Source organism: Micromonospora sp. WMMA1998, assembly GCF_027497375.1.
Taxonomy (GTDB): Bacteria; Actinomycetota; Actinomycetes; order Mycobacteriales; family Micromonosporaceae; genus Micromonospora; species Micromonospora sediminicola.
This window is the reverse complement of sequence record NZ_CP114911.1, coordinates 6,391,113-6,446,819: the sequence shown is the minus strand read 5'-3', so window position 1 is coordinate 6,446,819 and position 55,707 is coordinate 6,391,113. Positions and strand designations below refer to the sequence as shown.

The following is a 55,707-nucleotide window of genomic DNA, read 5'->3' as shown; positions in this document are numbered from 1 at the left end:
ATGACCGGCATGACGGTGGTGCTGCCGCCGGTGTCCGCGTCGCCGAAGCCGGCGCCGAACAGGTCGTACTGGCCGACCGCCTCCTTGCGCTTGACGTCGGCGTACGCGTCGATGGCGTCGGCGTGCACCGCCAGCAGGCCCTTGCGGGGGTGGTTGAGCGAGTCGAACGCGCCGGCCTTGATCAGCGATTCGATGGTCTTCTTGTTGCAGACCACCGCGTCCACCTTGGACAGGAAGTCGTAGAAGTCGGTGTAGTCGCCCTTCTCGTCGCGGCACCGCATGATCGAGGCGACCACGTTCGCGCCGACGTTGCGCACCGCGCCCAGACCGAAGCGGATCTCCTTGCCGACCGGGGTGAACGGGCCGGCCGAGGTGTTCACGTCCGGCGGGAGGACCTGGATGCGCATCCGGCGGCACTCGGACAGGTAGAGCGCCATCTTGTCCTTGTCGTCACCGACGGAGGTGAGCAACGCGGCCATGTACTCGGCCGGGTAGTGCGCCTTCAGGTACGCGGTCCAGTAGGAGACCAGGCCGTACGCGGCGGAGTGGGCCTTGTTGAACGCGTAGCCGGCGAACGGGACCAGCACGTCCCACACCGCCTGGATGGCCTCGTCGGAGTAGCCGCGCTCGCGGCAGCCGTCCCGGAACGGGATGAACTCCTTGTCGAGGATCTCCTTCTTCTTCTTGCCCATCGCCCGGCGCAGCAGGTCGGCCTGGCCGAGCGTGTAGCCGGCGAGGATCTGCGCGGCGCGCTGCACCTGCTCCTGGTAGACGATCAGGCCGTAGGTCGGGGCGAGGATCTCGCGCAGCGGCTCCTCCAGCTCCGGGTGGATCGGGGTGATCTCCTGGAGGCCGTTCTTGCGCAGCGCGTAGTTGGTGTGCGAGTCGACGCCCATCGGGCCGGGGCGGTAGAGCGCCAGCACGGCCGAGATGTCCTCGAAGTTGTCCGGCTTCATCAGTCGCAGCAGCGAGCGCATCGGCCCGCCGTCGAGCTGGAAGACGCCCAGCGTGTCACCGCGGGCGAGCAGCTCGTACGCCTGCCGGTCGTCCAGCGGCAGGCCCAGCAGGTCCAGCTCAAGGTTGTGGTTGAGCCGGATGTTCTTCACCGCGTCGTCGATGATCGTCAGGTTGCGCAGGCCGAGGAAGTCCATCTTCAGCAGCCCGAGCGACTCGCAGGTCGGATAGTCGAACTGCGTGATGATGACGCCGTCGGAGTCGCGTCGCATGAGCGGGATGTGCTCGATGATCGGTTCGGCGGACATGATGACGCCGGCCGCGTGCACGCCGGTCTGCCGGATCAGGCCCTCGATGCCCTTCGCGGTCTCGATGACCTTCTTGACGTCCGGGTCGGACTCGTAGAGGCCCCGGATCTCGCCCGCCTCGGCGTAGCGCGGGTGCTTCGGGTCGAAGATGCCGGACAGCGGGATGTCCTTGCCCATCACCGCGGGGGGCATGGCCTTGGTGATCCGGTCGCCGACCGCGTACGGGAAACCCAGCACGCGGGCCGAGTCCTTGATCGCGGCCTTCGCCTTGATCGTGCCGAACGTGGCGATCTGCGCGACCTTGTCCTCGCCCCACTTGTCGGTCACGTACTTGATGACCTCACCGCGCCGGCGCTCGTCGAAGTCGATGTCGACATCCGGCATCGAGACGCGCTCGGGGTTGAGGAACCGCTCGAAGATCAGGCCGTGCGGGATCGGGTCCAGGTCGGTGATGCCCAGCGCGTACGCGACCAGCGAGCCGGCGGCCGAGCCACGGCCCGGGCCGACCGCGATGCCCTGGCTCTTGGCCCACTGGATGAAGTCGGCGACCACGAGGAAGTAGGACGGGAAGCCCATCTGGATGATGACGCCCAGCTCGTACTCGGCCTGGACGACGTGGCCCTCCGGGATGCCGTTCGGGAAGCGGCGCTTGAGCCCGGCGAACGTCTCCTTGCGGAACCAGGACTCCTCGGTCCCGCCGTCGGGGATCGGGAACCGCGGCATCAGGTTGTGGAAGGTGAACATGCCGGTGGGGTCGACCTTCTCGGCCACCAGCAGCGTGTTGCGACAGCCCTGCTGCCACAGCTCGGAGGAGTCGACCGCGCGCATCTGGTCGGCGGACTTGACGAAGTAGCCGCCGCCCTCGAACCGGAACCGGTTCGGGTCGGCCACGTTGCTGCCGGTCTGCACGCACAGCAGCACGTCGTGCGCCTCGGCCTGGGCCTCGTGGGTGTAGTGCGAGTCGTTGGTGACCACCGGCGGGATGTCGAGCTTACGGGCGATCTCGGTGAGCCCGTCGCGGACCCGGCGCTCGATGTCGAGGCCGTGGTCCATGATCTCCAGGAAGTAGTTGTCCTTGCCGAAGATGTCCTGGTAGGCGGCGGCGACCTTGAGCGCCTCGTCGAACTGGCCGAGCCGCAGCCGGGTCTGCACCGCGCCGGACGGGCAGCCGGTGGTGGCCATGATGCCCTCGGCGTGCTCGGCGATCAGCTCCATGTCCATCCGGGGCCACTTGACGTAGTGGCCCTCCATGGAGGCGCGGGAGTTGAGCCGGAACATGTTGTGCAGGCCGGTGCGGTTCGCCGCCCACATGGTCATGTGGGTGATGGCGCCGTTGCCGGAGACGTCGTCGCTCTTCTGCTCGGGGCGCCCCCACTTGACCCGCGCCTTGTGGAAGCGCGACTCCGGCGCCACGTACGCCTCGACGCCGAGGATGGGCTTGACCCCGGCGGCCATGGCCTGCTTGTAGAAGTCGTTCGCGCCGTGCATGTTGCCGTGGTCGGTGATCGCCACCGCCGGCATGCCGAGCCGCGCCGCCTCGGCGAACAGGTCCTTGAGCCGGGCCGCCCCGTCGAGCATCGAGTACTCGGTGTGTACGTGCAGATGCGCGAACGAATCGCCCATGCGTGGCGCCCCCCGGGTTGTGGATCAAGTTGCGTCGGAGTCGACCGACCCACCCTACCGAGGCGGTCCGACCGGCTCCACCGTCCGCGCCGGGCGTGGCCGGCGTCTCTCCCGACCGTCCGGACGTACGCCACACGACGCTGTATCCGCTTGCAATAGTGTGTGGCGCACACTATCGTGTGTCACATGGTCACCGACGAGGTCCTCCGGACCCACCTCCAGGAGCTGCGACGCGGCACGATCGTGGTGGCCAGCCTGGTCGCCCTGCGCCGCCCCGACTACGGCTACGCCCTGCTGCAACGGTTGGCCGCGCACGGCTTCGCGGTCGACGCCAACACGCTCTACCCGCTGCTGCGCCGGCTCGAGGAACAGGGCCTGCTGACCAGCGAGTGGAACACCGAGGAGAGCCGGCCGCGCAAGTTCTACCGCACCAGCGACGACGGCGAGACGGTGCTGGGCCGCCTGCTCGACGACCTGACCGCGGTCCAGACGTCCGTCACCCAGTTGATCGAAGGAGTAGGGCGATGAGTTCCCTGACCGACCGCTATCTCGCGGCCACCCTGCGCACCGTGCCGGCGCCGCGCCGCGCCGAACTCGCCGAGGAGTTGCGCGCCTCCATCGCCGACATGATCGACGACCGGACCGCGGGCGGGCAGGACCACGCCTCCGCCGAGCGCGAGGTGCTCACCGAGATGGGCAACCCCGAGCAGCTCGCGGCCCGCTACAGCGACCGCACGCTCCAGCTCATCGGCCCGCGCTACTACCTGCTCTGGTGGCGGGTGCTGCGGATGCTGCTCACCTGGATCCCGGCGATCGTCGGCGTGGTCACCGGCGTGGTCAAGGCGACGGTCGGCGGCGAACCGGGCGCGGCGATCGGCGCCGGCATCGCCAGCGCGTTGCAGACGGCCGTGCAGATCGCGTTCTGGGTCACGCTGTCCTTCGCCGTCCTGGAGCGCACCCGGACCCCGCTGGGCCTGCCCGAGTGGACCGTCGACCAGCTCCCCGAGGAGACCCACGACCGGCAGATCAGCCAGCCGGACAGCGTCGCGTCCGTGGTGTTCCTGCTCGGCACGGTCGGCGTCCTCGTCGGGCAGCACTTCCAGCACTGGGCCAGCGGCGACGGCTCCCGGCTGCCGGTGCTCGACCCGGCGCTCTGGAGCTTCTGGCTCCCGGCGCTGATCGTGGTGCTGCTGGCCACCGTCGGTCTGGAGATCGCGAAGTACCGGTCGGGCCGGTGGACCTGGCCGCTGGTCGCGGTCAACGCGCTGCTCAACCTGGCGTTCGCGGCGCCGGTGGTGTGGCTGCTGCTGACCGACCGGATGCTCAACCCGGACCTGGTCGAGCGGTTCGCCTGGCTCCGCGAGGGCGGGGTGGACGACGTCGCCCGGATCGCCGTGGTGGTCACCGTGGTCATCGCGGTCTGGGACGTGATCGACAGCGCGGTCAAGGCGGTCCGCGCCCGCCGCTGAGGTCCCGACCGGCCCGGCGCCGCCCGCACCGGGCGCGCCGGGCCCTCCGGTACGCCGGGCTTCAGGCCGCCGCGCGTCACTCCCGCGCCAGCAGGGCGTAGACCGCCTCGTCGGTCCACTCCCCCTTGACGAACTCGTTCTCCCGCAGGTGCGCCTCGCGCCGCATGCCCAACCGCTCGATCGACGTGGCGGGAGAGGGTGGGTCGGGTGGCGAGGGCGCCCTTCCGGTCGGGGCGGGCGGGGGCGGGTGGCATGGTCGTACGGTGAGCACCGCAACCACCACCGGCTGGCGACGGCCGGGCCCCACCGCCGAGCAGCTCCGCACCGACCTCTGGATCGGCCTCGGTGTCACCGTGCTGGCCCTGTTCGAGCTGACCCTGGCCCGCAGCACCGGGGCGTTCCTGCTCGGGCCGCCGCCGAGCCTGGCCGAACAGATCTTCTGGACGGCGGCGGCGACCGCGCCGCTGGCCCTGCGCCGACGGTGGCCCACCGCGGTCGCGGTGTTCATCTCGATCGCCTTCATCGCCGGGCAGGCCCGGGCGGTCCCGCTGTCCCAGCTCCCGTCGGGGGCGCTCTTCGCCGCGCTCTACACCCTCGGCGCCTGGGGCACCGACCGGCGACTGGCCGGGCGGGTCCGGGTCGCCATCATCGGCGCCATGTTCGGCTGGCTGGGACTGTCGCTCGCGCTGCGCGCCGACCAGCTCTCGGCGAGCACCTTCGACGGCGCCGCCGGCCCGGTGCCGCCGGTGCTCGCGGCCGTCATCAACGGCGTTCTGTACAACGTCCTGTTCTTCGCCTTCGCCTACTACTCCGGCCAGACCGCCTGGGTGGCCGCGCGCCGCCGGCACGAGCTGCGGGAGCAGGCCGAGCAGCTGCGCCGCTCACAGGAGGAGGCGCGCGAGCGGGCGGTGATGGGGGAACGGGTCCGCATCGCCCGCGAGCTGCACGACGTGGTCGCCCACCACGTGTCGGTCATGGGCGTGCAGGCCGCCGCGTGCCGGCGGGTGTTCGACCGCGACCCGGACAAGGCGCGAACCGCGCTGACCGCGATCGAGGAGACGGCCCGCACCTCGGTGGACGAGCTGCGCCGGATGCTCGGCGTGCTGCGGGACCCGAGCGTCACGTCCGGCGCCGCGCCCGCCGACACCGCCGGCCTCGAGCAGGTCGCCGCGCTCGTCGACCGGGCCCGGGAGACCGGCCTGCGGGTCCAGCTAGGGGTGTACGGCGACCCGACGCCGCTGCCCCGCTCGGTGTCCCAGGCGGCCTACCGGATCGTGCAGGAGGCGGTGACGAACGTGGTCAAGCACGCGTCCGCCACGTCGCTCGACGTGCGGATCCGTTATCTCGACCGGGAGCTGGAGGTCGACGTGAGCGACGACGGGCGCGGCGGAGGGTCGGGCGGCGGGGGCGGACTCGGCCTGATCGGCATGCGTGAGCGGGCCACCGCGCACGGCGGTGAGCTGGAGGCCGGGCCGAGGGCCGGTGGCGGCTTCCGGGTGCGGGCCCGCCTGCCGCTGGCCGTCGAGACCGCCGGGCGGGCGGCGTGACCGGGCCGGCGCCGGACGGGCCGGTGCGGGTCCTGCTCGTCGACGACCAGCACCTGGTCCGCAGCGGCTTCCGCATCATCCTCGAGGTGGAGGACGACATCGAGGTGGTCGGTGAGGCCGCCGACGGGGAGCGGGCCGTAGCGATGGCCGCCGCGCTGCGACCGGACGTGGTGCTGATGGACGTGGAGATGCCGGTGCTCGACGGGCTGGCGGCGACCCGCCGGATCACCGGCGACGCCACCGGGGACGGCCCGGCCGTGCTGATCCTCACCACCTTCGACCGCGACGACTACCTCTTCGCGGCGCTGCGTGCCGGGGCGAGCGGCTTCCTGCTCAAGAACGGCACGCCGGAGGATCTGGTCGAGGCGGTCCGGGTGGTGGCGCGCGGCGAGGGACTGATCGCGCCCGCGCTCACCCGCCGGGTGATCTCCACCTTCGCCCGTCCCGGTGCCGCGCCGCCCGACCCTCGGCACGACGCCGCGACGGCGGAACTGACCCCCCGGGAGCGTGAGGTGCTGGCGCTGGTGGCGCGAGGCGCCAGCAACGCGGAGGTCGCCGCCGTCCTGCACGTCGGCGAGGCGACCGTGAAGACCCACGTGAGCCGGGTGCTGGCCAAGCTGGGGCTGCGGGACCGGGTCCAGGCGGTGATCTTCGCGTACGAGCACGGCATCGTGCGGCCCGGCGGCTGACGGCATCCGCCGCGCGGCGGACCCCGATGATCAACCCCTGGTGGGACGCCGTCGCGCCCGCCCGACCGTAGCGTCGGGCGCATGACCAGCGTGCTCCACCTGGACGGCGTCGACCGCAGCTTCGACGGACGTCAGGTGCTCTCCGACGTCACCTTCGACGTGGCCGCCGGCCGGCTGACCGGGTTCGTCGGCGGCAACGGCGCCGGCAAGACCACCACGATGCGGATCATCCTCGGCGTGCTCGCCCCGGACGCCGGGCAGGTGACGTGGCGGGGGGACCGGCTCACCCGGGACGCCCGGCGGCGGTTCGGCTACATGCCGGAGGAACGGGGCCTCTATCCGAAGATGACCACCCGCGAGCAGGTGGCCCACCTCGGGCGCCTGTACGGGTTGGACGCGCCGGCGGCGCGCCGGCGGACCGACGCGCTGTTGGACCGGATCGGCCTCGGCGAGCGCGGCGACGACCTGCTGGAGACGCTGTCGCTGGGCAACCAGCAGCGGGCGCAGATCGCGGCCGCGCTGGTGCACGACCCGGAGGTGCTGATCCTCGACGAGCCCTTCTCCGGGCTCGACCCCCTCGCCGTCGACACGGTGGTCGCGGTGCTGCGGGAACGGGCCGCCGCCGGGGCGCCCGTGCTCTTCTCCAGCCACCAGCTCGACGTGGTGGAACGGATCTGCGACGACCTGGTGATCATCGCGGGCGGCACCATCCGGGCCGCCGGCCCCCGGGAGGAGCTGCGCGCCGCGTACACCCTGCCCCGGTTCGAGCTGGTGGTCGACGGCGACGCCGGCTGGCTGCGGGATCAGGCCGGGGTGGAGCTGGTCGACCTCGACGGCGCCCGCGCGGTGTTCGACCTGGAACCCACCGTCGACGACCAGTCCGTGCTGCGCGCGGCGCTGGCCCGCGGCCCGGTGCGCGCCTTCCACCCGGTCACCCCGTCCCTCGCCGAGATCTTCCGAGAGGTCAACCAGTGAACACCTACCAGGCCACCCGGTTGGTCGCCGCCCGCGAGATCAGGGTCAAGCTGCGCGACAAGACGTTCCGCTACGGCACCCTGGTCTTCCTGCTCATCGCGATCGCCTCCACGGTGCTCCCGGCGATGCTGCAGGGCGGACCGTCCACCGTGGCGGCGCCCGCCGCGGCCGCCGGCCCGCTGCGCGCGGCCGGCCTGGACGTCCTCGTGGTCGCCGACGACGCGGCCGCCGAGCGGGCGGTACGCGACGGCGACGCGGACGCGGCGGTGGTCGCCGGCCCGACCGTGCTCGGCGACCAGCGGGCCCCGGACGACGTGGTCCAGGCGCTCAGCGTGGCCCCGACGGTGCGGCTGCTCGACCCCGACGCGGTGGACCCGGTCACCGCCTACCTGGTGCCGTTCGCCTTCGCGTTCGTCTTCTTCATCATGTCCCAGACCTTCGGCATCCAGGTCGCGCAGAGCGTCACCGAGGAGAAGCAGACCCGGATCGTGGAGATCCTGGTCGCCGCCGTGCCGGTCCGGGCGCTGCTGGCCGGCAAGATCGTCGCCGCCGGCGCGCTGGCGCTGGGACAGGTGGCGCTGATCGCGGTCGCCGCGGTGGCCGGGCTGCGGCTGACCGGTGGCGGGGACCTGCTCGCCCTGGTCGCCCCCGCGCTCGGCTGGTTCGTGCCCTTCTTCCTGCTCGGCTTCCTGCTGCTGGCGGCGATGTGGGCGGCCGCCGGCGCGCTGGTCAACCGGCAGGAGGACATCGCCGGGGCGTCCACCCCGGTGCAACTGGCGGTGATGGCGCCGTTCTTCGCGGTGGTGTTCCTCAACGACAACGCCACCGCGATGCGGATCCTGTCGTACCTGCCGCTGTCCGCACCGACCGCGATGCCGGTGCGGCTGTTCACCGGCGACGCGGCGACCTGGGAGCCGTTCGTGGCGCTGGCGCTGCTGCTGGCCGCGGCGGCCGGCTTCCTCGCCGCCGGGGCGCGGATCTACCAGGGATCGCTGCTGCGCACCAACGGGCGGACGTCGGTGCGTGCGGCCTGGCGACAGCGCGAGACGGTCGGCTGACCGCGGCCGCCCCGCCCGGCCCGGGACCGGCCGGCGGGGCGGCGGAGCCGATCCGACCTGCGCGAGGATCGCCGACCATGAGTACGGACCCGACCCACCTGCGCGCCCTCGCCGACGAGTGCGTCGACCTGGTGTCCCGGCAGTTCGGCCACCGGCTGGACTGGTCGCCCGAGAGTCTGTCGACGCTCGACGGGGTGTGCGCCGACCTGATCGCCGTGACGACGGGCCGCGACGAGCATCGCGGCGTCCGCCATGGACGACGGCCCGACGCCCGGGAGGTCCGGGTGTCGGGCCGTCGCGGCGGTCCGGGTCAGCCGACCGCGGCCATCACCTCGTCGGAGACGTCGAAGTTGGCGTAGACGTTCTGCACGTCGTCGCAGTCCTCCAGCACGTCGATCAGCTTGAAGATCTTGCGCGCGCCCTCCTCGTCCAGCGGCACGTTCACGCTGGGGATCAGGGAGGACTCGGCCGACTCGTACTCGATCCCGGCGTCCTGCAGGGCGGTGCGCACCGCGATCAGGTCGCCCGGCTCGGAGACCACCTCGTACGCCTCACCGAGGTCGTTGACCTCCTCGGCGCCGGCGTCGAGGACGGCCATCATCACGTCGTCCTCGCTGGTGTCGGCCTTGGGCACGATCACCACGCCCTTGCGGGAGAACATGTACGACACCGAGCCGGCGTCGGCGAGCGAGCCGCCGTTGCGGGTCAGCGCGGTGCGCACCTCGGTGGCGGCGCGGTTGCGGTTGTCGGTGAGGCACTCGATCAGCATCGCCACGCCGCTCGGGCCGTAGCCCTCGTACATGATCGTCTGCCAGTCGGCGCCGCCCGCCTCCAGCCCGGAGCCGCGCTTGACCGCGCGGTCGATGTTGTCGTTCGGGACCGAGTTCTTCTTCGCCTTCTGGATGGCGTCGTAGAGGGTCGGGTTGCCGGCCGGGTCGCCGCCGCCGGTGCGGGCCGCCACCTCGACGTTCTTGATCAGCTTGGCGAACATCTTGCCGCGCTTGGCGTCGATCACGGCCTTCTTGTGCTTGGTGGTCGCCCACTTTGAGTGGCCGGACATCTGAGTACCTCCGTTAGTGATCCACGCCCGCGTCCGCAGCCCGCGCCGGAGCCGAACCCGGCAATCCTACCGAGGCCACGGCCGGCCGGCACCCACGGGCGCACCGTCAGGCGGCGGCCCGGACCACGTCGACGAAGTGACGGTGCAGGCGAAGGTCGCCGGTCAGCTCCGGGTGGAACGACGTGGCCAGCAGGTTCCCCTGGCGGACCGCGACGATCCGGTCGGCCGCCGGGCCGTCGGTGACCCGGCCGAGCACCTCCACGCCGGGGCCGACCCGCTCGACCCAGGGCGCGCGGATGAAGACCGCGTGGAACGGCTCGCCGTCGACCCCGGCGAGCGTCACCGGCGCCTCGAACGAGTCGACCTGGCGGCCGAACGCGTTGCGCCGGACGGTCATCTCGATGCCGGCGAAGCCGCGCTGGTCGGGGCGGCCGTCCAGCACCTCCGTGGCCAGCATGATCATGCCGGCGCAGGAGCCGTAGACCGGCATGCCGGCGGCGATCCGCTTGTCGATCGGCTCGCGCATCTCGAAGATGTCCACCAGCTTGCTGATCGTGGTCGACTCGCCGCCGGGCACCACCAGGCCGTCGACCGCGTCCAGCTCGCCCGGCCGGCGCACCGCCCGGGCGTCGGCGCCCGCGCCGGCCAGCGCCGCGACGTGCTCGCGTACGTCGCCCTGAAGCGCGAGCACGCCGATCACCGGTCCGGTCACAGTGCTCCTTCGAAGGTGTTAAAAGGGGGCCCCGCCTCTACCGGAGGCGTTAAGAAGGGGCCCTTCCTTGGGTTTACCAGCCGCGCTCGGCGAGGCGGTGCGGCTGGGGGATCTCGTCGACGTTGATGCCGACCATCGCCTCGCCCAGCCCGCGCGACACCTTGGCCAGCACGTCCGGGTCGTCGTGGAACGTGGTCGCCTTGACGATCGCCGCGGCCCGCTGGGCCGGGTTGCCGGACTTGAAGATGCCCGAGCCGACGAACACGCCCTCGGCGCCGAGCTGCATCATCATGGCCGCGTCCGCCGGGGTGGCGATGCCGCCGGCGGTGAACAGCACGACCGGCAGCTTGCCCCGCTCGGCGACCTCCTTGACCAGCTCGTACGGGGCCTGGAGCTCCTTCGCCGCGACGTACAGCTCGTCGGCCGGCAGCGTCTGGAGCCGGCGGATCTCCTGCCGGATCTTCCGCATGTGGGTGGTGGCGTTGGAGACGTCCCCGGTGCCCGCCTCGCCCTTCGAGCGGATCATGGCGGCGCCCTCGGTGATCCGACGCAGCGCCTCGCCCAGGTTGGTCGCGCCGCACACGAACGGGACGGTGAACGCCCACTTGTCGATGTGGTTGGCGTAGTCGGCCGGGGTCAGCACCTCGGACTCGTCGACGTAGTCGACGCCGAGCGCCTGCAGGATCCGCGCCTCGACGAAGTGGCCGATCCGGGCCTTGGCCATCACCGGGATCGAGACGGCGGAGATGATGCCGTCGATCATGTCCGGGTCGCTCATCCGGGACACGCCGCCCTGGGCGCGGATGTCGGCCGGCACGCGCTCCAGGGCCATCACGGCCACGGCGCCGGCGTCCTCGGCGATCTTCGCCTGCTCGGGGGTGACCACGTCCATGATCACGCCGCCCTTGAGCATCTCGGCCATGCCGCGCTTGACGCGGGCGGTGCCGACGGTGGCGTCGGTGGTCGGTGCGGTGGATTCAGACACGGGTCATCGCTCCTCGGCGGGCTGGGGAGGGGGCTGCGCTGGAATGCTACGACCGGCGCGGCGCCGCTCCGACAGCCAATCGGCCCCCCGGTGGCCTGCGCTGTGGCCGCCGTCACGACCCCCGGCCCGGTCAGCCGGTGGGGACGTCCGCGCGCGGGACCACCGTCGGGTCGTCGATGTCGAAGTAGCGGGGCCACTCCCGCCCCCGTCCCATCCGGAACAGCCGCACCACCGGACGGCTCCGGGCCGAGCGGGCGTCCCGGACCAGGTCGGTGTGCACCTGCCGGGCCAGCGCCAGCCGCCGGCTCGCCGCGATCACCGCCGCGCAGGCCGCGTCGTCCGGGTCCAGCAGGACCGCGCGCAACTGCCGGGTGAGGTCGTTCTCGGCGGCCTCGCGCTCCTCCGGGGCGGCGTCCAGCGCGATCCGGGCGGCGGCGTACAGCTCCACGCCGTACCGCTGCTCGGCCAGCACCGCGGCGGCGGCCGCGCGGCGCAGCAGGTGCGCGTCGAGCGCGCGCGCCGCGGAGTCCGCCCGGACCTGCAGCCGCTGCACCCGGCCGGAGGTCCAGATCAGGTACGCCGAGACCAGCCCGAGCACCAGGGCCGCGCCCACCACCCACCACATGCCCGGCATCGTAGTGCTGCTCCTCATCCCGGCCGGCCGGCGCGGGCACCGGTCGACGCGCTCGTCACAGCGGCCCCACCGGCCACCGTGGTCAGCCCAGCCCCGCCCACTCCTGGTCCATGACCCGGCCGTCGGTGGCCTCGATCGCGGCTGCGTATACCTCCAGAACGCGGCGGGCAACCACGGGCCAGTCGAAATTCGCCACCACCTGGTCGCCGGCGGCGGTCAGCCCGGCCCGCTGGCCGTCGTCGTCGAGCAGTTCGGTCAGCGCGGCGCCCAGCGCCACCGCGTCGCCGGTCGGGAAGAGCCGGCCGGCCCGCCCGCCGTCGAGCACCCGGCGGAACGCGTCCAGGTCGCTGGCGACCACGGTGGTGCCGGCGGCGAGCGCCTCGGTGAGGATCATCCCGAAGGATTCCCCACCGGTGTTCGGTGCGACGTAGAGGTGCACGCTGCGCAGCATGCGTGCCTTGTCCGCCTCGGAGACCAGGCCGAGGAACGTGACCCGGTCGCGCAGCTCGGCGGGGAACCGCCCGTACAGCTCGTCGGCGTCGCCCGGGCCGGCCACCAGCAGGCGCAGCCCGGGGCGGTGCGGCGCGAGCGCGACGAACGCGTCGCGCAGGATCGGGAAGCCCTTGCGGGGCTCGGTGAACCGGCCCAGGAACCCCAGCGTGCCGCCGGCGCCCGGGGCGCACTCCCCCGGCCAGTCGGGCAGTGGCGCCACCCCGGCGAACTTCGCCACCGCCACCCCGTTGGGGATCTCCACCGCGCCGCCGTCCATGTGCTCGACCTGCACCTTGCGGGCGAGCGCGCTGACCGCGATCCGGGCGGTGATCCGCTCCAGCACGATCCGCAGCACCCCCTGCGCGGCGGAGAGCACCCGGGATCGGGTCATCGCGGTGTGGAAGGTGGCCACCACCGGGCCGCGGGCGCAGAGCACCGCCAGCATCGACAGGCTCGGGGTGAGCGGCTCGTGCACGTGCAGCACGTCGAAGTCGCCGCGGGTGATCCAGCGGCGCACCCGGGCGGTGGAGACGGGGCCGAACGCGATCCGGGCCACCGAACCGTTGTACGGCAGCGGCACGGCCCGGCCCGCCGACACCACGTACGGCGGCAACGGCGCGTCCTCGTCGGCCGGGGCCAGCACACTCACCTCGTGGCCGAGCCCGAGCAGCGCCTCGGCCAGATCCATGACGTGGTTCTGCACCCCGCCCGGGACGTCGAAGGAGTACGGGCACACGATGCCGATCCGCACTTGCGCCCCCTCTAGACCGTCCCGGTGGTGGCCGGCGGCTGCGCCGACGTGGGCGCGCCCTGCGGACCCTGGTCCAGCCACATCCGCTGCAGCATGTGCCAGTCTTCCGGATGCCGGGCGATGCCCGCCGCCAGACCGTCGGCAATCCGCTGGGTCACCACGCGAACCCGCTCGTCGAGCGGGGCGCTGTCCTCGGCCGGCAGCGGCAGCGGGCCCTCGATCGAGGCGCACGCCGCGTCCGGTTCGTACCACATCGAGGCCACGTAGAGCGGGGCGCCGGTGCGGATGGCCAGCAGCGCCGGACCGGCCGGCATCCGGGTCCGGCCGCCGAAGAAGTCCACCTCCACGCCCCGCGCGGAGAGGTCCCGGTCGGCCAGCAGCGGCACCACCGAGCCGGCCCGCAGCCGGTCCACCAGCACGTCGAACGCGGGACGGGGGCCGCCGTGGGTGGGCAGGATCTCCATCCCCAGCCCCGCCCGGAACGCCACGAACCGCTCGTAGACCCCCTCCGGCTTCAGCCGCTCCATCACCGTGGTCATCGGCCAGCCGGTGGCGGCCACCCAGGCGCCCGCGGCGTCCCAGTTGCCGGCGTGCGGCAGCGCCACCACCGCGCCGCGCCCGGCCGCCACGTCCGCGGCGAGTTTGTCGGCGCCGTCGAGGCGGAACCCGGCGAGGATCTCCGACCGGCTCAGGCTCGGCAGCCGGAACGCCTCCATCCAGTACCGGGCGTACGAGCGCAGGCCGGCGCGGACCAGCGCGTCCAGCTCCGCCTCGGGCAGCTCCGGGCCGACCACCCGGCGCAGGTTGGCGCGCAGTCGACGCGTACCCCCGCCGTCCTTGCGGTGGGCGCGGTCGGCGCCCGCACGGAAGGCCGCGGCCGCGACGGGCCGGGGCAGCGCCCGGATCAGGCGCCAGCCCGCGACGAAGCCCGCCTCGGTGAGGTTCACTCCGCGCCGACCCGCTGGGCCTGCCGGTAGACGTGGGCCATCCGCTGCCCCACCGTGAAGATCGAGACGGCGGCGAGCAGCCAGAGCGCGACCTCCAGCGCGGGGCGGACGCCGACGCCGGTGAGCAGGCCGCCGACGCCGACGATGAGCAGCCGCTCGGTGCGCTCGGCGATCCCGACGTTGCAGGTCATGCCGAGCCCCTCGGCCCGGGCCTTCACGTAGGAGACCAGGCCGCCCGCGGCCAGGCAGATCAGCGCCGCCGCCACGCCCGAGTAGTCGTGCTCGGTGGCCAGCCAGTAGGCGACCGCGCCGAAGACCGCGCTGTCGGCGACCCGGTCCATGCTCGAGTCGAGGAACGCCCCGAACCGGGTCGAGCCGCCGCTCATCCGGGCCATCGTGCCGTCGAGCAGGTCGGTGAGGGCGAAGACCGTGACGATCAGCGCGCCGGCGACCAGATGGCCGCGCGCGCCGAAGCCGAGCGCGCCGACGAGCACGCCGACGGTGCCGGTCACGGTGACCGCGTTGGGGGACACGCCCGCGCGGAGCAGTCCGCGCGCGATCGGCTCCACGACGCGGGTCATGCCCGCGCGGGCCGTCACTTGGAAGATCTTCGCCATGGCGGTCCCACGATAACGGCCGGCAGCGGCCGGGGACACAGCCGGGCGGACGACCCGCCCGACGACCCTTGTGCCGGCACCGGCGCGGGTGTGAGATCGAGCCAGGAGGTGAGCCAGTTCACCGGATCACCGGTCCGCGTTCCCGTCCAGCAGCAGATCACCGGAAAATATCGCCGCGGCGCCCGTCCGGGTCCGCTCCCCCGTCGCCCGCGGCGGTCGCCACCACCACCGGTTGAGGGAGGTGCGCCGCGATGGCGCAGAAGAACGAGAAGGGTGTCACCGGCGGCGCGCCGGTGGTGACCGAGCCCGGCAGGGTTCGCAACGTGGTGCTCGTCGGGCACTCCGGCGCGGGCAAGACGACCCTGGTCGAGGCGCTGCTGGCGGCCAGCGGCACGATCGGCCGGGCCGGCTCGGTCACCGAGGGCACCACGGTCTGCGACCACGACCCCGCCGCCGTGCGCCAGCAGCGCTCGGTGAGCCTGGCCTGCGCCCCGCTGACGCACCGCGACGTCAAGGTCAACCTCCTGGACACGCCGGGCTACGGCGACTTCGTCGGCGAGCTGCGCGCGGGGCTGCGCGCCGCCGACGCGGCGCTGTTCGTGGTCTCCGCGGTGGACGGGATGGACGCCGCCACCGCCGCTCTCTGGGAGGAGTGCGCCGCGGTGGACATGCCGCGCGCGGTGGTCGTCTCCCGGCTCGACCACCCGCGCGCCGACTTCGACGAGGCCGTCGCGCTCTGCCAGCGGGTCTTCGGCGACAACGTGATGCCGCTCTACCTGCCCATGCTCGGCGACGACGGCGAGTCGGTGGCCGGTCTGATGGGCCTGATCACCCGCCGCGTGTTCGACTACTCCGCCGGGCTGCCGGCGGCGGTGCGCGAGCCGGACCCGGAGCACCTGCCGGCCATCCAGGAGGCCCGCGACGAGCTGATCGAGGGGATCATCGCGGAGAGCGAGGACGAGACCCTGATGGACCGCTACCTCGGGGGCGAGCAGATCGACCCGCAGGTGCTCATCACGGACCTGGAAACGGCGGTCGCCAGCGGCCACTTCTACCCGGTGGTGCCGGTCTGCGCGGAGACCGGCGTCGGCCTGGACGCGCTGCTCGACGGCCTGGTGACGGCGTTCCCGTCGCCGCTGGAGCACGACCTGCCGGCGGTCACCGGGGTGGACGGCTCGCCCCGCCCCCCGCTGACCTGCGACCCGGACGGCCCGCTGGTCGCCGAGGTGGTCAAGACGACTGTCGACCGCCACGTCGGGCGGGTCTCGCTGGTCCGGGTCTTCTCCGGCACGCTCCGCCCCGACCAGGTGATCCACGTGTCCGGGCACGGCATGGCCGAGCTGGGCCACCCGGACCACGACGCCGACGAGCGGGTCGGCCACGTCTACAGCCCGCTCGGCGCGACCCTGCGCGAGGTGCCGGCCTGCGTCGCCGGTGACCTCTGCGCGGTCACCAAGTCGGGCAGCGCGGAGACCGGCGACACCATCTCCGCCAAGGACGAGCCGCTGCTGGTCGCGCCCTGGGAGATGCCCGAGCCGCTGCTGCCGGTGGCGGTGGTGGCGCGCAGCCGGGCCGACGAGGACGCGCTGGCGCGCAACCTGTCCCGGCTCGTCGCCGGTGACCCGACGCTGCGGCTGGAGCGCAACCCGGAGACCCACCAGCTGGTGCTCTGGTGCATGGGCGAGGCGCACGCGGACGTGGTGCTCGACCGGTTGCGCGGCGGCGGGGTCGAGCTGGAGACCGAACCGGTCCGGGTGGCGCTGCGGGAGACCCTCACCACGGCCGCACGCGGGCACGGCCGGCACGTCAAGCAGTCCGGCGGCCACGGCCAGTACGCGGTCTGCGACATCGAGGTGGAGCCGCTGCCCCGGGGCGCCGGCTTCGAGTTCGTCGACCGGGTGGTCGGCGGCGCGGTCCCGCACAACTACATCCCCTCGGTGGAGAAGGGCGTCCGGGCCCAGATGGAGCGCGGCCTGGTGGCCGGTCACCCGGTGGTCGACCTGCGGGTGACGCTCGTCGACGGCAAGGCGCACAGCGTCGACTCCTCCGACGCCGCGTTCCAGACCGCCGGCGCGCTGGCCCTGCGCGACGCCGCCGAGAAGGGTCAGCCGACGCTGCTGGAACCGGTCGACGAGATCACCGTCCGGGTGGCCGACTCCTCGGTCGGCGCGGTGATGGGCGACCTGTCCGGGCGGCGCGGCCGGGTGCTCGGCACCGAGCCCGACCCGGACGCCGAGGGCCGCACCCTGGTCCGCGCCGAGGTGCCCGCCACCGAGCTGCTGCGGTACGCGGTGGAGCTGCGGTCGATGACCGCCGGCACCGGCACGTTCCGGCGCGAGTTCGCCCGCCACGAGCCCATGCCCGCCCACCTGGCCGACCAGGCCCGCAAGGAGTCCTCCACCCGGTCCTGACGGTCGCGTCAGGGGCGGGCGGAGGGGACCGGCGGCATCGGCCAGTGCGGGCGGTCGGCGTCGCGGAGAGCGGCCGAGCGTACCGCCGCCAGTTGCCGCTCCACCTCGGCGAAGTGGTCCGGCACGAGCGGTCCCCGGGCCAGCGCGGCGGCGTTCTCCTCGACCTGGGCCACCGTGCGGGCGCCGGGGATCGGCACGGCCCGGTCGCTGCGCGCCCAGATCCAGCCGAGCGCGCCCTGGGCCAGGGTCCGGCCGTCGGCGGTGAGCGCGTCCCGGACCCGGGCCACCCGGCGCAGCCACTCGGGGGCCGGCCGGCCGCCGCGGAACCACTCCAGCCAGGTCGGTCCGAGGCCGCGTACGTCGTCGCGGGGCAGCGTCGACTCCGGCGTGTACTTGCCGGTGAGCAGTCCCATGCCGAGCGGCCCGCGGGCCAGGCTGGCCAGGTCGTGCTTGTCGCAGGCGGCCAGCATGGCCGGGGCGTCCCGGAGCACCGACAGCGCGTGCTGCACGGCGGCGGCGCCGCGGGCGACCTGGGCGAAGGCGGCGGCCCGGTCGGCCCGGTCGGTGCTCCACCCGTACGCCCGGATCAGCCCGTCGGCGACCAGGTCGTCCAGCGTGCCGACCAGCGCCTCGGCGCGGGGCAGCGGCAGGTCGCCGAGGTGCAGCTGGTAGAGATCGATCCGGTCGGTGTCCAGCCGGCGCAGCGAGTCGACCACGGCCCGGCGCAGGTACTGCGGCGAGGCGTTCTCCCCGGTGGCCTGCCGGGTCCGCTCGTCGAACGTGTAGCCCCACTTGGTGGCGATCACCGCCTGGTCGCGCCGGCCGGCGAGGGCCCGCCCGAGCACCCACTCGCCGTGCCCGGCGCCGTAGGTGTCGGCGGTGTCGAAGAGCGTCACCCCGAGGTCGAGGGCGCGGCGGACGGCCCGCACCGACTCGTCGTCGTCGACCGCGCCCCAGCCCAGCGGCCGGGCGCCCTCGGCCCACGGGCCACCGATCGCCCAGCACCCCATGCCGAGCGCGCTCACCTCGATGCCGCTGCGGCCGAGCGGCCGCGTGCTGACTGCCATCGCCGAATCCTGTCACCTTCCCCGCACGCGTGGGCGGCTTCGTCACCCCGGGTGCCCGACCGCGGTCACCCCGCGTAACGGGAGAGGGAAAGTCTTTCGAGGAGAGCGATATACCGGAGAGTCATAATTATGACTCTCCGGTATATCGCTCGGGAGTGGTAGGTGCACGCGACGGCCGGCAGGCCTGCCCGCGAGAGCAGGCCGATCAAGCCGGGGCCACGGACGCGGGTCGGGATGCGGGCGGCCGGTGACCCGAGACAGGCGACCGGCCGAGACGTCAGCCGGCGTGGGCCAGCAGCACCGGGGCGTCCTGCCCCGGCCACGCGCCGGTGAGCCGGCCCGCGACGGGCGCACCGACGGCGTCGGTGTCGGCCGGGACGGGACGCCGGACCAGGGCCAGCTCGGCGCCCCCGACCCGGATCAGGGTCGGGTCGCCGTCGACCACCTCGTCGGCCGGGCCGGCCGGCCACGTGAGGTCGGTGTGGCTGCCCGACACGGTCACGCTCGGCTCGCGTACCTGCCGTTCGCCGTCGACCTCGAAGTACTCCTGCGCCTGACCGGCGTCGGCGAGCACCGCGGCGGCCAGCGCCGGCGGGTAGACCGGGTCGCCGCACGCGTCGTACACCCAGCGACGCCCGAGCACGGAGTGCTCCACGGTGCCGACCAGGAACCGCTCCGCGCCGGCCAGCGGCGCGCCCCGGTAGGTCAGCGGCACCTGCAGCACCGGGCCCTCGCCGGCCCGCACGAGCAGCGTCTCCATGCCGACCTCGCCGGCCGGGTCGTCGAAGCGGTACGCCGCGACCCGGGCCACCGGGGCGCCGGCCGCGCCGGCGAACCAGGACCGGCCGGGCAGCCAGCCGACGAGCAGCTCCAGTTTCGAGGGGCGCAGTTCCGCGCGGTGCAGCAGGGCCATGCGCAAGATCGTACTGTCGGGGTGGGGCCCGGTCAGGCCGGCCACGCCTTGGCGAGCAGGTCCCGGGTGTCCGAGAGCAGCTGCGGCAGCACCTTGGTGCGGCCGATCACCGGCATGAAGTTGGCGTCGCCGCCCCAGCGCGGCACCACGTGCTGGTGCAGGTGCGCGGCGATGCCCGCGCCGGCCACGCCGCCCTGGTTCATGCCCAGGTTGAATCCGTGCGCGCTGGACACGTGCCGGACCACCCGCATGGCGTCCTTGGTGAACGCGGCCAGCTCGGCCGTCTCCGGCGCGTCGAGGTCGGTGTAGTCGGCCACGTGCCGGTAGGGGCAGACCAGCAGGTGTCCGGGGTTGTACGGATAGAGGTTGAGCACCGCGAAGACGTGCTCACCCCGGGCGACCACCAGGCTCTCTTCCGGCGGCAGGCCGGGCGCCAGGCAGAACGGGCAGCCGGTCGGCTTCTCGTATCCGCCCTCGGGCCGGTCCTCGCCGGAGATGTAGGTCATCCGGTGCGGCGTCCAGAGCCGGTCCAGCCCGTCCGCCAGACCGCCGTCGCCGCCGTACCCGGTGTCCCGCTCCGCCCCTGTCACACCGGCGATCCTACGATCCGACCGCCTCCTCGGCGACGGCGGCGGTGGGCCCGCTGTTGGTGCGCGACTCGACGACCTCGCGGATGTGCGCCACCGCCTCGTCCAGCGGTACGCCGTTGCGCTGGGACCCGTCCCGGTAGCGGAACGACACGGTGCCGGCCGCCACGTCGTCGTCACCGGCGATGACCATGAACGGGATCTTCTGCTGCTGGGCGTTGCGGATCTTCTTCTGCATCCGGTCGTCGCCCAGGTCGACCTCGGCCCGGATCCCCTGCCGGCGCAGCGTCGCGGCGAAGTCCTCCAGGTAGTCGCCGTGGTCGTCGCGGATCGGGATGCCGACCACCTGCACGGGGGCGAGCCAGGCCGGGAACGCGCCCGCGTAGTGCTCGGTGAGCACGCCGATGAACCGCTCGATCGAGCCGAACTTGGCGCAGTGGATCATCACCGGCTGCTGCCGGGTGCCGTCGGCGGCCTGGTACTCCAGCCCGAAGCCCTTGGGCTGGTTGAAGTCGTACTGGATGGTCGACATCTGCCAGGTCCGGCCGATCGCGTCCTTGGCCTGCACCGAAATCTTCGGGCCGTAGAACGCCGCGCCGCCCGGGTCCGGCACGAGGTCCAGCCCGGTCTCCAGGGCGCACTGCTCCAGCACGGCCGTGGCGGTGGCCCAGTCGGCGTCGGTGCCGACGAACTTGTCCGGCCGGCTGTCGTCCCGGGTGGACAGCTCCAGATAGAAGTCGTCGATGCCGAAGTCACGCAGCAGGCTCAGCACGAAGCCGAGCAGGTGCTTGATCTCCGCCGGCGCCTGCTCCTGGGTGCAGTAGGAGTGCGAGTCGTCCTGGGTGAAGCCGCGCACCCGGGTCAGACCGTGGATCACGCCGGACTTCTCGTACCGGTAGACCGACCCGAACTCGAACAACCGGATCGGCAGCTGCCGGTAGGAGCGCCCGCGCGACCGGTAGATCAGGTTGTGCATCGGGCAGTTCATCGCCTTGAGGTAGTAGTCGCTGCCCTCCATCTCCATCGGCGGGAACATCGTGTCCTTGTAGTAGGGCAGGTGTCCCGAGGTGTGGAAGAGACCTTCCTTGGAGATGTGCGGCGTCCCGACGTACTGGAAGCCCTCCTCGATGTGGCGGGTGCGGACGTAGTCCTCCATCACCCGCTTGAGCACCCCGCCCTTGGGGTGGAAGACGGCCAGGCCGGAGCCGATCTCGTCGGGGAAGCTGAACAGGTCGAGGTCCGCGCCGAGCTTGCGGTGGTCGCGCCGGGCGGCCTCCTCCAACAGCTTCAGGTACGCCTTCAGCTCGTCCCGCGTCGGCCACGCGGTGCCGTACACCCGCTGCAGCTGCGGGTTCTTCTCCGACCCCCGCCAGTACGCGGCGGCCGAGCGCATCAGCTTGAACGCGCCGATCAGCCGGGTGTTCGGCAGGTGCGGGCCACGGCACAGGTCCGACCAGCAGACCTTCTCCTCGTTGGCGGCGAGGTTGTCGTAGATGGTCAGCTCGCCGCCGCCCACCTCCATCACCTCGGAGGAGTCGAGCCCCTCGCCCTTGACCTCGATCAGTTCCAGCTTGAACGGCTCGGCGGCCAGCTCGGCGCGGGCCTCGTCGAGGCTGGAGAACCGGCGCCGGCGGAACCGCTGACCGGACTTGACGATCTCCTGCATGCGCTTCTCGAGCTTGGCCAGGTCCTCCGGCTGGAACGGCTTGCCGACCTGGAAGTCGTAGTAGAAGCCGTTCTCGATCGGCGGGCCGATGCCGAGCTTCGCCTCCGGGAAGACGTCCTGCACCGCCTGCGCCAGCACGTGCGCGGTCGAGTGGCGCAGCACGTCCAACCCGTCCGGGGTGTCCAGCCCGACCGGCTCGACCGCCGTCTCCTCGGCCGGCTTCCAGTCCAGGTCGCGCAGCTGGCCCTGCGGGTCGCGGACCACCACGACCGCCTTCGGCCCGGTCGTGGGCAGGCCAGCCGCGGCCACCGCGTCGGCCGCCGTGGTCCCGGCGGCGACGACGACGGGGTCGGCCACGACGGGGGTACGGGGTGCGGACACGGTGACTCCTGTCGTCGAGGTACGGATGGGCCGGTGACCGGCCCCTGCGATGCTATCGGTCGCCCGGAGCCCGGCCGACGCCGACGCCACGCCCCGAACGACGAGTTGCGCGCGACGTTGAACCTTTCCGTCCTCCCGCCCGAACTACCGGGTGGGGCCGGAGCCGGAACCGACCCCAGTCGAGAAGGATGGGGACGACCATGAGGATGACCCGTCAGGGCCGGTGGGCGACGGCGCTGCTGGCCGCCGCGCTCGCCGGGACGGTGGGTTGGCCGGGCGCCGCGAGCGCCGCCGCCGGGGTGACCGTCACGACCTCCCCCGGCGAGGTGCACCAGGGCGACGCGATCGAGCTGTCCGTGGTGGTGCCCGCGGACCGTCCCGGCACCCGGACCACCAAGATCGAGTTGACCATGCCCGCGGACGCCCCGATCGGCGAGGTCTATCCCCTGTCCGTGCCGGACTGGGGGCCGACGATCACCACCCGCACCCTGGACCAGCCGGTCGCCGGCATCCACGCCTCCGAACTCAACCAGGTGACCCACGCGGTGACCTGGCTGCGGGTCCCCGGCGCCGGCACCGGGGCGGCCCGGCTGCCACTCGGCATGGGCCCGATGCCCGCCACCGACCGGCTGGTCTTCACCGTGGTGCAGACGTACGCCGACGGCACGGTGGTGCGCTGGGCGGACCCGGCCGGCGGGGCGCACCCGGCGCCGACGGTCCCGCTGCTGCCGCCGCTCGCGGGCGCCACCACGCACGGCGGGGACGCCGGTGCGGGCGGCGCGGCGCACGGGGGCCACGGCGCCGTCGGCGGCGGCCGAGACGGGACGGCACCGGGCGGCGCGACCGCCGGGGGCCCGACCGCCGGGGCCGCCGACGACGGGCCGAGCGCGGACCTGCTGCTCGGCGGCGGCCTGCTCGCCGGGCTGGCCGGCGGGGCCGCGATCGGCTGGCTGCTCAGCCGCCGCCGGCGCGTCACCATGACGCTCCCCACGGACCCGGCCGAGGACGGCTCGCCGAGCCCGGACCCCGCCACGCCGGACGCGCCCGCCCTCGTCCACCCCCGAATGCCCGAACCCGTCACCGCGGGCGGCACACCCCCACACCCGTGACCAGCCACCCCCACCCACCCGGCCCGCCCGCTCCGTCCCGCTCCGCCGATCTTGGAGTTGTGGCACCTGGAATGCCGGAATCGCACCCCTTGTCACCGACCACAAGTCCAAGATCGACCAGGCGGGGGCACGGGCCCGAGGGCGGGAGACGGGGGGTGGGTCAGGTGGGTGCGGCGAGCCAGGGGGGCAGGGGCTCGCGGGCGGTGAGCCAGCCCTCGGGCACGCCGCCGGGCGTGCCGACGCCGGTGTGGGCGGCGACGATCCCGCCGACGATCGCGGCCGTGGTGTCGACGTCGCCGCCGGCCTCCACGCAGGCGCGGACCGCGGCCGGGTAGTCGTGCAGCGACGTGGCCGCGACCCAGAGCGTGAACGGGACGGTGTCCTGTGCGGTGACCCGCGAGCCGTTGCCCACCGCCTCGACCACCTCGGCCGGCGGACGACCGAGCAGCGCGGCGGCCCGGCGTACGCCCCGGTGCACCTCGCCGGCCGGGTCCAGCGCGCCGGCCACGGCGGTGAGCAGCCGGGCCGGCTCGGGCCGGGTGCCGTCGAGCCGGGCCCGGGCGGCCAGCGAGGCGGCCACCGCCACCGCCACCGCCCCGGCGACGCCCTCGGGGTGGGCGTGGGTGACCTCGGCGCAGGCGCGGGCCTGCTCGGCCGCGCGTCGGATGGAGTCGGCGTACCAGGCGCCGAGCGGGGCGACCCGCATGGCCGCGCCGTTGCCGCAGGAGCCCTGACCGTCGAACGCCGACGCGGCGGCCACCGGCCACGGAGTGCCGGTGCGGATCAACCGCAGGATCGTCACCGCGCCCGGCCCGTAGCCCCGGTACGGCTCGCACCGCTGCGCGAACGCCAGCGCCAACCGGTCCCGGTCGATCCGGCCGGCGGCGGCCAGCTCGGCCACCACCGAGCAGGCCATCTCGGTGTCGTCGGTCCACTCCCACGGCGGCGCGGGCAGCCGTCCCTCGGCGAGGTCGGCCGGGCGCCGGCCGGGGACGAAGAACTGGGAGCCGAGCGCGTCCCCCACCGACAGGCCGGCCAGCGCGTCGCGGGCAAGCGTCAGGCGGGTGTCGGGGAAGAGGGTGAACGTCATCGTCGTCCCAGCTTGCCCGGTTCCCCGGACCGCCGCAACGCGATCGACTTGCCACGCCGAGTACGGTGCTGACGTGGCAACCGTCCTGCTGGTCGAAGACGACCACGTCGTCCGTGGGGCGATGCTGCGGTCGCTGACGGACCGGGGGCACGCGGTGCACGCCGTCGGCACGGCGCTGGACGCCCTGCGCCGGGTGGCGGCGGAGACGCCCGACCTGGTGGTGCTCGACCTCGGCCTGCCGGACCTGGACGGATCGGACGCGCTGCGCATGCTGCGCGGCATCACCGACGTGCCGATCATCATCGCCACCGCCCGCGACGACGAGCAGTCGGTGGTCCGGCTGCTGCGGGCCGGCGCGGACGACTACATGGTCAAGCCGTTCACCGGCGCCCACCTGGACGCCCGGATCACCACCGTGCTGCGCCGGGCCGGCCGGGCCAGCCGTACCGTGCAACCGGCCGTGCACACCGTCGGCGGCCTGCGGGTGGACGTGGGTGAGCGCAGCGCGGTGCTGGACGGGGAGTCCCTGGCCCTGACCCGCAAGGAATTCGACCTGCTGGCGTATCTCGCCGCGCGTCCCGGCCGGGTAGTGTCCCGGCGGGAACTCTTGGAGGAGGTATGGCGGCAGCCATCGGTCGGCGAGGACCAGACCATCGACGTTCACCTGTACTGGCTCCGCCGCAAAATGGGCGAGTCCGCGGCGAAGCCGCGTTACCTGCGCACCGTGCGGGGGGTCGGCTTCCGGCTGGTGGCGCCGGACTGAGGCCGGCGTTGGCCTGGCTCACCGCGGGTATGTGCAGCCTGGTCGCGTTCGCCTTCCTCATCCCGCTCGGGATCAGCCTCTCCGACCAGTCGCGCGAGGAGAAGCTGGCCGACGCGGCCCGCCGGAGCGCGCTGGTCACCGGCGCGCTGGCGGTCAGCACCGATCCCGAGGTGGTCAAACGGGCGGTGGCGGCCAGCGGTGACGATCCCGCGCTGCGGCCGGTCGTGCACGGCATCGGGGCCGACGAGTCGGCCGGTCGGGCCGACCCGGACGCGCTGACCGACGCCGCCGCGCAGCGGCGCTCGGTGGTGTCCGAGGTGGACGGCGGGGTGCTGCGGCTGGACCCGGTGGTGCTCGGTGACCGGGTGGCCGTGGTGGAGGTCTTCATACCCGACGAGGTGCTCGACGCGGGCGCCGGCGGCCGGTGGTTGCTGCTGCTCGCGGTGGCGCTGGCCCTGGTCGGCGCGGCGGTGGTCGTGGTGGACCGGGTCGCGGCCCGGGCCGTGGACGCCACCGGCGACCTGGTCAAGGCGGCGCTCGCGGTGGGCGACGGCGAGCTGGGGGTACGCGTCGAGCCCACCGGCCCGCGGGAGCTGGCCGAGGCGGGGCACGCGTTCAACCGGATGGCGGAGCGGCTGGTGGCGCTGCGCGCCGACGAGCACGAACTGGTCGCCGACCTGTCGCACCGGCTGCGGACGCCGCTGACCGCGTTGCGGCTGGACGCGGAGGCGTTGGAGTCCGACGACACCAGCATCGGCACGTTCAGCGAGGCGGAACTGGACCGGCGGCGCGGCATCCGGCGGATCCGGCAGGCCATCGTGACGCTGGAGGGCGAGGTCGACCAGCTGATCAAGACGACCCGCAAGGCGGTCAGCCAGGAGACGGCGCCGGCGTCCTGCGACGTCAGCGAGGTGGTCCGGGACCGGATGGTCTTCTGGTCGGCGCTGGCCGGCGACCAGAACCGCCCGCACCGGGTGGTCGGGGCGCAGCTGCGCATCCCCGCGCCGGTGCCCCGGGCCGAGCTGGCCGCCGCGCTGGACGCGGTGATCGGCAACGTGTTCCGCTACACCCCGCAGGGCACCGCGTTCGAGGTGGCGGTGAGCCGCCGGGACGGTTGGGTGGCGATCCGGATCGACGACGCCGGGCCGGGCATCGCCAATCCGGACCGGGCGCTGCGCCGGGGCGAGAGCGACCAGGGCTCGACCGGGTTGGGGCTGGACATCGCCAAGCGGGTCGCGTTGCAGGCCAACGGTTCGGTGAGCATCGACCGGGCCCGGCTCGGCGGGGCCAGCGTGGTGATGCTGCTGGCCGATCCGGACGCGGCGCCCCGGCAGGTCAACCGGTTCGGCCTGGTCGGCCGGATGGCCCGGGATGCCCGCGAACCGCGCGCCGGGCGGCGCTGGCCGCGCCCGCGCTGACCGGTGGCTGTGGGCCGGCGCAAGTTCTCCTTAGGAGTGTTTTAACGACCGCCACAAACCCGCCGCGGACTGCCAGGATCAGGACAGAACCCATCAGTTCCGTCGGCCGGGACGCCCCGTAACACCTTCCGGCCGGCGGAGCCGTGCGCGCGGCGGGAGTCCGGTCCCCCCACACCTCGCTCCCGTCGCGCGCCGCTCTCCCGTCGAGCCGGGCGTTGAGGTGACCGTCATGACCCCGACCGTCAGCCGTCTGCTCCGCTGGGCCGCCGTGATCGGCCTCGGCATCGCCCTCACGCTCGCCGCCTGGCAGGACCCGGTGCTGGCGCACGCCCCGGGCCGGGCCGGCACGGCCGTTCCCGGGTTCGCCGTGGCGTCGATCGCGCCGGCCGCGCTCGGTCTGCTCCTGGCCGCCCGACGCCGACCGCCCCGCCTGTCCCGGCGGCCGGCGCCCGCGCGACCGCTCAGCGCGCCGCGCTCACCCGGTACGCGTCGATCTCGGCGTTGATCCGGGCCTGCTCGGCCGGTTCGAGGAACGCGGCGGCGACCGCGTCGCGGGCCAGCGCGGCGACCCCGTCCGGGTCGAGCTTCAGCAGCCGGGCGGCCACCGCGTACTCGTCGTTGAGCGTGGTGCCGAACATCGGCGGGTCGTCGGAGTTGATGCTGACCGGCACGCCGGCGGCGACCAGTTGCGGCAGCGGGTGCTCGTCGAGGCTGGCCACCGCCCGGGTCCGCACGTTGGAGGTGGGGCAGACCTCCAGCGGGATCCGCCGCTGGGCGAGGTGGGCCAGCAGCGCCGGGTCGAGCACGGCGGAGATGCCGTGGCCGATCCGCTCGGCGCCCAGCTCGCGCAGCGCGTCCCAGATCGTCTCCGGGCCGGTGGTCTCGCCGGCGTGCGGCACCGACCGCAGCCCGGCCGCGCGGGCCTGGTCGAAGTACGGCTTGAACTGGGGCCGGGGCACGCCGATCTCGGGGCCGCCGAGGCCGAAGCTGATCAGCCCGTCCGGCCGCTGGTCGAGGGCGATCCGCAGGGTCTGCTCGGCGGCGGGGAGCCCGGCCTCGCCGGGGATGTCGAAGCACCAGCGCAGCGCGATGCCGAAGTCGGCCTCGGCCCGCTTGCGGGCGTCCTCGATCGCCTCGCAGAACGCCTGCGCCGGGATGCCCCGGTGCACGTGCGAGTAGGGGGTGACGGTCAGCTCCGCGTACCGGACCTGCTGGCGGGCCAGTTCCCGGGCCACCTCGTGGGTGAGCAGCCAGACGTCGTCGGCGTCGCGGATCAGGTCCACCACGCTCAGGTAGACCTCGATGAAGTGGGCGAAGTCGCGGAACGCGAAGTAGTCGGCGAGCGCCTCCGGGTCGGCCGGGACGGGGCTGCGCCCCTCGTGGCGGGCGGCCAGCTCGGCCACGATCCGGGGCGAGGCGGAGCCGACGTGGTGCACGTGCAGCTCCACCTTGGGCAGTCCGGCGATGAAGGTGGGCAGGTCGGTCACGGGTTCTCCTCTGCGCGGGCGCCGGTGCGGGCCACCACGAAGATCCGGCGGAACGGGAAGTACACCTGACCCTGCCGTACCGGGTAGGCGTCGGCGAGGCGTACCCCCAGCTCGGCGCGGAAGTCGGCCCAGTCGGCGGCGGCCAGGGCGGCGCGGACCGGACGCAGCGCCGTGCCCTCCATCCAGGCCAGCACCGGGTGGTCCGCGCCGTCGGTCGGCAGCAGGTGCACGTAGGTAGTCTCCCAGGCGTCCACCGCGCAGCCCGCGCCGGTCAGCAGCGTGGCGTAGTCGATCGGCTCGTCCACCGGGGCCGCGCGCAGCAGCCCGGCGAGCCGGTCGCGCCACCGGTCCCGCCCGGCGACCTCGCGCAACGCCCGGTGCGACGGCGCGGCGAAGTTGCCCGGCACCTGGAACGCCAGCCACGCGCCCGGCGGCAGGTCGGCGGCCCACCGGGTGAGCAGCTCGCGGTGGCCGGGCACCCACTGGAGCACCGCGTTGGCGACCAGCACGTCCACGTCCGGCTCCGGCCGCCAGTCGCGGACGTCGCCTACCGCGAAGGTGACCGGGGCGCCCAGGGAACCGGCCCGGTCGATCATCTCGGGCGACGAGTCCAGGCCGGCCAGCCGGCTGCCGGGCCAGCGGTCGGCGAGCGTGGCGGTGAGCGTGCCGGGGCCGCAGCCGAGGTCGACGACCGCGCGGGGGCGCTCGGCGCCGACCCGGGCCAGCAGGTCGTAAAAGGGCCGGGAGCGTTCATCGCCGTAGCGCAGGTAGGTGCGCGGATCCCACATGGCAGCCTCCTAAACCGTACGTACGTCTTGTTTGACCGTACGGCCCGACGGGCGCGACGGCAACCCGCTGACTAGGCTCGACCGGGTGGAACAGCGCAGCTTCGACCGGCTCGGCCGGCACGTCGGCATCATCGGACTCGGCGCCTGGCAGCTCGGCGCCGACTGGGGCGAGGTCAGCGAGGGCGCCGCGCTCGACGTGCTGACCGCCGCGGTCGACGCCGGCGTCACCTTCCTGGACACCGCCGACGTGTACGGCGACGGCCGCAGCGAGCAGCTGATCGGCCGGTTCCTGCGCTCCCGGCCCGGGCACGGGCTGACCGTGGCCACCAAGATGGGCCGGCGGGTGCCGCAGACGCCCGAGGCGTACACCCTGGACAACTTCCGGGCCTGGACCGAGCGGTCCCGAACCAACCTGGGCGTCGAGACGCTCGACCTGGTGCAGCTGCACTGCCCGCCCACCGCGGTCTTCGCCGACGACCGCGTCTTCGACGCGCTGGACACGCTGGTCGCCGAGGGGCGCGTCGCCGGCTACGGGGTGAGCGTGGAGACCTCCGAGCAGGCGCTCACCGCGATCGCCCGGCCCGGCGTGGCCAGCGTGCAGATCATCCTCAACGCGGTCCGGCACAAGCCGCTGGAGCGGGTGCTGCCGGCCGCCGCGGCGGCCGGGGTGGGCATCATCGCCCGGGTGCCGTTGGCCAGCGGCCTGCTCTCCGGCCGGTACGACGAGCAGACCACGTTCCCGGAGAACGACCACCGCACGTTCAACCGGCACGGCGAGGCCTTCGACGTCGGCGAGACGTTCTCCGGCGTCGACTACGACCTCGGCCTCGCCGCCGTACGCCGGCTCGCGCCGCTGGTCGGCGACGACCGGACGATGGCCCAGTTCGCCCTGCGCTGGGTCCTCGACCAGCCCGGCGTGACCGTGGTGATCCCCGGCGCCCGCTCGGCCGAGCAGGCGCGGCGCAACGCCGAGGTCGCCGGCCAGCCGGCACTGACCGACGTGGAGCTCGCGGCCGTGCGGGCCACCTACGACGAGCTGATTCGGCCGCAGGTGCACGACCGGTGGTGACCCCGACGGCGGGCCCGGCCGGCGCGGCGCCGTCGGCGGTCGACGGCACCGGGCATGCTGGACCGGGGCGGACGTCGGAGGGAGCACGATGAGGGGTTGGTTCCGGCTCACCACAGGGCTGCTGGCCGTGGTGCTCGGCGCGCTCTGGACCGTGCTGGGCCTCGGCTACGTCGAGGGCAGCGCGCTGTCCGACCAGCGGGTCTGGGCGCTGGTCGGGCCGGCGACCGTCCTGGTCGGACTCGTCGCGCTCTGGTTCGGCATGCGGGCCAGGCGCCGCTGAGTCCCCGGTCGGGAAAGGGAGAAGCCCCGCCTCCCGTGCGGGATGCGGGGCTTCGCGCGCCGACCGGCGTGGCCGGTGCGGTGTCAGCTCAGATGGGGCGGACCTGCTCGGCCTGCGGACCCTTCTGACCCTGGGCGATCTCGAACTCCACCCGCTGGTTCTCCTCCAGCGTGCGGTAGCCGCTGGTCTGGATGGCCGAGAAGTGGACGAACACGTCAGCACCCCCGCCGTCGACGGTGATGAAGCCGAAGCCCTTGTCAGCGTTGAACCACTTCACGGTTCCCTGCGCCATGTGTATCTCCTTCTAAAACTGGCGGCCGAGCACGCCGTGCGGCCGATTGGCCGTTTTCGAGCAGCGGCGCCTGAGGCGGCCCCCGAGGAGGAGACTTCTCTCAACCCACGCGTCTCTCAACAGCGTGAGAAAGCAAACCACGTACGCAAAAACTCTGCACAGCCTAATCGACGAAATTCTCCGACATGTGACCTGAAGGTTGCGCGCAGACCGCCCGGGCGGCCGGCCACGCGTACGCGAAAGGCCCCTTTCCCACACCCGGGAAAGGGGCCCTCATCTGCTCAGGGTCAGTCCGGCCAGTGGCCGGTCAGCCGACGGACGCCGACCGCGCCGCCGCGGTCCACCGCCGCCCGGACCGCCGAGAAGATCGCGCCCTGCAGGGCCGCGGCGGCCAGGACCTCGCCCCAGCCGCGCTCCTCGTCGGTGGCGCTGGGGGCGTCGTCGTCGCCCGCCGCCAGCTTCCACACCTGCCGGAAGACCATTCCGGCGACCGCACCGGCGGCCAGGCCGAGCAGGACCCCCACCGGCCTGTACGCCGCCTTGCCGATCTTGCCGCTCACCTGCGCCTCCCTCGGACGATCGCCAGCACCACCACGGTCACCACGGCGCCGGCCGCGAGGGCCGCCCACGGCAACGGGTTGCGCCCGACCGCCCCACCCTTCTCGTACGCCTGCGCCCGGACCAGCCGGGCCCGCTCCGCCGCACGCCCGCGCACCCGGGCCGCGGTCAGCGCCGCCTGCTCGCGCATCCGCGCCTTCGCCTGCTCGGCGGAGTGTCGCACCAGCGCCTTCGGATCGGCCCTGGCGGCGAGCAGCTCCATCGTCTCACCGAGTTCCACCCGGGTCCGGCGGATCTCCTCACGGAGCGCCGCCACGTCCCCGGTCCCGTTGCCGGTCATGCCCGCCTCCCGTCCTTCACCGCGGCGGTGACCGTGTCGACGTCGGCCCGAACACTGCGGACCGCCGCCTCCGGCACCGGCGGGACGGCACGGCTGACCTGCTTCTTGCCCACGAGCGCCAGGATCCCGGCGAGCAGGAACAGCGCCACCGCCACGATCAGGGCGGCCAGCCACGCCGGCATGACCAGCGCCAACAGCAGGATCACGGTGGCGACCAGCGCGCCGGCGCCGTAGAGGGCCATCACCCCGCCGCCGCCGAACAGACCGATCCCGATCCCGGCGTGCTTGCCCTTCTGGGTCAGCTCCGCGCGGGCCAGCGCCAGTTCGTCCCGCACCAGGCGGGTGACCTGCTCGGTGGCCCGCTGCACCAGCTCCGCGGTGGACGGCTCGTTCCCGGTCCGGGACGTGCTGCGACTCGCGACGTCAGCCATGCTGTCCTCCTTTCATCATCACCGCGCTGTATGCCCGGAGTCGCCGCCCGTCAATCCTGCGCGGGGCGGCCGGTCGGCCCGGCCGCCCGCCACCGGGCCCGGCGTGGCCGGAGTCCGGGGCGTGCGCAGCAGGTCCCCCGGAACGGGCCGGTCAAACCCGACACCGGCGGTGAACCCGTCCGGCAGGCACAACGCGCCGTGCCGGGCCGGGGTCACGACCCACCGACGCGCCGAGCCCCCGGCCACGCCGAGGGCGGCCGGGGGCTCCGATCGGGTACGCGGGTCAGCGACGCGCCTCGGCGTGCTCCTCCCGGCCCACGAACACCTCGCTGCGGGCCTCGCCGTCATCGCTGCCGCCGAAGACGCGCGCGTCGTCGGGGGCCTCGGTGTCGGTCGTGCGGCGCACCGGGCGGCGCGGCTGCACCGACTGCCAGGGAAGCGGGCCGGTGGCGTCGCCCACCTCGGTGCGCAGCCGGGGCAGGGCGGTCGGGCGGTGGTCGCGTACCCAGGCCACCAGCTGCTCGCGGACCAGGCAGCGCAGGTCCCAGAGGCTGCCGGCGTCGGCGGCGCTGACCACCGCACGGACCTTGACCGTCCCGCCGGAGGCGTCGGTCACCTGGAGCACGCAGACCCGGCCGTCCCACAGCTCGGTGCCCTCGCAGAGCCGCCGCAGCTCCTCCCGCATGGCCTGCACCGGAACGGCCCAGTCGAGGTCGAACTCGGCGGTGCCGAGCACCGCGGCCTCGGTGCGGGTCCAGTTCTGGAACGGCTTGCTGGTGAAGTAGGAGGTGGGCAGGATCAGCCGGCGGTCGTCCCAGATCTGCACCACCACGTAGCTGAGCGTCAGCTCCTCGATCCGGCCCCACTCCCCCTCGACCACCACCACGTCGTCGAGGCGGACCGCGTCGCTGAACGCGAGCTGCAGGCCGGCGAAGACGTTGCCGAGCAGGCTCTGCGCGGCCAGCGCGGCGACGACACCGACCACACCGGCGGAGGTCAGCACACCCGCGCCGACACCGCGTACGGCCGGGAAGGTCATCAGCATCACGCCGACGGCGAGGATCACGATCACCGCGATGGTGAGCCGGCGTAGCAGCACCACCTGGGTGCGGACCCGTCGGGCGTGCCGGTTGTTCGGCACGTCCACCCGGAACCGGGCCAGCGCGGTGTCCTCGGCCACCACGAGCAGCGAGGCCACCAGCCAGGCGACCGCGGCGATCATGGTCAGCACCAGCGTGTGCAGGACGAACCGCCGCCACGGGCTGCCCACCGCGTAGAGCGTGGTGAACCGGACCGCGATCTGCACGGCGACCACCGTCGCGGCGACCTGGAACGAACGGTGCGAGTGCTCGGTCAGCTCGGTCATCAGCAGCGACCGGCGGCCGAGCCGCCGGGTGACCCGGTGCACCACCTGGACCAGCACCAACGCGACCGCCGCCGCGGCGAGCGCGGCGGCGACGGTCACGAGATAACTCTGCACGGATCTCTCTCCCTCCGCCCGGGCGGGAATCGGGCAAAGGCCCAATGGTGCCCGGCGGTCCGAATATCGACCAGGCTCAGACCTTGCGATACCGGGACTGGAAGAAGCAGTAGACGCCGAACGCGGCGATGCCGAGCGCCATCAGCGCCAGCAACCACGGCCCGTACGGCTGGTCGCGCAGCGTCCGCAGGGCGGCGTCGAGCCCCCGCGCCTTCTCCGGGTCGTACTTCACGGCCGCGACCACGATGAGCAGGCCCGCGATGGCGAAGACCGAGCCCCGGGCGGCGTAGCCGACCATGCCGAGGCGGCGGGTCAGCTGGTGGGTCTTCGGGCTCATCTCGCCGGTCTTGAGGTTGCGCTCGAACTTCTTCTTCAGGCCGTAGACCACCATGCCGATGCCGACCGCGGCCAGCACCAGACCGGCCAGACCGACCAGCCAGCGGCCGCCGTCGTTGGCCATCAGCTTCTCGGTGAGCTGCTGCTGCCGGTTGGAGGCGTTGGCGCTGGCGTCCTGGACCACCTTGATCGCGGTGTAGCCCAGCCAGACGAAGACCACGACCCGGACCACCGAGGCGATCCGCTCGAAGACCTTCTCCTTGCCACTCTTGGACTGGTGACCGATCACCGCCTGGAAGGCCTGCCAGAGCGCCATGGCGAAGAGGCCGACGGCGATCGCGATCAGGACGAACTTGCCCAACGGCTGCTCGCCCAGGGTGCGCAGCGCGCCGTTCTGGTTGCCCTCCTCGCTGGAGCTGCCGAAGGCGATCTGCAGCGCCAACCAGGCGAAGAGGAGGTGCACGATCCCGTAACCGATGAAACCGACACGGGTCAACAGTTCGAGCCACCTGCTGTTCTTGGCCTGGGCGGCGGTGGCTCCGGCGTTTCGGGTGAGAGACATGCGCCCTCAATCTCCCGGCGGGCGGTTTTCCAAACGTGACCGCCCGCCGCCACAGGCCGATAGCGATCAGCCGTTGGGGTTGCGCGCCACCCGCAGCACGACGTTCTGGTCGGTGACGCTGTCCAGGCTGACCTGGAAGCCGCCGACCTCGGTGGCCTGCTGGCCGGTGGTGAGCGAGAGCTGCTCACCGGCCACCTCGACGGTGACCTGGTCGTCCTGGGTGCCGATGAGCTTGGCCTCGACGCCGAGGATGGTGGCGCTGGCGTCCACGCCCCGGTCGAAGGTGATGGTGCAGGCGTCCAGGCCGCAGTCGGTGTCGGCGCCGTTCGAGCTGCAACCGGCGAGCAGCGCGGCGCCGAGGGCGAGACCGGCGAGCATCCCGGCGGCGCGTCGGGCGGGGGTCAGGGCGGAAGTGGCGCGTCGGTTCGTCACCTCCCCAAGGGTACGTGGCTCCCACCACCGCCCGGCCGGGTGCGCGCTAGGGTGCCGGGATGGCATTCGACGTGGCCCGGGTGCGGGGGCTCTACCCCGCGCTGGGCGAGGGTTTCGTCCACTTCGACGGCGCCGGCGGCACCCAGACCGCCGCCCCGGTGATCGAGGCGGTGGCCGACGCCATGCGCGCCGCGACGGGCAACCGGAGCACCGCGTTCGCCCCCGGCCGGCGTGCGCTGGACCTGGTCGCCGGGGCCCGGGCCGCCGTCGCCGACCTGCTCGGGGCGGACCCGTCGGGGGTGGTGCTCGGCCCGAGCGCCACCGCGCTGACGTACACGTTGGCCCGGACGCTGGGCGCGGCCTGGCGGCCGGGCGACGAGGTGGTGGTCTCCCGGCTCGACCACGACGCCAACGTCCGCCCGTGGGTGCAGGCCGCCGAGGCGGCCGGCGCGACGGTGCGCTGGGCCGAGTTCGACCGGACCACCGCCGAGCTGCCCGCCGGCCAGTACGCCGACCTGGTCACCGAGCGCACCCGGCTGGTGGCGGTGACCGCCGGCAGCAACGCGACCGGCACCGCGCCGGACGTGGAGACGATCGCCAAGACCGCGCACGCGGCCGGCGCGCTGGTCTGCGTGGACGGGGTGCACTCGGTCCCCCACGGTCCCACCGACCTGTCCTCGCTCGGCGCGGACTTCCTGGTCACCAGCGCGTACAAGTGGTCCGGGCCGCACCTGGCGGCGATGGTCGCCGACCCGGCCCGCTGGGAGTCGTTGCGCCCGGCGAAGCTGATCCCGTCGGCCGACGCGGTCCCCGACCGGTTCGAGTACGGCACGCCCAGCTTCCCGCTGCTGGCCGGCGTGACCGCCGCGGTGGACCACCTGGCGTCGCTCGACCCGGCCGCCGGCGGTGACCGGCGGGAGCGGGTACGCGCCGGCCTCGCCGCCGCCCAGGCGCACGAGGAGGCGGTCTTCGACCGGCTGCTCGCCGGGCTGGCCGCGCGTTCCTTCGTGACCGTGTACGGCGCGCCGGCCCGGCGCTGCCCCACGGTGTCGTTCCGGGTGGCCGGGTGGCCACCGGCGCGGACCGCGGCGGCGCTGGGCGGGGCCGGGCTCTGCCTGTCCTCCGGCGACTACTACGCCTACGAGTACTTCCAGGCCATGGGCCTGCGTGACTCCGGCGGCGCGGTGCGGGCCAGCGTCTACCACTACAACACGGTGGACGAGGTGGACCGGCTGCTGGCCGAACTGGACCGGCTGGCCGGGACCGGGGGGACAATGGTCCGGTGAGCTACCTGGTCGAGGAGAACGCCGCCAAGCACCGCTTCGAGATCCTGGTCGACGACGCGCTGGCCGGGTTCACGGCATATCTGCCCCGGGGCGAGGTGCTGGTCTTCACCCACACCGAGGTCGACGACCGCTACCAGGGGCAGGGCGTCGGCGCGGCGCTGATCAAGGGCACGCTGGACCAGGTCCGGGCCCGGGGCGGCCGGGTGGTGCCCCGGTGCCCGTTCATGGCCGCGTTCATCGAACGTCACAGCGACTACGCCGACCTGGTCGTCGACGCGCCCTGAGACCCGGCCCGACCGGGGGACCTCCCCGCCCGGTCGGGCCGGGGGTTCAGCGGGCGCCGGCCAGCAGCTCGGCGGCGGCCCGGGCCGCCGCCGCGGTGGCGCCGTGGGTGGCGAGATGCACCGCGCCGGTGACCAGCTCGGGCACGCCCAGTTCGACCACCACCGCGTCCGGCCGGGCGGTCAGGGCCCGGGTGACCGCGTCCCGCATCCAGTCGTGCCGGTGCAGGTCGCGCACGACCAGCACCAGCGGCCGGCCGGCCGGTCCGGCGGCCGGGTCGGCGGGGACCGCGTCGGCGGCGTACCGGGCGGTGGTGGTGCCGGGCGCGAGACTGGTCAGCGGCGCGGCGATGCCCCAGGGCGTCTCCTCGCCGATGGCGATGTTGCGCGGCGGCGCGAACTCCACCACGTGCGCCGGCCCGGCCAGCGGCAGCAGCCCGGAGTCGCCGCTGACCCGCACCGCCCGGCGGGCGGCGGCCAGCCCGATCGGCGAGTCGCCGCGTGACGGCGCGCCGGTGACCCGGTGGGCCCGGGCGGCGACGCTCCAGGCGGCGAGCTGACCGACCCGCTTCGCGGCCTCGGCGAGGCGCTCCTCCGGCAGCTCGCCGCTCACCACGGCGGCCACGATCGCGTCGCGCAGCTCACGGGCGTCGGCCTCGGTGGCCCGCTCCCCGCCCACGCAGATCGCGTCCGCGCCGGCGGCCAGCGCGCGCACCGCGGCGCCGGCGAAGCCGTACCGGTCGGAGACCGCCCGCATCTCCACCGCGTCGGTCACCACCACACCGCCGAAGCCCAGCTCCTCGCGGAGCAGGCCGCCCAGGATGCGCGCGCTCAGGGTGGCCGGCAGCTCCGGATCCAGCGCGGGCACCAGCAGGTGGCCGGTCATCACCGCCTGCACGCCGGCCGCCACCGCGGCCCGGAACGGGGCCAGCTCGACCGCGTCCAGCCGGGCCCGGTCGCCGCCGATGCGGGGCAGGTCGTGGTGGGAGTCGACCCGGGTGTCGCCGTGCCCGGGGAAGTGTTTGGCGCAGGCGGCGACGCCGCCGGCCTGCAGGCCGCGGACCCAGGCCGCGGTGTGGCGGGCGACCAGGTCCGGGTCGGCGCCGAACGAGCGCACCCCGATGACCGGGTTGGCCGGGTTGGAGTTGACGTCGGCGTCCGGGGCGTAGTCGAGCGTGACGCCGACGGCGGCCAGCTCGGCGCCGAGGTCGCGGGCGACCTCCGCGGTCAGCGCCGGGTCGTCGACCGCTCCGAGGGCGAAGTTGCCGGGTCGGGAGCTGCCCCGGGCCGACTCGATCCGGGTGACGTCGCCGGCCTCCTCGTCGATCGCCACGATCACGTCCGGCCGCTCCGCCCGCAGGTTCGCCGTCAGCGTGGCCACCTGCTCGTGGTCGACGACGTTGCGGGCGAACAGGACCACCGAACCGAGCCCCTCGCCGAGCCAGCGGCAGACCCACGGCGGCGGCGTGGTGCCGACGAACCCGGGTTGCAGGACGGCGGCGGCGAGCGCCGCCAGGTCTCCGGTCGATCCCACGGTCCGCTCGCTCATGCGCTGTCGTACCCCCGTCTCCCCCACGGACCCGCCAGGGCCGGCGGGTGCTGACATGGTCACACCGCGCAGCGAAATAGTCAACAATCCTTACTGTTAGGCGGTGGCGATCGACGGACACCCGTGGGAGAGTGCGTCCATGCCCGCCCTGCCGCTCGCCGACGCCACCAGCGCCGCGGACATCCCCGGCGTACGCCTGCTCGGCCTGGTGGTCGGCGCCCTGTTCCTGCTGATCGCGATCCGGGCGATGTTCCGCCGCTGACCCCACCGGGTTGGACGCCCCGCCCCGGGGTAGGGCTTGCGGTGTCCGGAACCGGCGGAGGGGGCACCATGAAGATCGGCTATTTCCTGTCCAGCGAGGAGTACACGCCGGCGGAACTGCTGGCCCAGGCGCGCGGCGCCGAGCAGGCCGGCTTCGAGGCACTGTGGATCTCCGACCACTACCACCCGTGGGTCGACGCGCAGGGGCAGAGCCCGTTCGTCTGGTCCACCATCGGCGCGCTCAGTCAGGTCTGCCGGCTGCCCGTGACCACCGCGGTCACCTGCCCCACCGTGCGGATCCACCCCGCGGTGATCGCCCAGGCGGCGGCCACCAGCGCGGTGCTGCACGAGGGGCGGTTCGTGCTCGGCGTGGGCACCGGGGAGGCGCTCAACGAGCACATCCTCGGCGACGCCTGGCCGCAGGCCGACGTCCGGCTGGCGATGCTGGAGGAGGCGGTCGAGGTGATCCGCGAGCTGTGGCGCGGCGACTTCGTCAACCACCACGGCCCGCACTACACGGTCGAGCACGCCCGGATCTACACCCGGCCCGAGACACCCCCGTCGATCTACGTCTCCGGCTTCGGCCCGAAGTCGATCGAGCTGGCCGCCCGGATCGGCGACGGCTACGTCAGCACCATGCCCGACGCCGACATGGTCCGCCGGTTCCGTGAGGCCGGCGGCGGCGACAAGCCGTGCCAGGCCGGCTTCAAGGCCGCCTACGCCGACACCGTCGACGAGGGCGCGCGGATCGCGTACGAGCGCTGGCCGAACGCCCGCGTGCCGGGCGAGCTGTCCCAGGTGCTCCCCTCCCCGCGCCACTTCGAGCAGGCCGCGCAGCTGGTCCGGCCGGAGCAGGTGCGCGACGCGTTCGTCTGCGGGCGGGACGCCGACGCCCACCTGGACATGATCGACCGCTACGCCAAGGCCGGGTACGACGAGGTCTACGTGGCCAACACCGGCCCGCACTGGCAGGGGTTGTTCGACCTCTACCAGCGCGAGGTCCTGCCCCGGCTGCGCTGATCGTGGCGCCGGTTTCGGGTCCGGACGCCGGGGGTAGCTGAGGCGCTTGATGAAACTGACCACGCACTCCACCAGCCTGCGCCGGGCGGCGAGGAACCTGTTCGGCTGGACCGCGCTGCGGCCCAACCAGCTGGCCGCCATGCGCGCCGTGATGAAGCGCCGTGACGCCCTGGTGGTGCTGCCCACCGGCGCCGGCAAGTCGGCGATCTACCAGATCCCGGCCAGCCTGATCCCCGGCCCGACAGTGGTCATCTCGCCGCTGCTCGCGCTCCAGCAGGACCAGATCGCCGCGCTCAACGAGCGGCAGCGCCCGGAGCTGCGCGCGGTGCGGATCAGCTCGGACGAGAGCGCGACCCAGCAGGCGCAGGCGATCGAGGAGATCCGGGCCGGGCGGGCCGAGTTCCTCTTCATCACGCCCGAGGCGCTGAGCAACCCGGACCGGCTCGCCGAGGTCCGCTCGCTCGGGCCGGCCCTGGTCGCGATCGACGAGGCACACTGCATCTCGGCCTGGGGCCACGACTTCCGGCCGGACTACCTGGCGCTCGGCCACCTGATCGACGGCCTGGGCCGGCCGCCGGTGGTGGCGCTGACCGCCACCGCCTCCCCGCCGGTCCGCGACGACATCATCGCCCGGCTGCGGCTGCGCGAGCCCGAGGTGGTGGTCTCCGGGCTGGACCGGCCCAACCTGTTCCTCGAGGTGGCCTACTGCCCCACCGACGACTACCGGTGGCGGCGGCTGGTCGCGCTGCTGCGCGACGACGAGCGGCCCGGGATCATCTACGTGCCGACCCGGCGGGCGGCCGAGGAGCTGGCCGGGCGGCTGACCGACGCCGGTTTCCCGGCCGACTTCTACCACGGCGGCATGCCCACCGCCGCGCGTCACGAGCTGCACGAGGCGTTCCTCGCCGACCGGGTGCCGATCATGGTGGCGACCTCGGCGTTCGGCATGGGCATCGACAAGCCGAACATCGCCTGGGTGGTGCACATGGCGCTGCCCGACTCGCCGGACAGCTACTTCCAGGAGATCGGCCGGGCCGGCCGGGACGGCTCCCCGTCGCGGGTCCTGCTGCTCTGGCGGTCCGAGGACGTCGGACTGCAGCGCTACTTCAGCGGCGGGCTGCCGGACGAGAAGGAACTGTGCGAGTTGGCCGCGGTGCTGCGGAGCAAGCCCCGCACCCGCAAGGAGCTGCGCGAGCTGACCGGGCTCGGCCCGCGAAAGCTCGGCCAGTACCTGTCCCTGCTGGAGCAGATCGGCGCCGCCGAACCGCGCGCCAAGCAGCGCGTCGGTGCCCCCCGGTACGCCCCGGACGCCGCCGAGTCCGGTCGGGCCGCGCTGGCCGAGGCCGAGCGGCAGCAGACCGTGACCCGGTCGCGGACCGACATGATGCGCGCCTTCGCCGAGACCACCGGCTGCCGGGGGCAGGTGCTGCTGGCCTACTTCGGCGAGCAGATGACCGAGGTCTGCGCCCACTGCGACAACTGCCACGCCGGCACCAGCGTGGCCAACGACGGCGCGGTCGGCCCGTTCCCGGTGCACAGCCAGGTGCGCCACCCGGAGTGGGGATCCGGACTGGTGCTCAACTACGAGGAGGACCGGATGACGGTGCTCTTCGACGAGGTGGGCTACAAGACGCTGTCCGTGCGCGTGGTGTCCGAACAGGGCCTGCTGGAGCTGGACTAGCCTGACCCGGGCGCCGCGTGGTGCCCGTGACAACGACGACCACGGCGAAAGGGGCCTGATCGTGATCGAGCAGCCGGCGTACACCCGGTTCGGTGTCTCCGACGAGGAGTGGGGGCTGCTGGTCGGTCTGCCGCAGGCGGTGCTCACCGCCGCCGCCGCGGCGGAGTCCGACGGCACCCGGCGCACCATGGCGGAGAACGCCGCCGGGTTGGAGACCATCGCCGCGGGGCGCGAGTCGGCGAGCCCGCTGGTGGCCGCCGTGGCCGGCGAGGTCGTCTCGCGGGTGGGCGACCCGGAGACCGGCGCGGAGATGCCGGTCATCACGCCGGACGACCCGAAGGCCATGATCGAGGACGTGCTCGCCCGGGCCGGCCAGGCGTCCGCCCTGCTCACCGGCCGGGTGGACGAGGGGCAGGCCGGCGCCTACCGGCACTGGCTGGTGGAGATCGCCGAGCAGGTGGTGGGTGCCGCCTCCACCGGCGGGATCCTGGGGATCGGCGGCGACGTGGTGAGCGACTCCGAGCGCCGGTTCCGGGACCGACTGTCCCAAGTGCTCAACGACTGAGTGACACAGGTCACGCCCCGCGGCTGCCGCCTTGCCGGCCCGCGGGGCGTCCAGCTTCATGAGAGGTGGACGAATTACGGGGGTCGACGATGGACGCAGCGCTGAGGCGGCAGGTCTTCGACACCGCGCAGGTGCCCGCTCCGGACCGCTTCGGGCTGTGGCTGGAGATGCTCGCCCGCACCCCGACGCTCACACGGATCCGCACCGAGCACGCCGACGACTTCGCGGCGCGGGCGGAGTTCCTCGAGCTGGGCCCGGTCCAGCTCATCCGGCACCGCTACCCCACGCTGCACGGCGTGCGGACCCGCAAGCTGATCCAGCGGTCCGAGGCGGACTGCTACTTGCTCGCGCTGACAGTGCACGGCACCGGCGTCGCGGACCAGGACGGGCACCGCGGCGTCTGTCCACCGGGCGACTTCACCTTCTACGACTGCGCCCGACCGCAGGAGCTGATCCACCACGCCGACGAGAATGAGCGGGCGGCGTCGATCGTCGCGCTGATCCCGTACGACGCGCTGCCGTTGCCGCACCGCCGGCTCGCGCCCCTGTTCGCCGGTCGGATGTCCGGAGCCGAGGGGATCGGCGCGCTGCTGGCCGACTACCTCATCCGCATCACCGGTCACCCCGAGCAGTACCACGCCGCCGACGCCGGCCGGCTCGGCGGCGTCGCCCTCGACCTGGTCGCCACGCTGCTCGGCCGGAACCTGGTCTCCGAGGAGGCCGTGCCCACCGAGATCCGCCGCCGCGCCCTGCTCGACCAGGTGCGCGCGTACGTGCGGCAGCACCTCGGCGACGCCACGCTGGACCCGCGGCGCATCGCCGAGGCGCACCACCTCTCGGTGCGCTCCCTGCACCGGCTCTTCGAGGCCGAGGAGACCACTGTCGCGGCGTTCGTCCGGGACGAACGGCTGGCCCGGTGCCGCCGCGACCTCGCCGACCCGGGCCTGGGCGACCGGCCGATCCAGGTCATCGCCGGTCGGTGGGGGTTCCGGGACAAGGCCCACTTCAGCCGGGCCTTCCGGGCCGCGCAGGCGGAGACACCGCAGGCGTACCGGGCCCGCCACCTGGAACGGGCACGGATCGTCAACACCACGGCGTCCGAAGTCAACCCGGCCCGGGCAGACTGAGGACGGGCCGACGCCGGCAACCGGCGCCAGCCCACTGGTAACGGGGGGCCGTGGCGCGGCGCCCGCGGTGGGTCCCGCCGCGGGCGACCGCCCCCGGTGGTCGCCCGCCCCCACTCAGTCCGCCTCCTCCTCCAGCAGCGCCAGGACGGACTTCTCCACCGCCTCCCGCGGCATCTCCGGCTGCACCGGCGCCAGCACCCCGTCGTGGTAGAGGTCGACCACGCGTGGGTCCACGTAGGACGTCCGAGCCACCGTCGGGGTGTTGCCGAGCAGTTCGGCGACCGACCGCATGACCGCGGCGACCGCCCGCCGACGGCCGGTGACGGACCGCTGCGGGCCCACCGTGGCCAGTTCGGCGGCGGCCAGGACGGTGGCGTGCCAGGTACGGAAGTCCTTCGCGGTCATCTCCCCGCCGCTGGCGTCGCGCAGGTAGTCGTTGACCTCGTCGCTGCGCACGTCCCGCCAGGACCGCCCGTCCCAGTAGCCGAAGAGCCGCTCCTGGGCGCGCCGCCGCCGGCGCAGGTTGAGCAGCACCTGGCACAGCTCGGCGTCCTCGACCCGGCGGACCTGCTCGATGCCGCCCTTCGCCAGGAACTCGAAGACCACGCACCCGCCGCGCGAGCGGGCGTGCTCGGGGCGCAGCGTGGCCACGCCGAACGTCGGGTCGTCGCCGGTGGCGTACTGGTCGCTGCCGACCCGGAACGCCCCCATGTCGAGCAGCCGGGCCACGGTGGCCAACACCCGTTCCCGCCGCAGCCCGCGCAGCGCCAGGTCGTGCGCGACCCGGTCGCGCAGCGCGGGCAGCCGGTGGGCCACCTCCAGCACGTGGTCGAACTTCGCCTCGTCCCGCTTGCGACGCCACTGCGGGTGGTAGAGGTACTGCTTGCGACCGGCCGCGTCGATGCCGGTGGCCTGGATGTGCCCGTTCGGGAACGGCGAGATCCACACGTCCCGCCAGGCGGGCGGGACGACCAGCTCGCGCAGGCGCGCCAGCTCCGCCTCGTCGCGCACCGGCTCGCCCCTCGCGTCCAGGAAGAGCCAACCCCTGCCGCGCCGCCGGCGCCCGTAGCCCGGCCGGCCCGGATCGCTACGCCGCAACCGCACCGGAGACCCGTTCCACCTCGGCCACCGCCGCCACCACCTCGTCGATCCCGATGGCACCCAATGTCGGGTGGGTTCCTACCCCGGCGAAACCCGCTGAATCCCGGTCAGGTCCGGCGGCCCGCGTGCCGCCGAGCACCCGGTGCCGGGGCCGGTCGGCCGGCGGACCCCAGCGCGCCGCCGGCACCGGACCGAACAGCACCACCGACGCGGTCCCGTAACCGGTGGCGAGGTGGGCCACGCCGGTGTCGCCGCTGACCACCAGCCGCGCGTCGGCCACCAGCGCGGCCAGTTCGGCCAGGCCGGTGCGGCCGGCCAGCACCGCCTCCGGCGGCAGCCCCGCGTCGCTGGCCACCCGGGCGGCCAGCGCCCGCTCGTCCGCCGACCCGGTGAGCACCACCCGGTGCCCGCGCGCGGTGAGCGTCCGGGCCAGCCCGGCGAAGCGGTCCGCCGGCCACCGCTTCGCCGGGACCTTGCTGCCCGGGTGCAGCACCGTCACCCCGGCCGGTACGCCCGGTCGGGGCGGGCGGCGCAGCGCCAGGTCACCCGGGTCGGCCGGCAGCGCGTACGCGTGCAGCAGCCGACACCAGCGGCGCACCTCGTGCTCGTCGTCGTCCCAGGCCGGACCGGTCGGGTGGCCGCCGGCCGGGTTGCGGTAGGCGAGCAGCCGGTCCGGCCGGGTGGCGGCCAGCGCCCGGTGCGACTCGGGCCCCCGGCCGTGCAGGTTCACCGCCACCTCCGGCGGAGGTCCGGTCCAGTCGACCCGGTCCGGCCCGTCGGTGGGCAGCACCCGGTCGACCGCCCCGGTCAGCGCTGCCAGCGGCGCCAGCCAGGCCGGCGCGGCGAGCACCAGCTCCCGTCCGGGCAGCCCGGCGCGCAGGCCGCGCAGCGCCGGGACGGCGGTGGCCAGGTCGCCGACGCCGAGCGCCCGCAGCACCAGGATCACGGGTACGAGGACTCCTGCTCGGCGCAGACCACCATCTCCCGGACCGCGCAGCCGGCCGGTTGGGAGAGCGCGAACATGACCGCGGCGGCGGTGTCGGCGGGTTCGTTGAGCACGGCGTCCGGGCCGGGACGGTACTGGGTGTCCCGCTCGTCGAAGAAGGCCGTGCGCATGCCGCCGGGGATCAGCAGGGTCACCCCGACCGCGCCGGCCAGCTCGGCGGCGAGGGCGCGGGTGAAGCCGACCACCCCGAACTTCGCCGCGCAGTAGGCGGTGGCGTCGCTGACCGCCTTGACGCCGAGCGTGGAGGCGACGGTGACGATGGTCCCCCGGGACGCCTCCAGGTAGGGCAGCGCCGCCCGGATCACCGCCGCCGTGGCGAGCAGGTCCACCGTGACGATCCGCTCCCAGGTCTCGGCCGGCACGTCGATCAGCTTCCCGGGCACGTCCATGCCGGCCGCGGTGACCACCGCGTCCAGTCCGCCGGAGCGTTCCGCGAGGTCCCGCGTGGCGGCCTCGGCGGCGCGGGTGTCGGCCAGGTCGCACTCGGCCCACGGCACCCCGTCGGCGGGACGCTGCCGGTCCAGCACGAGCGGTCGGCCGCCGGAGCGGGCCACGGCGGCGACGACGGCCGCGCCGAGCCCGCTGGACCCGCCGGTGACCAGGACGGTGGGACCGGCTCCGGGCAGGCCGTCGCTCATGCCGCCTCCCGCCGTCCGGTGGTGCCGGACCGGATGCCTCGCTCGCTCATCGTGCTCCCTTCGCAGTGGACCGGACGGTCGTCTCCGCGACGGCCTCCGCCGGGGTCACCGTCGCGGCCGGCCAGCCGCCGTGCCCGCGGCCCGCGCGGGCCGCCGCGATCATGTCGGTGGTGGAGCGCCCGTCCAGGTACGGCACGACCACCGTGTGCCCGCCCCAGCGGGCCAGGACCTCCGCCTCGGGCAGCGTCTCGGTGCCGCCGCCACTGGCGTAGTCGCCGCCCTTGACCCAGATGTCCGGGCGCAGCCAGGACAGCGCCGCGTGCGGCGTCGACTCGTCGAAGATCAGCACCGCGTCCACGCAGCCCAGCGCGGCCAGCAGCCGACCCCGGTCGCCCTGCGGCACGACCGGGCGCTCCGGCCCCTTGAGCCGGGCCACGCTGGCGTCGGAGTTCAGGCAGACCACCAGGCAGTCACCGAGCTGCCGGGCCGCCTGGAGCGTCGCCACGTGCCCGGCGTGCAGCAGGTCGAAGCAGCCGCCGGTGGCGACCACGGTGCCGCCGGCCGCGCGTACCCGGGACACCACCTCGCCGGCCGCGCGGGCGCCGATCCGCTCCCCGCCCACGGTGACCACCGCCGGGGCGGCGGTCCGGACCGGCGCCGGCAGCGCGGTCGCCACTCCCCCGTCGGCCACGTACGCCGACGCCTCGGCGACCGCCTCCTGTACCGCCTCGGACACCAGCGCGCCCCGGGCCAGCGCCAGCGTGGCGGTGGCCGCGAACCGGTCCCCGGCGCCGCAGGTGTCCCCCTCGGCGGCGGGCGCCGGCACCACCAGCGGGGTGGAGCCGGCGTGGCAGAGCAGCGCGCCGTCGCCGCCCAACGTCACCGCGACCGCGCCCGCCTGCCAGCGGCGGCGCAACGCCTGCGCGCTGCGGGACGCGGCGGACAGGCGGGAGCCGCCCGGCGGGACCTTGGCCAAGTCGCGGGCCTCCGGCTCGTTCGGGGTGGCCAGGTGCACGCCCGGCACCGCCGCCGGGCCGCGCGGGTGCGGGTCCCAGACCACCGGCGCCCGGGTGGCGGCGAGCGCGGCGCGCAGCGCCGGTAGCCCGGCGACCCCCCGACCGTAGTCGCTGACCAGCACCGCGGACGCGGCGGCGAGCAGCCGCAGGACGGCCTCGCTCGGCTCCCCCGGCACGCCGGTCGCCCCGCCCCGGTCGTGCCGCAGGAGCACCCGCCCCCGAGCCCGCAGCCGGATCTTCTCCGGCGTCGCGCCGGCCAGTGGGAGCGCGTACAGCCGCACCCCGGCGGCGGCGAGCAGGGTACCCAGCCGCGCCCCGCCGGCGTCGTCGGCGACGGCGGTGACCAGCGCGACCTCGGCGCCCTGCGCGGCCGCGAAGACCGCGGCCAGGCCGGCGCCGCCGGGACGGTCCACGGACGTGGTCTCGTCCAGCACCGGCACCGGCGAGTCCGGGCAGAGCCGGTTCACCAGCCCCTCGACGTCCCGGTCCAGCAGCGTGTCACCGAGCACCACCACGGGTCCCGCCATGCTCGACCTCCTCATCGGGCCTGCACCTCCGGATCCGGGTCGTCGAGCACCACCTCGACGCCGGCGCGCACCGGTCCGGCAGGGGCGCGGGCGGCGAGCGCCGCGGGCAGTTCCCGGTCGACGTACTCGCAGAGCACGTGCACGGCCACCAGGTGCAGCTCCTGCACCACCTGCCCGTCCGGCGAGTCGATCGCGAGCCGTTCGTGGCAGAGGTCGGCGAGGGGGTTGGGGGCGGGGCCGGTGAAGGCCCAGCAGCGTAGGCCGGTGTCGTGGGCGGCGTGGGCGGCGGTGAGGAGGTTCGGGCTGGTGCCGCTGGTGGACAGGAGCAGGAGGAGGTCGTCGGGTCGGCCGTGGGCGCGGACCTGGCGGGCGAAGATTTCGTCGTATCCGTAGTCGTTGCCGATGGCGGTGAGGGCGCTGGTTTCGGCGTGCAGGGCGATGGCGGAGAGGGGTTGGCGGTCGTGGCGGAGTTTGCCGACGAGTTCGGCGGTGAGGTGTTGGGCTTCGGCGGCGCTGCCGCCGTTGCCGGCCACCAGCAACCGCCCGCCGGCGGCGAGCCGGTGCGCCACCTCCCGACCCCAGCGGGCCAGCAGGTGCTCCGCGTCCCGCAGCGGCAGCAGCGCGGCGGCCAGCCGGGTCAGGTGGTCCTCCAGCACCGTCCCGCCGGCAGCCGGCGCGGCCGCCATCAGGCGACCACCCGGGTCGGCCGGCGCACGGTGGCCACCTCGCCGTACAGCTCGCCCAGCCGGTCGGCGGCGGTGGCCCAGGAGTAGCGGGCCCGGGCGCGTTCCAGCGCCGCGGTGGCATAGGCGAAGCGGCGGATCCGGTCGCCGAGCAGGCCGCGGATCGCCGCGCCGAGCGCCGCCGGGTCGCGGGCCGGCACCAGGTCGCCGGTACGTCCCGGCACCACCGTGTCGATCAGCCCGCCGACCGCCGTGCCGACCACCGGCACACCGCAGGCCATCGCCTCCAGCGGGGTGAGCCCGAACGGCTCGTACCAGGGGGCGGCGACCAGCACGTCCGCCGAGCGGTACCAGCGCCCCATCTCCTCGCGGGGCACCGCGCCGACGAGGCGGACCCGGTCGGCGAGGCCGAGCGAGTCGGCGAGCGCCCGCAGGCGCAACGCGTACGGGTCGGTCTCCAGCAGGCCGGCCGGTGGTCCGCCGACCACCACGCACTCGGCGTCCGGGACCAGCGCGACGGCATGGATGACGTCCTGGAAGCCCTTGCGCTCGACCAGTCGGCCGACGGTGAGGATGCGGGCCCGGCCGCCGTCCCGCTCGGCGACCGGGCCGAGCGGACCGAAGGTGGACAGGTTCACCCCCGACGGCACGACGGTCATCCGGGAGCGGGGCACGCCCATCCGGACCAGCTCGGCGACCTCGTCCTGGCACTGGGCGACCACCCGGTCGACCGCGCGGCCCAGGTCCCGTTCGTGGTCGATCCGGCCCGGCGGGCTGGTGTCCTGGGCGCCCTGGTGGCGGCGCTTGACGGTGCCCAGCGCGTGGTAGGTCTGCACCACCGGCACGCCGGTGCGTCGGGCGGCGGCGAGCCCGGCCAGTCCGCTCATCCAGAAGTGCGCGTGCACGACCTCGGGCTGCCAGTCGCCGGCGCGCCACCGGTCGGCCAGCCAGTCGGAGAACGCCGGCATGTACGGCAGCAGGTCGTCCTTGGCCACCGGCTCGGCCGGGCCGGCGGGGACGTGGACCACCTCGTACCCGTCCGGGGCGCGGACGGTCACCGGCAGGTCCACCGCGTCGAGCCGGGTGTAGACCCGGACGTCGTGACCGGCGGCCGCGAGCGCGGCGGAGAGCTCGGCGACATGCGTGTTCTGGCCACCGGCGTCCTCCCCGCCGAGGACGGCGAGCGGGCTGGCGTGTTCCGAGATCATCGCGATGCGCATACTTCCTCCTCCAGCAGCCGGTCCCAGTCGGCGAGGAATCGCTCCAGGCCGTAGCGGTCACGGGCGGCGGCCCGGGCCGCGGCGCCCGCCCGGCGGGCGGCCGCCGGGTCGTCCAGCAGGCCCCGGGCGGCGTCGACCAGCACGTCGACCCGGGTGGAGAGCGCGCCGGCGGCGGGTGGCACCGCCTCGACCGCCTCGGTGGTGGCCAGTGCCACCACCGGCATGCCCATGGTCATCGCCTCGATCAGGCTGAGCCCGAGTGAGGTCCAGCGGCACAGGTGCAGGTACGCGCGGCGCCGGGCCAGCTCGGCGTGCATGGCGTGCTGGGGCACGTCGTCGTGGCTGATCAGGCGGTCCTCGGGCAGCCCGAGGTGGGCGGCGAGCCCGGCCACCTTCATGCCGTAGACGTCCAGCGGCGCCAGCGCGGCGAACCGGGCGAGCAGGTCGGTGCCGGTGACCCGCCAGCGGCGTACCGGCTCGTTGATGACCACGGCGAGGCGGTCGAGTTCGCCGGTCCAGTCGACGGTGGGGGCGACGACGCCGTGTTCGACGACGGCGGTGCGGGTGGCGCCGTTGTCGTAGAACAGTTCGTTGAAGTGGGTGACGTGGGTGAGCAGGAGGTCGTCGCGGTCGGCCATCGGGTGGCGGGTGTTCGGCACGTCGCCCTTGGGGGTGTTGTGTTCGACGTAGATCGCCGGCACGTCCCGGCCCACCCGCCGGCCGAGCCACTCGCAGGCCAGATCGAACTCCTCGGGGCGTTGCAGGACCACCACGTCGACGTCGGTTGTGGCCAGTTCGTCCGGGGTGACCTCGACGGCGGTGTCCGGCCAGGGGTAGGTGCGGGCGCGGCCGAGTCCGTAGGGGCCGCGGTCGGGGGTGACCGGCACCAGGTAGCGGTGCTTGCCGTGCACGAACGACGTGGTCCACGAGCCGTGCACGTGCCACAGCAGGATGTTCATCCGACCACCCCGCCGGGGACGGGCGCCGGCACGGCGGCGGGCACGCCGAGCAGTCGCAGCGCCTCCAGCACCCGGCCCGGCTCGACCGCCGACAGGCACGGGTGCCCGGGCACCGGGCAGGCGGTGGCCCGGGTGTCGCGGCAGGGCGCGGCGGCGTCGCCGAGGCGGACCGTGGGCACCCGGTAGGGCCCCCACTGCCCGAACGGGACGGTCGGGGCGAAGAGACTGACCACCGGCACGCCCAGCGCCGCGGCCAGGTGCGCCGGGCCGGTGTTGCCGACCACCAGCGCGCCGGCCCCGGCGATCACGCCGGCCAGCTCGCCGAGTCCGGTACGCCCGCCCAGGTCGATCCCGCCGGCCGCGGCGACCCGGGCGGTCAGCTCGCGTTCGTCCGGCCCGCCGGTGACCAGCACCCGGTGCCCGGCCGCGCCGAGCACCCGGACCACCCGGGTGGCCAGCTCCACCGGGCAGGCGCGGGTCTCCACCGAGGACCCCGGGTGCAGCACCACGTAGCCGGGCGGCGAGGCCGCGGCCGGCACCGGCGGCAGCCGGTCGGTGCGCAGGCGTAGTCCGGGTTGGTCGTCGGGGGGCAGGGGGTAGCCGGCAGCGGCGGCGAGGGAGAGGGCGCGTTCGGGTTCGGGTACGCCGGCGGGGACGCGGTGGCGGACGTCGAGCAGGGCGCCGGGGTAGTCGTCGCTGATGGCACTGATGTGGGGGATGCCGGCGAGGCGCAGCAGCAGGGCCAGGGGCAGGGGTGACTGGTGGAAGCTGGTGAAGATGACGGCGTCGTCGGCGCCGACGGCGGCGAGCCGGGCGGTGAGGGCCTGGATGGCGTCGGGGTCGACGGGTGGGGCGGGGGCGTCGATCCAGGGCAGCGGCCATTCGACGATCTCGTCGACGCCGGGCAGCAGGTCGGCGGCGGCGCGGCCACGAGGGCCGCACAGGAGCACCACCCGGTCGGCGCCGGCGGCGACGGCGCGAATGCCCGGGCCGGTGACCAGCACGTCCCCGGCCGCGTCGCTGCGGACCACCAGCACGGTCCCCCGGGCCGGACGACGCGCGGGCGCCGGGGCGGCCACCAGTCGCATCCGGGCCAGCACGGTGTCCACCGCGTCGGGCAGGTCGGCGGCGACCGTCGGCGCGGCGGCCACCTCGGCCGCCCGGGTGGCCGGCGTGGGCACCAGGACGCCGGCGGCGCCGGCCGCGGCGGCCGCGGACATGTCGGCGCCGATGTCCCCGATCAGCACGCACCGGGTCGGCACGGTGCCGAGCGCCCGGGCGGCGTCGTGCACCAGGCCGGGCGCGGGCTTGCGGCAGGCGCAGCGGTCGGACTCCGCGTGCGGGCAGATCGCCCAGTGGTCGAACGGACCGAGCAGCTCCTCGACCCGGGCGTGCACCCGACGCATGTCCTCGGCGGTGAAGTACCCCCGCGCCAACCCGGACTGGTTGGTCACCACGGCCAGCCGCAACCCGGCCGCCCGCAACCGGTCCAACGCCTCCCGCGCCCCCGGCACCGGCCGCACCTTCTCCGGATCCCCGTTGTACGGCACGTCCTCCACCAGCGTGCCGTCCCGATCCAGCAGCACCGCGTCGTACAGGCCGGACGGCAGCCGGCCAGAACCCGGGCTAACCCCGGCTGACCTGCACTGATCCCGCTCGTGGTCCGGTTGCACGGGCGGCGGGTTCCCGAGCCCCCGAGGAGTAAACGTCACCTTCGGCGGAGCCCACCCCGCCGGCGCCGCACGGGCCGGTCCACGCCTGCCACGCCCGGCCCGGTGCGGCGATACCCGCCGCCCCGGAGAAGCTAACCCGTCCGCTGTTAGCGGCGGCTCCGGCGGGGGTACCGGACGGTGGTGGCAGTCGTGGAGAAAGTGATCGACGCACCCCCGGAGCAGGTCTTCGAGGTGCTCGCCGACGGGTGGACGTACAGCGACTGGGTGGTCGGCACCACGCACGTGCGGGACGTGGACGACGACTGGCCGCGGGTCGGCAGCCGGTTGCACCACCGGGCCGGCCCCTGGCCGCTCTCGCTGCAGGACGCGTCCACCGTGCTGGAGTGCCGCGCGCCGCACCGGCTCGTGCTGCGGGCCGGGCTCTGGCCGGCCGGTGAGGCGATCGTGGCGTTCGTCCTGGAGCCGCTGGACGACGGGCGGACCCGGGTGACGATCGGCGAGGACTTCGCCGCCGGACCGCTGCGCTGGGTCCGCACCAAGCTCAACGATCTGGTGCTGCACCTGCGGAACAAGGAGACGCTGGCCCGGCTGTCGGACATCGCCACGCGACAGAGACCGGACCGGTGATCGGACGGTCGCGGGGCGTCTGTGCGGAGCCGATCAGGTGGACTGGCTACCCTCTCTGGTGAACCTGTCGGCCGACCGAGGAAGTCCGTGATGATCGAACCCGTGCAGTTGCCCTCCCCGTGGGCGGACGCGCGCCTGACCGTCGTCGTTCCGACCTACAACGAGGCGGGCAACCTCCCGGTGCTGGTCGAGCGCCTCCTCGCGCTGCCGCTGCCGGGGCTGAAGGTGCTCGTCGCGGACGACAACTCCCCCGACGGCACCGGTGAGGTGGCCGACAAGCTGGCCATCGAGCACCCCGACCGGATCCTGGTGGTGCACCGTCCGGGCAAGGAGGGCCTCGGCCGGGCGTACGTGGACGGGATCAGCCGCGCCATCGACGACGGCGCGGAGTTCGTCGCCCAGATGGACGCCGACCTGTCGCACCCGCCGGAGGCGCTGCCCGGCATGCTCGGCGCGCTGCTCTCCACCCAGGCGGCCGTGGTCATCGGCTCCCGCTACGTGCCCGGCGGCGAGTTGGACGAGAACTGGCCGCTCTACCGCCGCGCGCTCAGCGGCTGGGCGAACCTCTACGTGCACACGCTGCTGCGGGTGCGGATCCGGGACCTGACCGCCGGCTTCAAGATCTGGCGGGCGGACGCGCTGCGCACCATCGGGCTGGACCGGGTCCAGTCCAACGGCTACAGCTTCCAGGTGGAGATGCACTACCTCGCCACGAAGCTCGGCCACACCATCCTGGAGGTGCCGATCCGCTTCGAGGAGCGTCGCGAGGGCGACTCGAAGATGACCACCGCCACCAAGATCGAGAGCGCGCTGATGCCGTTCAAGCTGCGCAGCCGGCACCGCAACCTCGACTCCTGACCGGCCCTCCGGTCTCTCCGCTCCGCTCCACAACGGGTGCACGCTGCGTAACCGTGACGCAGCGTGCGTCTGCCTGTCGGGGCCGTACCCACGCCCGTGCCGCCTGCTCTGCCGCCGTCGACGCACCAGTCCGTTGAGCTGCGACGGAGGGGATCGCCGGGTCGACCGTACGATCACCGCATCTCTACCGTGAGTCACCGCCGCGTAGAGGGCTGCAGAGCAAGGCGGCGGAGGGGTGTGCCCTGACCCCGCACATCGGTCACGCCGCGTCACCGCTAGACGCCCGGGCGGCGCTCCATCGGCCCGGGACGAAGGCGCGACCAGCCGGGAGAGCGTTCGACCCGAGCGGGAAGGGCGCCACGCGAGCCGGGGCGGCACCAGCTCGGCGGGTCAGCGGGTCAGCGGTAGACCGAGCGGTGGGCCGCGGCGATCGTCCGGGCGTACACCCCGCCCGTGACGGCCCGGTCGCGGGCCAGGGCCGCGCGGGCCGCGTTCGCGCCCGGCGCGCCGTGCACGCCGCCGCCCGGGTGCGCCGAGGCGCTGGCCAGGTAGAGCCGGTCCACCGGGGTGTCCGCCCGACCCAGGCCGGGGATCGGCCGCAGGAAGAGCTGCTGGTACGCCGCCGCGGTGCCGCCGCCCAGCGCGCCGCCGACCAGGCTCGGCTCGGCCTCCTCCAGGTCGGCCGGACCGGCCACGTGCCGCCCGAGGACGGACGCGCGGAAACCCGCCGCGGCGGCCTCCAGCACCTCCTCCATCCGTTCCACGTGTGCCGCCACGTCCTCGGCCCGCCAGTTCCGGCGGAACGGCAGGTGGGTGTAGGACCAGAGCGACTCGGTGCCCGGCGGTGAGTGGCTCGGTTCGGCCACCGTCATCTGGCCGACCAGCAGGAACGGGTCCGCCGGCACCTCACCGCGGGCCAGCGCGGCGGCGTACGTGGTGAGCCCGTCCAGGTCCGCGCCGAGATGCACGGTGCCGGCGCCGGCCAGCTCGCGGTTCTGCCACGGCATCGGCGCCGACAGCGCCCAGTCGACCTTGAGCGTGGAGCCGTCCCACCGGAAGTGCGCCAGGTCCTCCACCAGCCGGGGCGGTAGCGCCGCCGCGCCGACCAGGTCCAGGTAGAGCGCCGGCGCGGGGACGTCGGCGAGCACGGCACGTCGGGCGCGCCAGTCGGTCCCGCCGGCGGTCCGCACGCCCATCGCCCGCCCCCGCGCGGTGAGCACCCGCTCGACCCGGGCGCCGTACTCGATCCGACCGCCACGGGCGACGAGCCGGGCGACCAGCGCGTCGGTGATCCGCTGCGCGCCGCCCACCGGCACCGGCCAGCCGACCTGCTGGCCGAGCATGGCGAGCAACCAGCCGTACACCCCCGAGCCGGCCTCCTCCGGGGACAGGTCGGTGTGCAGGGCGCAACCGGCCAGCAGCGCCGGCCCGCCCTCGCCGTCGAAGAGTTCCGCGCCGAGCTTGCGCACCGGGAGCACGAGCCGCCGGGCCAGCCGCAGCGCGCCGGCGACCCGGAGCCGGCGCAGCAGGCCCAGCCCGCCGCGCACCGGCGGGAACGGGCTGGTGATGGCGTCCAGCATCGGCTCGGCCACCTGGCGCCAGTCCGCGTACGCGTGCCGCCAGCGCTCCCCGTCGCCCGGGGCGAACGTCTCCATCGACGCGGCTGTGCGGTCGAGATCGCGGTTGACCACTGCGGCCCGGCCGTCCGGGAGCAGGTGCGCCAGCACGTCCGGCGCGTTGGTCCAGGACAGGCCGTGGCGCTCCAGGTCGAGCCCGCCCAGCACCGGGGAGGCGTAGCCGAGTGGATAGAACGAGCTGTAGAGGTCGCTGAGGTAGCCGGGTGCGGTCACCTGCGCCGAGCGCACCGCTCCGCCGGGCGCCTCGGTGGCCTCCAGCACGAGGACGTCCCAGCCCGCGTCGGCCAACAGGTTCGCGGCCACCAGACCGTTGTGCCCGGCCCCGATCACGACGGCGTCGGCGGTCGAAATCATCCGATCCGCCTACCCGGCCGGTCCCCGGGCGAAACGCGTTTGCCTCGTCCGGACCGGGGCATCCATGGCCGCATGTACACGGTTGCGCAGCTCATAGGTGGGGTGTGGGGCGCCGGTGGCGAGGGCGGCGAACTGGTCGTCCACGACCCGGCCGACGGATCGCCCGTGACCCGGGCGCCGGTGGCCACTGCGGACGAGGTGGCCAAGGCGGTCGAGGCCGCCCGGGGCGCCGCCGCGGAGTGGGCGGCCACCGCGCCGGCCGAACGGGCCGCCGCGCTGCATCGCGCGGCGGACGCGGTCGAGGCCGCGGCGGCGGAGCTCGCCGAGGCGACCACCGCGGAGATGGGCAAGCCCCTGGACGACGCGCGGGGCGGCGTGGCGGCGGGCGTCGGCACGCTGCGACAGTACGCCGAGCTGACGCCGGTGCGGGGCGGACGGACCCTGCACGGCAGCCACCCGGCGCTGGACTTCATGGCTCCCGAGCCGCGCGGCGTGGTCGCCGCGATCACCCCCTGGAACGACCCGGTGGCGGTCGCCTGCGGCCTGCTCGGCGCGGCGCTGGTGACCGGGAACGTGGTGCTGCACAAGCCGAGCGAGCGCACCCCGGCCACCGGGTGGCTGCTGGCCCGGGCGTTGGACTCGGCGTTGCCGGCCGGGGTGCTGTCGCTGCTCACCGGCGGCGCGGAGGTGGGCGCCGCGCTGGCCGGTCAGGAGCTGGACGTGGTGGCCCACGTCGGGTCCACCGCGACCGGCCGGGCGATCGCCGCGGCGGGCGCGCGCACCGGCGCGAAGGTGCTGCTGGAGAACGGCGGCAGCGACCCGCTGGTGGTCGACGCGGACGTCGACCCGGTCTGGGCGGCCGAACAGGCGGCGCTGGGCTGCTTCGCCAACGCCGGCCAGATCTGCGTCGCGGTGGAGCGGATCTACGTGCACCGCGACGTCGCCGAGGACTTCGTCGACGCGCTGGTGGCCCGCGCCGAGGCGCTCGCCACCGGACCCGGCCGTGACCCGGACACGCAGCTCGGCCCGCTCGTCGACCGGCGGCACCGGGACCACGTGCACGGGCAGGTCACCGCCGCGGTGGCCGAGGGCGCCCGGGTACGCACCGGCGGCACGATCCCGGACGGGCCGGGCGCGTTCTACCCGGCCACCGTGGTGGAGGGCTGCCGCCACGAGATGGCGCTGGTCCGCGAGGAGACGTTCGGTCCGGTCGCCCCGGTGGTGGTGGTCGACTCGTTCAGCGAGGGGCTGCGCTGCGCGGCCGACTCCCCGTACGGTCTGGCGGCCACGGTGCTGACCGGCTCGATGAGCCACGCCCAGCGGGCCTGGCGGGAACTGCCGGTCGGCACCGTCAAGG

At 74.4% G+C, this 55,707-nt stretch carries 56 protein-coding genes (2 of these 56 running past the window's edge); 24 read left to right on the top strand and 32 right to left on the bottom strand.

Translation table 11 applies throughout. The features are described 5' to 3' along the window. A protein-coding gene (gene dnaE, locus O7600_RS30010; protein WP_281591696.1) for a DNA polymerase III subunit alpha crosses the window boundary here: on the bottom strand, window positions 1-2,885 show its 5' portion. The gene continues 649 nt to the left of window position 1, outside the view; 2,885 of the gene's 3,534 nt are visible here — the first part of the coding sequence; its start codon is at window positions 2,883-2,885; its stop codon lies off the left edge, out of view. Window positions 2,886-3,071: 186 nt separating this feature from the next. Here dnaE and O7600_RS30005 point away from each other — a divergent pair, with 186 nt between their 5' ends. The 7 genes from O7600_RS30005 to O7600_RS29975 all read left to right on the top strand — a co-directional run bounded on the left by O7600_RS30005 (window position 3,072) and on the right by O7600_RS29975 (window position 8,982). Further along, window positions 3,072-3,413 carry a PadR family transcriptional regulator gene (locus O7600_RS30005; protein ID WP_091578193.1) on the top strand — a complete coding sequence of 114 codons (342 nt, stop codon included), beginning with the start codon at window positions 3,072-3,074 and terminating at the stop codon, window positions 3,411-3,413. Beyond that, entirely contained in the window at window positions 3,410-4,354 is a 945-nt protein-coding gene (locus O7600_RS30000) for a permease prefix domain 1-containing protein (RefSeq protein ID WP_281591695.1), read from the top strand. The genes O7600_RS30005 and O7600_RS30000 overlap by 4 nt, the downstream gene beginning before the upstream one ends. Before the next feature lie 263 nt (window positions 4,355-4,617). Further along, entirely contained in the window at window positions 4,618-5,901 is a 1,284-nt protein-coding gene (locus O7600_RS29995) for a sensor histidine kinase (RefSeq protein ID WP_281591694.1), read from the top strand. Next, window positions 5,898-6,590: a response regulator transcription factor gene (locus O7600_RS29990; RefSeq protein WP_281591693.1), complete on the top strand. Its 693-nt coding sequence runs from the start codon at window positions 5,898-5,900 to the stop codon at window positions 6,588-6,590. The genes O7600_RS29995 and O7600_RS29990 overlap by 4 nt, the downstream gene beginning before the upstream one ends. Before the next feature lie 81 nt (window positions 6,591-6,671). Next, window positions 6,672-7,565 carry an ATP-binding cassette domain-containing protein gene (locus O7600_RS29985; RefSeq protein ID WP_281591692.1) on the top strand — a complete coding sequence of 298 codons (894 nt, stop codon included), beginning with the start codon at window positions 6,672-6,674 and terminating at the stop codon, window positions 7,563-7,565. Further along, the gene (locus tag O7600_RS29980; protein WP_281591691.1) at window positions 7,562-8,623 is read left to right on the top strand and encodes an ABC transporter permease; all 1,062 of its coding nucleotides are present in this window, start codon (window positions 7,562-7,564) and stop codon (window positions 8,621-8,623) included. The genes O7600_RS29985 and O7600_RS29980 overlap by 4 nt, the downstream gene beginning before the upstream one ends. A gap of 77 nt (window positions 8,624-8,700) precedes the next feature. Next, on the top strand, window positions 8,701-8,982 hold the full coding sequence (locus O7600_RS29975; protein ID WP_281591690.1) for a hypothetical protein: 282 nt from the start codon (window positions 8,701-8,703) through the stop codon (window positions 8,980-8,982). On the opposite strand, the gene O7600_RS29970 is transcribed toward O7600_RS29975, so the two are convergent. The 7 genes from O7600_RS29970 to pgsA all read right to left on the bottom strand — a co-directional run bounded on the left by O7600_RS29970 (window position 8,934) and on the right by pgsA (window position 14,821). Next, window positions 8,934-9,683: a YebC/PmpR family DNA-binding transcriptional regulator gene (locus tag O7600_RS29970; protein ID WP_099161583.1), complete on the bottom strand. Its 750-nt coding sequence runs from the start codon at window positions 9,681-9,683 to the stop codon at window positions 8,934-8,936. The genes O7600_RS29975 and O7600_RS29970 overlap by 49 nt on opposite strands. A gap of 106 nt (window positions 9,684-9,789) precedes the next feature. After that, window positions 9,790-10,395: a pyridoxal 5'-phosphate synthase glutaminase subunit PdxT gene (gene pdxT, locus O7600_RS29965; protein ID WP_091578217.1), complete on the bottom strand. Its 606-nt coding sequence runs from the start codon at window positions 10,393-10,395 to the stop codon at window positions 9,790-9,792. A 73-nt stretch (window positions 10,396-10,468) separates the two neighbouring features. Then, entirely contained in the window at window positions 10,469-11,380 is a 912-nt protein-coding gene (pdxS, locus tag O7600_RS29960; protein ID WP_091578220.1) for a pyridoxal 5'-phosphate synthase lyase subunit PdxS, read from the bottom strand. A 130-nt stretch (window positions 11,381-11,510) separates the two neighbouring features. Next, a complete protein-coding gene (locus tag O7600_RS29955) occupies window positions 11,511-12,014 on the bottom strand; it encodes a hypothetical protein (RefSeq protein WP_281591689.1) in 504 nt (167 codons plus the stop codon). Window positions 12,015-12,096: 82 nt separating this feature from the next. Further along, on the bottom strand, window positions 12,097-13,257 hold the full coding sequence (locus O7600_RS29950) for a glycosyltransferase family 4 protein (RefSeq protein ID WP_281591688.1): 1,161 nt from the start codon (window positions 13,255-13,257) through the stop codon (window positions 12,097-12,099). Between the two features lie 11 nt (window positions 13,258-13,268). Then, on the bottom strand, window positions 13,269-14,204 hold the full coding sequence (locus tag O7600_RS29945) for a phosphatidylinositol mannoside acyltransferase (protein WP_281591687.1): 936 nt from the start codon (window positions 14,202-14,204) through the stop codon (window positions 13,269-13,271). Beyond that, window positions 14,201-14,821, bottom strand: coding sequence for a phosphatidylinositol phosphate synthase (pgsA, locus tag O7600_RS29940; RefSeq protein WP_281591686.1), 621 nt, complete (start codon window positions 14,819-14,821; stop codon window positions 14,201-14,203). Before pgsA ends, O7600_RS29945 begins: the two co-directional genes overlap by 4 nt. Window positions 14,822-15,072: 251 nt before the next feature. Here pgsA and O7600_RS29935 point away from each other — a divergent pair, with 251 nt between their 5' ends. Next, on the top strand, window positions 15,073-17,232 hold the full coding sequence (locus tag O7600_RS29935; RefSeq protein ID WP_281591685.1) for an elongation factor G-like protein EF-G2: 2,160 nt from the start codon (window positions 15,073-15,075) through the stop codon (window positions 17,230-17,232). Window positions 17,233-17,240: 8 nt separating this feature from the next. Here O7600_RS29935 and O7600_RS29930 read toward each other — a convergent pair whose 3' ends face one another. The 4 genes from O7600_RS29930 to thrS all read right to left on the bottom strand — a co-directional run bounded on the left by O7600_RS29930 (window position 17,241) and on the right by thrS (window position 21,846). Further along, window positions 17,241-18,299, bottom strand: a complete 1,059-nt coding sequence (locus O7600_RS29930; protein WP_281591684.1) for an aldo/keto reductase — start codon at window positions 18,297-18,299, stop codon at window positions 17,241-17,243. Window positions 18,300-18,576: 277 nt separating this feature from the next. Further along, the gene (locus O7600_RS29925) at window positions 18,577-19,212 is read right to left on the bottom strand and encodes a hypothetical protein (protein WP_281591683.1); all 636 of its coding nucleotides are present in this window, start codon (window positions 19,210-19,212) and stop codon (window positions 18,577-18,579) included. A gap of 32 nt (window positions 19,213-19,244) precedes the next feature. Then, window positions 19,245-19,757, bottom strand: coding sequence for an HIT domain-containing protein (locus O7600_RS29920; protein ID WP_281594300.1), 513 nt, complete (start codon window positions 19,755-19,757; stop codon window positions 19,245-19,247). A 55-nt stretch (window positions 19,758-19,812) separates the two neighbouring features. Next, window positions 19,813-21,846 (bottom strand): threonine--tRNA ligase, encoded by a 2,034-nt coding sequence (thrS, locus tag O7600_RS29915; protein WP_099161589.1) that lies wholly within the window; start codon window positions 21,844-21,846, stop codon window positions 19,813-19,815. Between the two features lie 200 nt (window positions 21,847-22,046). Between thrS and O7600_RS29910 the strand changes: the two genes are divergently transcribed. Continuing rightward, window positions 22,047-22,955 (top strand): DUF1775 domain-containing protein, encoded by a 909-nt coding sequence (locus tag O7600_RS29910; protein ID WP_281591682.1) that lies wholly within the window; start codon window positions 22,047-22,049, stop codon window positions 22,953-22,955. Between the two features lie 160 nt (window positions 22,956-23,115). On the opposite strand, the gene O7600_RS29905 is transcribed toward O7600_RS29910, so the two are convergent. Further along, window positions 23,116-24,045: an ADP-ribosylglycohydrolase family protein gene (locus tag O7600_RS29905; RefSeq protein ID WP_281591681.1), complete on the bottom strand. Its 930-nt coding sequence runs from the start codon at window positions 24,043-24,045 to the stop codon at window positions 23,116-23,118. A gap of 73 nt (window positions 24,046-24,118) precedes the next feature. Here O7600_RS29905 and O7600_RS29900 point away from each other — a divergent pair, with 73 nt between their 5' ends. From O7600_RS29900 to O7600_RS29890, 3 genes are all read left to right on the top strand, one after another. Continuing rightward, window positions 24,119-24,808 carry a response regulator transcription factor gene (locus O7600_RS29900; protein WP_018784999.1) on the top strand — a complete coding sequence of 230 codons (690 nt, stop codon included), beginning with the start codon at window positions 24,119-24,121 and terminating at the stop codon, window positions 24,806-24,808. A 29-nt stretch (window positions 24,809-24,837) separates the two neighbouring features. Further along, the gene (locus O7600_RS29895) at window positions 24,838-26,226 is read left to right on the top strand and encodes a HAMP domain-containing sensor histidine kinase (protein WP_281594299.1); all 1,389 of its coding nucleotides are present in this window, start codon (window positions 24,838-24,840) and stop codon (window positions 26,224-26,226) included. A gap of 229 nt (window positions 26,227-26,455) precedes the next feature. After that, window positions 26,456-26,731 (top strand): hypothetical protein, encoded by a 276-nt coding sequence (locus tag O7600_RS29890; protein ID WP_281591680.1) that lies wholly within the window; start codon window positions 26,456-26,458, stop codon window positions 26,729-26,731. Here the strand turns inward: O7600_RS29890 and O7600_RS29885 are convergent. Together O7600_RS29885 and O7600_RS29880 are read right to left on the bottom strand one after the other, a co-directional pair. Continuing rightward, window positions 26,688-27,713, bottom strand: coding sequence for an adenosine deaminase (locus O7600_RS29885; RefSeq protein WP_281591679.1), 1,026 nt, complete (start codon window positions 27,711-27,713; stop codon window positions 26,688-26,690). The genes O7600_RS29890 and O7600_RS29885 overlap by 44 nt on opposite strands. Continuing rightward, a complete protein-coding gene (locus O7600_RS29880) occupies window positions 27,710-28,501 on the bottom strand; it encodes a trans-aconitate 2-methyltransferase (protein WP_281591678.1) in 792 nt (263 codons plus the stop codon). The genes O7600_RS29885 and O7600_RS29880 overlap by 4 nt, the downstream gene beginning before the upstream one ends. Before the next feature lie 85 nt (window positions 28,502-28,586). On the opposite strand from O7600_RS29880, the gene O7600_RS29875 reads away from it, so the two are divergent. After that, window positions 28,587-29,570: an aldo/keto reductase gene (locus tag O7600_RS29875; protein ID WP_281591677.1), complete on the top strand. Its 984-nt coding sequence runs from the start codon at window positions 28,587-28,589 to the stop codon at window positions 29,568-29,570. 88 nt (window positions 29,571-29,658) lie between these two features. Continuing rightward, the gene (locus tag O7600_RS29870; RefSeq protein ID WP_281591676.1) at window positions 29,659-29,850 is read left to right on the top strand and encodes a hypothetical protein; all 192 of its coding nucleotides are present in this window, start codon (window positions 29,659-29,661) and stop codon (window positions 29,848-29,850) included. An 88-nt stretch (window positions 29,851-29,938) separates the two neighbouring features. Here O7600_RS29870 and O7600_RS29865 read toward each other — a convergent pair whose 3' ends face one another. The 7 genes from O7600_RS29865 to O7600_RS29835 form a co-directional block, all read right to left on the bottom strand. After that, window positions 29,939-30,142 (bottom strand): cold-shock protein, encoded by a 204-nt coding sequence (locus tag O7600_RS29865; RefSeq protein ID WP_007075740.1) that lies wholly within the window; start codon window positions 30,140-30,142, stop codon window positions 29,939-29,941. Between the two features lie 287 nt (window positions 30,143-30,429). Then, the gene (locus O7600_RS29860) at window positions 30,430-30,702 is read right to left on the bottom strand and encodes a DUF4235 domain-containing protein (RefSeq protein WP_281591675.1); all 273 of its coding nucleotides are present in this window, start codon (window positions 30,700-30,702) and stop codon (window positions 30,430-30,432) included. Beyond that, complete coding sequence (locus O7600_RS29855; RefSeq protein WP_281591674.1) at window positions 30,699-31,040, bottom strand: DUF3618 domain-containing protein; 342 nt, start codon at window positions 31,038-31,040, stop codon at window positions 30,699-30,701. Before O7600_RS29855 ends, O7600_RS29860 begins: the two co-directional genes overlap by 4 nt. Further along, window positions 31,037-31,471 carry a phage holin family protein gene (locus O7600_RS29850; protein WP_043325014.1) on the bottom strand — a complete coding sequence of 145 codons (435 nt, stop codon included), beginning with the start codon at window positions 31,469-31,471 and terminating at the stop codon, window positions 31,037-31,039. Before O7600_RS29850 ends, O7600_RS29855 begins: the two co-directional genes overlap by 4 nt. Window positions 31,472-31,754: 283 nt before the next feature. After that, window positions 31,755-32,951, bottom strand: coding sequence for a mechanosensitive ion channel family protein (locus tag O7600_RS29845; RefSeq protein WP_281591673.1), 1,197 nt, complete (start codon window positions 32,949-32,951; stop codon window positions 31,755-31,757). A 76-nt stretch (window positions 32,952-33,027) separates the two neighbouring features. Then, window positions 33,028-33,849 (bottom strand): DUF1206 domain-containing protein, encoded by an 822-nt coding sequence (locus tag O7600_RS29840; RefSeq protein WP_281591672.1) that lies wholly within the window; start codon window positions 33,847-33,849, stop codon window positions 33,028-33,030. 66 nt (window positions 33,850-33,915) lie between these two features. Continuing rightward, entirely contained in the window at window positions 33,916-34,281 is a 366-nt protein-coding gene (locus tag O7600_RS29835; protein WP_091578278.1) for a hypothetical protein, read from the bottom strand. A gap of 59 nt (window positions 34,282-34,340) precedes the next feature. On the opposite strand from O7600_RS29835, the gene O7600_RS29830 reads away from it, so the two are divergent. Next, entirely contained in the window at window positions 34,341-35,567 is a 1,227-nt protein-coding gene (locus O7600_RS29830) for a cysteine desulfurase-like protein (RefSeq protein ID WP_281591671.1), read from the top strand. Further along, window positions 35,564-35,851 carry a GNAT family N-acetyltransferase gene (locus O7600_RS29825; RefSeq protein ID WP_281591670.1) on the top strand — a complete coding sequence of 96 codons (288 nt, stop codon included), beginning with the start codon at window positions 35,564-35,566 and terminating at the stop codon, window positions 35,849-35,851. The genes O7600_RS29830 and O7600_RS29825 overlap by 4 nt, the downstream gene beginning before the upstream one ends. A gap of 46 nt (window positions 35,852-35,897) precedes the next feature. Here O7600_RS29825 and O7600_RS29820 read toward each other — a convergent pair whose 3' ends face one another. Next, on the bottom strand, window positions 35,898-37,397 hold the full coding sequence (locus tag O7600_RS29820; protein WP_281591669.1) for a glycoside hydrolase family 3 N-terminal domain-containing protein: 1,500 nt from the start codon (window positions 37,395-37,397) through the stop codon (window positions 35,898-35,900). A gap of 103 nt (window positions 37,398-37,500) precedes the next feature. On the opposite strand from O7600_RS29820, the gene O7600_RS29815 reads away from it, so the two are divergent. The 5 genes from O7600_RS29815 to O7600_RS29795 all read left to right on the top strand — a co-directional run bounded on the left by O7600_RS29815 (window position 37,501) and on the right by O7600_RS29795 (window position 42,051). Then, window positions 37,501-37,659 (top strand): hypothetical protein, encoded by a 159-nt coding sequence (locus O7600_RS29815; protein WP_157779084.1) that lies wholly within the window; start codon window positions 37,501-37,503, stop codon window positions 37,657-37,659. Window positions 37,660-37,727: 68 nt separating this feature from the next. Continuing rightward, window positions 37,728-38,678, top strand: a complete 951-nt coding sequence (locus tag O7600_RS29810; RefSeq protein WP_281591668.1) for a TIGR03557 family F420-dependent LLM class oxidoreductase — start codon at window positions 37,728-37,730, stop codon at window positions 38,676-38,678. 49 nt (window positions 38,679-38,727) lie between these two features. Continuing rightward, window positions 38,728-40,359, top strand: a complete 1,632-nt coding sequence (locus O7600_RS29805; RefSeq protein WP_281591667.1) for a RecQ family ATP-dependent DNA helicase — start codon at window positions 38,728-38,730, stop codon at window positions 40,357-40,359. 61 nt (window positions 40,360-40,420) lie between these two features. After that, window positions 40,421-40,924, top strand: coding sequence for a hypothetical protein (locus O7600_RS29800; protein ID WP_281591666.1), 504 nt, complete (start codon window positions 40,421-40,423; stop codon window positions 40,922-40,924). Between the two features lie 89 nt (window positions 40,925-41,013). After that, window positions 41,014-42,051, top strand: coding sequence for a helix-turn-helix domain-containing protein (locus O7600_RS29795; RefSeq protein WP_281591665.1), 1,038 nt, complete (start codon window positions 41,014-41,016; stop codon window positions 42,049-42,051). 114 nt (window positions 42,052-42,165) lie between these two features. On the opposite strand, the gene O7600_RS29790 is transcribed toward O7600_RS29795, so the two are convergent. Genes O7600_RS29790 through O7600_RS29755 form a run of 8 tightly spaced genes read right to left on the bottom strand, consistent with a single transcriptional unit; the run spans window position 42,166 to window position 50,811 of the window. Then, window positions 42,166-43,155, bottom strand: a complete 990-nt coding sequence (locus O7600_RS29790; RefSeq protein WP_281591664.1) for a DNA topoisomerase IB — start codon at window positions 43,153-43,155, stop codon at window positions 42,166-42,168. Then, window positions 43,139-44,098 (bottom strand): glycosyltransferase family 9 protein, encoded by a 960-nt coding sequence (locus O7600_RS29785; protein WP_281591663.1) that lies wholly within the window; start codon window positions 44,096-44,098, stop codon window positions 43,139-43,141. Before O7600_RS29785 ends, O7600_RS29790 begins: the two co-directional genes overlap by 17 nt. After that, entirely contained in the window at window positions 44,095-44,796 is a 702-nt protein-coding gene (locus O7600_RS29780) for an SDR family oxidoreductase (RefSeq protein WP_281591662.1), read from the bottom strand. Before O7600_RS29780 ends, O7600_RS29785 begins: the two co-directional genes overlap by 4 nt. Window positions 44,797-44,842: 46 nt before the next feature. Continuing rightward, complete coding sequence (locus O7600_RS29775) at window positions 44,843-46,339, bottom strand: PfkB family carbohydrate kinase (protein WP_281591661.1); 1,497 nt, start codon at window positions 46,337-46,339, stop codon at window positions 44,843-44,845. 11 nt (window positions 46,340-46,350) lie between these two features. Next, on the bottom strand, window positions 46,351-47,025 hold the full coding sequence (locus tag O7600_RS29770; protein WP_281591660.1) for an SIS domain-containing protein: 675 nt from the start codon (window positions 47,023-47,025) through the stop codon (window positions 46,351-46,353). Beyond that, a complete protein-coding gene (locus O7600_RS29765; RefSeq protein ID WP_281591659.1) occupies window positions 47,025-48,242 on the bottom strand; it encodes a glycosyltransferase in 1,218 nt (405 codons plus the stop codon). Before O7600_RS29765 ends, O7600_RS29770 begins: the two co-directional genes overlap by 1 nt. Further along, on the bottom strand, window positions 48,227-49,201 hold the full coding sequence (locus tag O7600_RS29760) for a glycosyltransferase (RefSeq protein ID WP_281591658.1): 975 nt from the start codon (window positions 49,199-49,201) through the stop codon (window positions 48,227-48,229). The genes O7600_RS29765 and O7600_RS29760 overlap by 16 nt, the downstream gene beginning before the upstream one ends. Further along, window positions 49,198-50,811 (bottom strand): HAD-IIIA family hydrolase, encoded by a 1,614-nt coding sequence (locus tag O7600_RS29755; RefSeq protein WP_281594298.1) that lies wholly within the window; start codon window positions 50,809-50,811, stop codon window positions 49,198-49,200. Before O7600_RS29755 ends, O7600_RS29760 begins: the two co-directional genes overlap by 4 nt. 243 nt (window positions 50,812-51,054) lie before the next feature. Here O7600_RS29755 and O7600_RS29750 point away from each other — a divergent pair, with 243 nt between their 5' ends. Both O7600_RS29750 and O7600_RS29745 read left to right on the top strand, forming a co-directional pair. Next, window positions 51,055-51,501 carry an SRPBCC family protein gene (locus O7600_RS29750; protein WP_281591657.1) on the top strand — a complete coding sequence of 149 codons (447 nt, stop codon included), beginning with the start codon at window positions 51,055-51,057 and terminating at the stop codon, window positions 51,499-51,501. Between the two features lie 90 nt (window positions 51,502-51,591). Then, entirely contained in the window at window positions 51,592-52,359 is a 768-nt protein-coding gene (locus O7600_RS29745) for a polyprenol monophosphomannose synthase (protein WP_281591656.1), read from the top strand. A gap of 398 nt (window positions 52,360-52,757) precedes the next feature. On the opposite strand, the gene O7600_RS29740 is transcribed toward O7600_RS29745, so the two are convergent. Next, window positions 52,758-54,350 (bottom strand): NAD(P)/FAD-dependent oxidoreductase, encoded by a 1,593-nt coding sequence (locus tag O7600_RS29740; RefSeq protein ID WP_281591655.1) that lies wholly within the window; start codon window positions 54,348-54,350, stop codon window positions 52,758-52,760. A 72-nt stretch (window positions 54,351-54,422) separates the two neighbouring features. Between O7600_RS29740 and O7600_RS29735 the strand changes: the two genes are divergently transcribed. Beyond that, window positions 54,423-55,707, top strand: the 5' portion of a protein-coding gene (locus tag O7600_RS29735; protein ID WP_281591654.1) for an aldehyde dehydrogenase family protein. It continues 149 nt past the right edge of the window; only the first 1,285 of its 1,434 coding nucleotides appear in the window; the start codon lies at window positions 54,423-54,425; its stop codon lies off the right edge, out of view.

What these genes read in the sequence shown, in the direction of transcription:
- O7600_RS29935 (WP_281591685.1), top strand. Translation starts at nt 15,073, where the DNA reads ATGGCGCAGAAGAACGAGAAGGGTGTCACCGGCGGCGCGCCGGTGGTG.
- O7600_RS29895 (WP_281594299.1), top strand. Translation starts at nt 24,838, where the DNA reads ATGTGCAGCCTGGTCGCGTTCGCCTTCCTCATCCCGCTCGGGATCAGC.
- O7600_RS29840 (WP_281591672.1), bottom strand. Translation starts at nt 33,849, where the DNA reads ATGTCTCTCACCCGAAACGCCGGAGCCACCGCCGCCCAGGCCAAGAAC.
- O7600_RS29925 (WP_281591683.1), bottom strand. Translation starts at nt 19,212, where the DNA reads ATGGCCCTGCTGCACCGCGCGGAACTGCGCCCCTCGAAACTGGAGCTG.
- O7600_RS29890 (WP_281591680.1), top strand. Translation starts at nt 26,456, where the DNA reads ATGACCCCGACCGTCAGCCGTCTGCTCCGCTGGGCCGCCGTGATCGGC.
- O7600_RS29760 (WP_281591658.1), bottom strand. Translation starts at nt 49,201, where the DNA reads ATGAACATCCTGCTGTGGCACGTGCACGGCTCGTGGACCACGTCGTTC.
- O7600_RS29880 (WP_281591678.1), bottom strand. Translation starts at nt 28,501, where the DNA reads ATGTGGGATCCGCGCACCTACCTGCGCTACGGCGATGAACGCTCCCGG.
- O7600_RS29795 (WP_281591665.1), top strand. Translation starts at nt 41,014, where the DNA reads ATGGACGCAGCGCTGAGGCGGCAGGTCTTCGACACCGCGCAGGTGCCC.
- O7600_RS29930 (WP_281591684.1), bottom strand. Translation starts at nt 18,299, where the DNA reads ATGGCAGTCAGCACGCGGCCGCTCGGCCGCAGCGGCATCGAGGTGAGC.
- O7600_RS29740 (WP_281591655.1), bottom strand. Translation starts at nt 54,350, where the DNA reads ATGATTTCGACCGCCGACGCCGTCGTGATCGGGGCCGGGCACAACGGT.
- O7600_RS29905 (WP_281591681.1), bottom strand. Translation starts at nt 24,045, where the DNA reads ATGACGTTCACCCTCTTCCCCGACACCCGCCTGACGCTTGCCCGCGAC.
- O7600_RS29855 (WP_281591674.1), bottom strand. Translation starts at nt 31,040, where the DNA reads ATGACCGGCAACGGGACCGGGGACGTGGCGGCGCTCCGTGAGGAGATC.
- pgsA (WP_281591686.1), bottom strand. Translation starts at nt 14,821, where the DNA reads ATGGCGAAGATCTTCCAAGTGACGGCCCGCGCGGGCATGACCCGCGTC.
- O7600_RS29850 (WP_043325014.1), bottom strand. Translation starts at nt 31,471, where the DNA reads ATGGCTGACGTCGCGAGTCGCAGCACGTCCCGGACCGGGAACGAGCCG.
- O7600_RS29970 (WP_099161583.1), bottom strand. Translation starts at nt 9,683, where the DNA reads ATGTCCGGCCACTCAAAGTGGGCGACCACCAAGCACAAGAAGGCCGTG.
- O7600_RS29955 (WP_281591689.1), bottom strand. Translation starts at nt 12,014, where the DNA reads ATGCCGGGCATGTGGTGGGTGGTGGGCGCGGCCCTGGTGCTCGGGCTG.
- O7600_RS29810 (WP_281591668.1), top strand. Translation starts at nt 37,728, where the DNA reads ATGAAGATCGGCTATTTCCTGTCCAGCGAGGAGTACACGCCGGCGGAA.
- O7600_RS29870 (WP_281591676.1), top strand. Translation starts at nt 29,659, where the DNA reads ATGAGGGGTTGGTTCCGGCTCACCACAGGGCTGCTGGCCGTGGTGCTC.
- O7600_RS29745 (WP_281591656.1), top strand. Translation starts at nt 51,592, where the DNA reads ATGATCGAACCCGTGCAGTTGCCCTCCCCGTGGGCGGACGCGCGCCTG.
- O7600_RS29975 (WP_281591690.1), top strand. Translation starts at nt 8,701, where the DNA reads ATGAGTACGGACCCGACCCACCTGCGCGCCCTCGCCGACGAGTGCGTC.
- O7600_RS29780 (WP_281591662.1), bottom strand. Translation starts at nt 44,796, where the DNA reads ATGAGCGACGGCCTGCCCGGAGCCGGTCCCACCGTCCTGGTCACCGGC.
- O7600_RS29820 (WP_281591669.1), bottom strand. Translation starts at nt 37,397, where the DNA reads ATGAGCGAGCGGACCGTGGGATCGACCGGAGACCTGGCGGCGCTCGCC.
- O7600_RS29985 (WP_281591692.1), top strand. Translation starts at nt 6,672, where the DNA reads ATGACCAGCGTGCTCCACCTGGACGGCGTCGACCGCAGCTTCGACGGA.
- O7600_RS29765 (WP_281591659.1), bottom strand. Translation starts at nt 48,242, where the DNA reads ATGCGCATCGCGATGATCTCGGAACACGCCAGCCCGCTCGCCGTCCTC.
- O7600_RS30005 (WP_091578193.1), top strand. Translation starts at nt 3,072, where the DNA reads ATGGTCACCGACGAGGTCCTCCGGACCCACCTCCAGGAGCTGCGACGC.
- O7600_RS29910 (WP_281591682.1), top strand. Translation starts at nt 22,047, where the DNA reads ATGAGGATGACCCGTCAGGGCCGGTGGGCGACGGCGCTGCTGGCCGCC.
- O7600_RS29770 (WP_281591660.1), bottom strand. Translation starts at nt 47,025, where the DNA reads ATGGCGGCCGCGCCGGCTGCCGGCGGGACGGTGCTGGAGGACCACCTG.
- O7600_RS29805 (WP_281591667.1), top strand. Translation starts at nt 38,728, where the DNA reads ATGAAACTGACCACGCACTCCACCAGCCTGCGCCGGGCGGCGAGGAAC.
- O7600_RS29865 (WP_007075740.1), bottom strand. Translation starts at nt 30,142, where the DNA reads ATGGCGCAGGGAACCGTGAAGTGGTTCAACGCTGACAAGGGCTTCGGC.
- O7600_RS29775 (WP_281591661.1), bottom strand. Translation starts at nt 46,339, where the DNA reads ATGGCGGGACCCGTGGTGGTGCTCGGTGACACGCTGCTGGACCGGGAC.
- O7600_RS29830 (WP_281591671.1), top strand. Translation starts at nt 34,341, where the DNA reads ATGGCATTCGACGTGGCCCGGGTGCGGGGGCTCTACCCCGCGCTGGGC.
- O7600_RS30000 (WP_281591695.1), top strand. Translation starts at nt 3,410, where the DNA reads ATGAGTTCCCTGACCGACCGCTATCTCGCGGCCACCCTGCGCACCGTG.